This window comes from Vibrio litoralis DSM 17657, from assembly GCF_000426765.1.
GTDB lineage: Bacteria > Pseudomonadota > Gammaproteobacteria > Enterobacterales > Vibrionaceae > Vibrio > Vibrio litoralis.
On the sequence record NZ_AUFZ01000022.1, the window covers coordinates 57,672 to 115,342 of the forward strand.

The 57,671-nt window shown below is 41.6% G+C and carries 41 protein-coding genes (2 of these 41 cut by a window edge); 13 read left to right on the forward strand and 28 right to left on the reverse strand.

All coding sequences use genetic code 11. The features are described 5' to 3' along the window. Nucleotides 1–1,052 carry the 3' portion of a mechanosensitive ion channel family protein gene (locus tag K358_RS18275; RefSeq protein WP_244875244.1) on the forward strand. Its footprint begins 118 nt before the window's first position, so the window shows 1,052 of its 1,170 coding nt (coding positions 119–1,170); its start codon lies beyond the left edge, outside the window; its stop codon occupies nt 1,050–1,052. Nucleotides 1,053–1,171: 119 nt separating this feature from the next. Here K358_RS18275 and K358_RS0109190 read toward each other — a convergent pair whose 3' ends face one another. From K358_RS0109190 to K358_RS0109235, 10 genes are all read right to left on the reverse strand, one after another. Beyond that, nucleotides 1,172–2,572, reverse strand: a complete 1,401-nt coding sequence (locus K358_RS0109190) for an aspartate aminotransferase family protein (protein WP_027696544.1) — start codon at nt 2,570–2,572, stop codon at nt 1,172–1,174. Nucleotides 2,573–2,615: 43 nt separating this feature from the next. Further along, entirely contained in the window at nt 2,616–4,085 is a 1,470-nt protein-coding gene (locus K358_RS0109195) for an NAD-dependent succinate-semialdehyde dehydrogenase (protein WP_051241264.1), read from the reverse strand. Between the two features lie 289 nt (nt 4,086–4,374). Continuing rightward, the gene (locus K358_RS0109200) at nt 4,375–4,842 is read right to left on the reverse strand and encodes an Lrp/AsnC family transcriptional regulator (protein WP_027696546.1); all 468 of its coding nucleotides are present in this window, start codon (nt 4,840–4,842) and stop codon (nt 4,375–4,377) included. A 46-nt stretch (nt 4,843–4,888) separates the two neighbouring features. Beyond that, a complete protein-coding gene (locus K358_RS0109205) occupies nt 4,889–6,076 on the reverse strand; it encodes a M24 family metallopeptidase (RefSeq protein ID WP_027696547.1) in 1,188 nt (395 codons plus the stop codon). Nucleotides 6,077–6,522: 446 nt separating this feature from the next. Then, nucleotides 6,523–8,745, reverse strand: a complete 2,223-nt coding sequence (locus K358_RS0109210; RefSeq protein ID WP_156888712.1) for a TonB-dependent receptor — start codon at nt 8,743–8,745, stop codon at nt 6,523–6,525. A gap of 276 nt (nt 8,746–9,021) precedes the next feature. Then, the gene (gene fhuB, locus K358_RS0109215) at nt 9,022–11,043 is read right to left on the reverse strand and encodes a Fe(3+)-hydroxamate ABC transporter permease FhuB (RefSeq protein ID WP_027696549.1); all 2,022 of its coding nucleotides are present in this window, start codon (nt 11,041–11,043) and stop codon (nt 9,022–9,024) included. Next, nucleotides 11,043–12,017: a Fe(3+)-hydroxamate ABC transporter substrate-binding protein FhuD gene (fhuD, locus tag K358_RS18280; protein WP_083962790.1), complete on the reverse strand. Its 975-nt coding sequence runs from the start codon at nt 12,015–12,017 to the stop codon at nt 11,043–11,045. Before fhuD ends, fhuB begins: the two co-directional genes overlap by 1 nt. A gap of 22 nt (nt 12,018–12,039) precedes the next feature. Further along, complete coding sequence (locus K358_RS0109225; RefSeq protein ID WP_027696550.1) at nt 12,040–12,807, reverse strand: ABC transporter ATP-binding protein; 768 nt, start codon at nt 12,805–12,807, stop codon at nt 12,040–12,042. A 371-nt stretch (nt 12,808–13,178) separates the two neighbouring features. Then, nucleotides 13,179–14,354 (reverse strand): benzoate/H(+) symporter BenE family transporter, encoded by a 1,176-nt coding sequence (locus tag K358_RS0109230; protein ID WP_038150038.1) that lies wholly within the window; start codon nt 14,352–14,354, stop codon nt 13,179–13,181. Between the two features lie 111 nt (nt 14,355–14,465). After that, on the reverse strand, nt 14,466–15,347 hold the full coding sequence (locus K358_RS0109235) for a LysR family transcriptional regulator (RefSeq protein WP_027696552.1): 882 nt from the start codon (nt 15,345–15,347) through the stop codon (nt 14,466–14,468). A gap of 122 nt (nt 15,348–15,469) precedes the next feature. On the opposite strand from K358_RS0109235, the gene K358_RS0109240 reads away from it, so the two are divergent. Next, nucleotides 15,470–15,907 carry a PACE efflux transporter gene (locus K358_RS0109240; protein ID WP_027696553.1) on the forward strand — a complete coding sequence of 146 codons (438 nt, stop codon included), beginning with the start codon at nt 15,470–15,472 and terminating at the stop codon, nt 15,905–15,907. On the opposite strand, the gene K358_RS0109245 is transcribed toward K358_RS0109240, so the two are convergent. The 4 genes from K358_RS0109245 to ppsR all read right to left on the reverse strand — a co-directional run bounded on the left by K358_RS0109245 (nt 15,904) and on the right by ppsR (nt 18,818). Next, nucleotides 15,904–16,671, reverse strand: coding sequence for a sulfite exporter TauE/SafE family protein (locus tag K358_RS0109245; RefSeq protein WP_083962791.1), 768 nt, complete (start codon nt 16,669–16,671; stop codon nt 15,904–15,906). The two genes, K358_RS0109240 and K358_RS0109245, sit on opposite strands and share 4 nt — an antisense overlap. Before the next feature lie 250 nt (nt 16,672–16,921). After that, the gene (locus K358_RS0109250) at nt 16,922–17,518 is read right to left on the reverse strand and encodes a glutathione S-transferase family protein (RefSeq protein WP_027696555.1); all 597 of its coding nucleotides are present in this window, start codon (nt 17,516–17,518) and stop codon (nt 16,922–16,924) included. Between the two features lie 24 nt (nt 17,519–17,542). Next, nucleotides 17,543–17,971 (reverse strand): GNAT family N-acetyltransferase, encoded by a 429-nt coding sequence (locus K358_RS0109255; protein WP_244875245.1) that lies wholly within the window; start codon nt 17,969–17,971, stop codon nt 17,543–17,545. A gap of 13 nt (nt 17,972–17,984) precedes the next feature. Beyond that, complete coding sequence (ppsR, locus tag K358_RS0109260) at nt 17,985–18,818, reverse strand: posphoenolpyruvate synthetase regulatory kinase/phosphorylase PpsR (protein WP_038150025.1); 834 nt, start codon at nt 18,816–18,818, stop codon at nt 17,985–17,987. Nucleotides 18,819–19,071: 253 nt separating this feature from the next. Between ppsR and ppsA the strand changes: the two genes are divergently transcribed. The 3 genes from ppsA to K358_RS0109275 all read left to right on the forward strand — a co-directional run bounded on the left by ppsA (nt 19,072) and on the right by K358_RS0109275 (nt 22,476). Further along, complete coding sequence (gene ppsA, locus K358_RS0109265; protein ID WP_027696558.1) at nt 19,072–21,456, forward strand: phosphoenolpyruvate synthase; 2,385 nt, start codon at nt 19,072–19,074, stop codon at nt 21,454–21,456. 107 nt (nt 21,457–21,563) lie between these two features. Next, a complete protein-coding gene (locus tag K358_RS0109270) occupies nt 21,564–21,920 on the forward strand; it encodes a hypothetical protein (RefSeq protein ID WP_027696559.1) in 357 nt (118 codons plus the stop codon). Between the two features lie 184 nt (nt 21,921–22,104). Beyond that, nucleotides 22,105–22,476, forward strand: a complete 372-nt coding sequence (locus tag K358_RS0109275; RefSeq protein WP_027696560.1) for a hypothetical protein — start codon at nt 22,105–22,107, stop codon at nt 22,474–22,476. Between the two features lie 196 nt (nt 22,477–22,672). Here K358_RS0109275 and malQ read toward each other — a convergent pair whose 3' ends face one another. Next, complete coding sequence (gene malQ, locus K358_RS0109280; protein ID WP_027696561.1) at nt 22,673–24,862, reverse strand: 4-alpha-glucanotransferase; 2,190 nt, start codon at nt 24,860–24,862, stop codon at nt 22,673–22,675. A 393-nt stretch (nt 24,863–25,255) separates the two neighbouring features. Here malQ and malT point away from each other — a divergent pair, with 393 nt between their 5' ends. From malT to ggt, 3 genes are all read left to right on the forward strand, one after another. Next, a complete protein-coding gene (gene malT / locus K358_RS0109285; RefSeq protein ID WP_027696562.1) occupies nt 25,256–27,976 on the forward strand; it encodes an HTH-type transcriptional regulator MalT in 2,721 nt (906 codons plus the stop codon). 54 nt (nt 27,977–28,030) lie between these two features. Beyond that, nucleotides 28,031–28,402, forward strand: coding sequence for a hypothetical protein (locus K358_RS0109290; RefSeq protein ID WP_027696563.1), 372 nt, complete (start codon nt 28,031–28,033; stop codon nt 28,400–28,402). A gap of 275 nt (nt 28,403–28,677) precedes the next feature. Next, on the forward strand, nt 28,678–30,468 hold the full coding sequence (gene ggt / locus K358_RS0109295) for a gamma-glutamyltransferase (RefSeq protein ID WP_244875246.1): 1,791 nt from the start codon (nt 28,678–28,680) through the stop codon (nt 30,466–30,468). Between the two features lie 28 nt (nt 30,469–30,496). Here ggt and K358_RS0109300 read toward each other — a convergent pair whose 3' ends face one another. Next, on the reverse strand, nt 30,497–31,384 hold the full coding sequence (locus tag K358_RS0109300) for a LysR family transcriptional regulator (protein ID WP_027696565.1): 888 nt from the start codon (nt 31,382–31,384) through the stop codon (nt 30,497–30,499). Nucleotides 31,385–31,533: 149 nt separating this feature from the next. On the opposite strand from K358_RS0109300, the gene K358_RS0109305 reads away from it, so the two are divergent. Then, on the forward strand, nt 31,534–32,625 hold the full coding sequence (locus K358_RS0109305) for an alkene reductase (protein WP_027696566.1): 1,092 nt from the start codon (nt 31,534–31,536) through the stop codon (nt 32,623–32,625). Nucleotides 32,626–32,711: 86 nt separating this feature from the next. On the opposite strand, the gene K358_RS18795 is transcribed toward K358_RS0109305, so the two are convergent. The 10 genes from K358_RS18795 to malE form a co-directional block, all read right to left on the reverse strand. Beyond that, on the reverse strand, nt 32,712–33,866 hold the full coding sequence (locus K358_RS18795) for a DUF2931 family protein (RefSeq protein WP_083962792.1): 1,155 nt from the start codon (nt 33,864–33,866) through the stop codon (nt 32,712–32,714). Then, nucleotides 33,850–35,919 carry a T6SS phospholipase effector Tle1-like catalytic domain-containing protein gene (locus tag K358_RS0109315; protein ID WP_027696567.1) on the reverse strand — a complete coding sequence of 690 codons (2,070 nt, stop codon included), beginning with the start codon at nt 35,917–35,919 and terminating at the stop codon, nt 33,850–33,852. Before K358_RS0109315 ends, K358_RS18795 begins: the two co-directional genes overlap by 17 nt. Then, on the reverse strand, nt 35,907–36,704 hold the full coding sequence (locus K358_RS0109320; RefSeq protein WP_027696568.1) for a DUF4123 domain-containing protein: 798 nt from the start codon (nt 36,702–36,704) through the stop codon (nt 35,907–35,909). The genes K358_RS0109315 and K358_RS0109320 overlap by 13 nt, the downstream gene beginning before the upstream one ends. Before the next feature lie 268 nt (nt 36,705–36,972). After that, nucleotides 36,973–37,878: a DUF4434 domain-containing protein gene (locus K358_RS0109325; protein ID WP_083962793.1), complete on the reverse strand. Its 906-nt coding sequence runs from the start codon at nt 37,876–37,878 to the stop codon at nt 36,973–36,975. After that, a complete protein-coding gene (locus K358_RS0109330; RefSeq protein WP_027696570.1) occupies nt 37,800–40,856 on the reverse strand; it encodes an NfrA family protein in 3,057 nt (1,018 codons plus the stop codon). Before K358_RS0109330 ends, K358_RS0109325 begins: the two co-directional genes overlap by 79 nt. Next, nucleotides 40,840–43,050, reverse strand: coding sequence for a glycosyl transferase family protein (locus K358_RS18290; protein WP_051241259.1), 2,211 nt, complete (start codon nt 43,048–43,050; stop codon nt 40,840–40,842). The genes K358_RS0109330 and K358_RS18290 overlap by 17 nt, the downstream gene beginning before the upstream one ends. Next, nucleotides 43,037–44,107, reverse strand: a complete 1,071-nt coding sequence (wecB, locus tag K358_RS0109340; protein WP_038150027.1) for a non-hydrolyzing UDP-N-acetylglucosamine 2-epimerase — start codon at nt 44,105–44,107, stop codon at nt 43,037–43,039. The genes K358_RS18290 and wecB overlap by 14 nt, the downstream gene beginning before the upstream one ends. 293 nt (nt 44,108–44,400) lie before the next feature. Further along, the gene (gene malG / locus K358_RS0109350) at nt 44,401–45,291 is read right to left on the reverse strand and encodes a maltose ABC transporter permease MalG (protein ID WP_027696572.1); all 891 of its coding nucleotides are present in this window, start codon (nt 45,289–45,291) and stop codon (nt 44,401–44,403) included. Nucleotides 45,292–45,302: 11 nt separating this feature from the next. After that, nucleotides 45,303–46,865, reverse strand: coding sequence for a maltose ABC transporter permease MalF (malF, locus tag K358_RS0109355; RefSeq protein WP_027696573.1), 1,563 nt, complete (start codon nt 46,863–46,865; stop codon nt 45,303–45,305). Between the two features lie 227 nt (nt 46,866–47,092). After that, nucleotides 47,093–48,271: a maltose/maltodextrin ABC transporter substrate-binding protein MalE gene (gene malE, locus K358_RS0109360; RefSeq protein ID WP_027696574.1), complete on the reverse strand. Its 1,179-nt coding sequence runs from the start codon at nt 48,269–48,271 to the stop codon at nt 47,093–47,095. 525 nt (nt 48,272–48,796) lie between these two features. On the opposite strand from malE, the gene malK reads away from it, so the two are divergent. The 4 genes from malK to K358_RS18295 all read left to right on the forward strand — a co-directional run bounded on the left by malK (nt 48,797) and on the right by K358_RS18295 (nt 54,607). Then, entirely contained in the window at nt 48,797–49,906 is a 1,110-nt protein-coding gene (gene malK, locus K358_RS0109365; RefSeq protein WP_027696575.1) for a maltose/maltodextrin ABC transporter ATP-binding protein MalK, read from the forward strand. 599 nt (nt 49,907–50,505) lie between these two features. Further along, nucleotides 50,506–51,435 carry a DMT family transporter gene (locus K358_RS0109375; protein ID WP_027696577.1) on the forward strand — a complete coding sequence of 310 codons (930 nt, stop codon included), beginning with the start codon at nt 50,506–50,508 and terminating at the stop codon, nt 51,433–51,435. 427 nt (nt 51,436–51,862) lie between these two features. Continuing rightward, nucleotides 51,863–53,143 (forward strand): maltoporin LamB, encoded by a 1,281-nt coding sequence (gene lamB / locus K358_RS0109380; RefSeq protein WP_027696578.1) that lies wholly within the window; start codon nt 51,863–51,865, stop codon nt 53,141–53,143. A gap of 93 nt (nt 53,144–53,236) precedes the next feature. Next, nucleotides 53,237–54,607: an alpha-amylase family glycosyl hydrolase gene (locus tag K358_RS18295; RefSeq protein ID WP_038150028.1), complete on the forward strand. Its 1,371-nt coding sequence runs from the start codon at nt 53,237–53,239 to the stop codon at nt 54,605–54,607. Between the two features lie 69 nt (nt 54,608–54,676). Here the strand turns inward: K358_RS18295 and K358_RS0109390 are convergent, their stop codons facing one another. Then, on the reverse strand, nt 54,677–56,419 hold the full coding sequence (locus K358_RS0109390; protein WP_027696579.1) for an ABC transporter permease subunit: 1,743 nt from the start codon (nt 56,417–56,419) through the stop codon (nt 54,677–54,679). Between the two features lie 3 nt (nt 56,420–56,422). Then, nucleotides 56,423–57,671 carry the 3' portion of an ABC transporter substrate-binding protein gene (locus K358_RS0109395; RefSeq protein WP_027696580.1) on the reverse strand. 266 nt of this gene lie beyond the right edge of the window, so only the last 1,249 of its 1,515 coding nucleotides appear in the window; its start codon lies off the right edge, out of view; it ends in the stop codon at nt 56,423–56,425.

Below are 57,671 nucleotides of genomic sequence, written 5' to 3' on the forward strand. Positions count from 1 at the left end.
TCTATGCGCGCTTAATGAAGTTTGCTGAAAGAACCTCACTACGGTGGGACGATGTGGTTATTCACTCTGTTCAAGCGCCTATCACTACGCTTATTTGGTGTTGGCCGATGTTGATAGGTATCAGTGTCTTGCTTGAAGATCTCTTTGACCGCTCAATCTCCTGGCTTTATACCATACAAGGACTACTTGGAATCAGCTTAGTCGTCTGGACTCTATTCCGCCTAGTTAGGTACTCAGAACAAGTCATTTTAGAAAACAACAAGCGTGATGAAACGACCGTTCAAGCTTTATCCAAGGTTGTGCGGATTATCATTTTCCTCATAGGTGCGATGACCATATTGCAAACCTTAGGCTTAAGTCTTTCTGGTTTGCTTACCTTTGGTGGTGTCGGTGGTTTAATTGCAGGTCTTGCGGCTAAAGACTTACTGTCTAATTTCTTTGGCGGCATGATGATTTATCTAGATCGCCCTTTTAAAGTTAATGATTGGATCCGCTCTCCAGACAGAAGTATTGAAGGTACAGTTGAAAAAATCGGTTGGCGCATGACAGTAATACGCACCTTCGACCGACGCCCGCTTTATGTTCCTAATGCTATTTTTAGCAATATCGTGGTTGAAAACCCTTCTCGTATGCTCAATCGACAAATCTACGAAACGATTGGGTTACGTTACCAAGATGCCAATAAAGTGAACGCGATCATTGAAGAGGTTCGAGACATGGTGACCAATCACCCTGATATTGATGATCGCCAAACCATCATTGTAAATTTCGATACTTTTGGGGATTCATCACTCAACTTCTTTATCTACGCGTTAACAAAAACCGTTGCCTGGGTACGCTTCCATGAAGTTAAACAAGATGTACTCTTAAAAGCTTTAGATATTGTCCATAAGCATGGTGCGGATGTTGCTCTTCCTGCACAAGCGCTGCATATGCAAACCCAGTTGAATTACCCAACGCCAGAAGAGGCACAACAGCAAGGAACTTCAGAGGCACAACAGCAAGGAACTTCGGAGCAAGAAAAACCAAAATTCTCAATTAAGATGAAGTAGTTCTTCTCTCCAATCACATAAAAAATAAAAGCATTTCTTCCCACAACCATTTCACACAACAATGAGTGGAAAGAAATGCTTTATTTTCAACTACGTTTTATCAACCTAGCCGTTCGGCATTAGTACCAAAGTTTCTGTTTAACCAGATTCTCCATCACCTGATTGACCGCTTGTTCGGTAATATCTACCATTTGGTCAATATCACTTTTGGTTGCGACTAGAGGTGGCGCAAACCCTAAAATATCCCCATGTGGCATGGCGCGAGCAATTAAACCTCGCTCTAAACACGCTGCCGCAACTTGTGGCCCGACTTTTAAGCTAGGATCAAATTGAGTGCGATGGTATTTATCTGACGAGAACTCAAGACCATGCAACAGCCCTACTCCACGGGTATCACCAACCATAGGATGATCGACAAATTTCGCATGCATTTGCTGTTGTAAGTATTGCCCGACAATTCGGCTGTTTTCCACCAACCCTTCACGTTCGATAATATCAAGATTACATAACGCTGCCGCAGCGCCCATCGGATGCCCTGAGTAGGTATAACCATGGCCAATCGCACCCCATTGATCGGTTCCGTCTTCTAAAACCGACCACACTTTATCACCAATGATCACACCTGATAGAGGCAAATACGCAGAAGTTAGCCCTTTCGCGACCGTCATAAGGTCTGGTTTCATTTGATACAAATCTGAACCAAAATTGACACCTAGTCGACCAAAGCCACACACCACTTCATCAGCAATCAGTAAGATGTCGTATTTATCGAGCACTTTACGAATTGCAGGCCAATAACCGCTTGGTGGTGGCACAATGCCGCCCGTTCCGAGTACTGGTTCCGCTATCATCGCAGCAACGGTATCGGGATCTTCTTTTAAAATCTGCGCTTCCAGTTGATCGGCACAGAGTTGAGAGAATTCTTCCTCGCTCATATTATCCACTTCACGGCGATAATAATAAGGCGACATGGTGTGTTTAATCCGCTCAAGTGGTAGATCAAAATGCGCATGGAAGATTGGCAAACCTGTCATGGAGCCAGATGCAATACTAGAGCCATGATAGCCACGCTCACGCGAAATGATTTTTTTCTTCTCAGGCTTTCCTCGAGCATTGTTGTAATACCACACCAGTTTGAGTTGAGTTTCATTGGCATCACTACCTGATAGACCGTAGTAGACTTTGCTCATGCCATCTGGAGCCCATTTTAAAATTCGGTCAGAAAGCTCAATTAATGCCTCATTAGTATGGCCCACATAGGTATGGTAGTACGCCAGTTTCTTCGCTTGTTCATAAATCGCATCGGCCATTTCTTCACGTCCATAGCCAACGTTTACGCAATATAAACCGGCAAAGCCATCAAGAAGTTCGATGCCTTCCGAATCGGTAATTTTCAACCCTTTCGCGCCAGTAATAATACGACCTGGCAACTCACCTGCGGCGTACTGCTTCAAATGGGTAGAAGAGTGAAAAATGCTCTCGCGGTCAGTTTTTAAAAGTTGCTCTGTTGATTTAGTCATATCTTTTCTCCTTTTAATTCACTCATCAATTCACTTTATTTACTCAAGATCCGCTCGCCGTTGGTAGTTGCCCTAAACAGCAGTATTTAATCTCACTGAATTCATCAAAGCCGTGGCAGCTTCCCTCTCGCCCGAGACCCGACTGTTTAACGCCGCCAAATGGTATTGGCCCACCGGTCATCTTGACGGAATTGACACTCACCATGCCAAATTCTAACCCTCGCATGCAGCGCCAAATATCATGGATATTGTGACCATAGACATAAGCCGCTAAGCCATATTCGGTATCGTTGCTCATTTCAATCACTTGCTCTACATCGTCATAAGGGATCACACCTGCAACGGGGCAAAAGTTCTCTTCGCGATACACCGCCATATCCGGAGTCACATCCGCAAGCAAGGTAGGCGGAAAAAAGTTCGCTCCCGATAAATGACCTTGATACTGGGAAATTAAGCGCGCCCCTTTATCGATGGCATCGCTGACTAAACGCGCCGCATTTTTGGCAGCATTCGCCGAAATAAGCGGCCCAAGTGTGACTTTCGGATCAAGCCCATTACCCACCACAATGTCATTCATGGCCTTGGCAAACTTATCTAAGAACTTTTCATAGTGACGACGCGGAACAAAGATACGATTGGCCGCTAAACAATCTTGCCCAGAGGTTTGAAACTTAGCATCGATAGCAGCATGAACCACCTGATCAATATCCATATCATCCAGCACAATAAATGGCGCATTACCGCCTAACTCCATGCTGCATTTTTTGACCGTATCTGCCGCTTGTTTTAGCAATAATTTGCCTACCGGTGTTGAACCAGTAAAAGACAATGCTTTAACCACAGGAGAAGCACACAAGGTTTTTGAAATCATCGCCGCATCGCCCGTCACGACGTTAAATACTCCAGCAGGAAAACCACAACGATCGGCTAACTCCGCTAAGGCAAGTGCTGAAAATGGCGTATCACTAGCAGGTTTAATCACCACGGTGCAACCAATGGCTAATGCCGCGGCCGCTTTACGTGTGATCATCGCATTAGGAAAATTCCAAGGGGTAATTAAAGCCGCAACGCCAATAGGCTCTCGCAACGTAGAAAGTTGCGCATTGTTGATATGACTGGGAATGGTATGCCCGTAACTACGACGCGCTTCTTCAGCAAACCAACGAATAAAGGACGCGCCATATTCCACTTCACCTATTGCTTCGGCGAGCGTTTTTCCTTGCTCAACCACCATTAAATAGGCTAAATCTTGCTTGGCTTCTAAGATGGCGTAATACCAATTCATTAGAAGGTCGGCACGCTGATCGGCACTTAATTTTCGCCAAGGATGGAAAGCGTTATCTGCCGATTCGATGGCTTCTTCAATTTGTTGTTCTTTTAACATGCTGATGTAGCCAATAGTCTGGTTGTTCGCAGGGTTTTCAACCGCATGAAAACTATCACCACATTGCCATTTCCCATTGATATAAGCGTGATTTCTCACCAGACGAACATCATCCAGCAACGTCATCATTTCATGCGAAGCTTTATGCTCATTGTTGTTAACATAATGAACAGAGTGGTGGTTATTTGACTCATTAGTGGAATAAATATCTCGTTCAGCAAATCCCATGATGACCTCCCGTCCTATCAAAGTATGAGTAGAAGAATTAGCTCATAGTTAAAAGATAAGAAAAGCCGAGTAAGAATGTTTTTGAAGAAAAGAGATTGAGGTAAGTTTTTTTCTGTTAAGTCACCAGAATTCAGAGATTTTTTCTGGTGACGTTAAATTAGTTAAACTACGGATAACTCGTTGCCACAATTCAATAATGGCTTTCCACTGACGTGGCATTTTGCTTGATGGTTTTTGTCACGATATAGGTAAAATAACGCTCAATTCCAAGATCGGAATCAAGCCATAAGTCCATTAAACGTTGGTATTGATCAATATCTTGCGCCTGTACCTTGATGATGTAGTCAACCCCACCGCCAGTGGCATAGCAATCTGTGACTTCTGGGGTTTCACACATTAATGATTCAAATAGTTTAAACGCTCTCGAATGATGCTCTTTTAAAGAAACTTCTACCAAAACCGAGGTTCGTTTTAATATCTGATTGATGTTTACTCTAGCGCCATAACCTTCAATAATACCGGCTTTTTCAAGCTTTTTAACTCGCTCCCAACATGGGCTAACGGATAAATGAATTTCATCCGCTAATTGCGATTTAGTAATGCGCCCATTTTCCTGCAAGATTTGCAGTATTTTCATATCATATTGATCAAGCTGCATCACACCTCCAGCCTATTAAATACTTCCATTCCTAGTGCTTTAAATTCTAGTGCTTAATAAACAGGTGACGCGGATAGTCACACAAAGCTTGAGCACCAAATGATGTAATCACAATACTTTCGGTGGTTTCCAATCCCCAACTATCAAACCAAAGGCCGGGCATCAAATGAAACGTCATGCCTTCTTGCAATACCGTTTGATCACCACTGCGTAAGCTCATAGTGCGCTCCCCCCAATCAGGCGGATAACTCAACCCAATCGGATAACCACAACGAGCCCCCGCTCTATCAAACCCTGCTTTATCTAAGATGGTTTGCAGTACATTGGCTACATCGGCACAAGTATTCCCGGGTTTCGCAACATCCATCGCCGCTTCTAACGCAATAGTTAACGCTTCATCGGCACGTTTAAACTCATCGTCTGGCTCACCTAAAAATATCGTTCGGGATAATGGGCAATGGTAGCGACGATGCACGCCAGCCATTTCAATAAAGGTTCCTTCCCCCTTATTAAAAGGCTGATCATCCCATGTTAAGTGTGGCGCTGAAGCATCTGCACCAGAAGGTAGCATAGGCACAATCGAAGCGTAGTCACCAAAGTGTCCTTCATAACCTAATACCGCCTGGCGATTGATCTCCGCAACCAAGTGATGCTTTGGTAATCCAGGTTCAATCATGTCAAAGGCAACCCTGTGCATGTTTTCAACGATACGAGCAGCATAATACATGTACAGTAACTCTTGCTCAGATTTCACCGCACGGCACCAGTTAACCAAGCCTGTTGCATCTAATAATTGAGCATTCGGTAAGCTATCTCTCAGCCACTCAAATGCTGTGGCGCTAAAGTAGTAGTTATCTTTTTCGACGCCAATACGTCCTCTATCCCATAATTTAGGTGCAAGAACAGCTTTAACTAGATATTCCATCGGGTGTAATTGAGGGTTCATTACATAATAGTCGGGATAATAAAAGACGCTTTCGGCTGCCATATAGACAGTTCGAAATGCTCCGTTAGCATCTAAATATCGACCAAACCAAATGGGCTCACCGCTGGTCGATACCACAACACACTGAGGGACATAGAAAGACCAACCATCATAGCCGGTTAACCATGCCATATTGGAAGGATCATGAATGATTAATAAATCCAACTCATTCTCTTCCATTGACTGACGGACTTTAAGTAAGCGTTGTTGATATTCTTCCAACGAAAACTTAAATACAACTCGTTGCATATCCATTCCTCTTTGATAAAAAGCAGCGTCTGATTTGCAATATAAAAATCGCAATCCCATCATTTAAAATTCAGAGATCGATTACTGATTATTAGGGTCTGTCTACCTGACCCTAGTACCAATCCAAATTAGTAGATATTCAAACTTATATTTTGATGAATTAAGCAACTATCGAGCCATTTTTTAAAATGATATTAAGAAGCGATTAGTGATGGCTGATTGCTTAACTCTAGGTTTTGAAATTAAGACTGATTACGACTGATTTCGATTGGTCTATCCCTGCCTGATGCAGGTTAAAAAAGGTTGAATAATAAAACCGTCATAATTTTAGTATGGTTCAGGGAATGGAATTTGCACAAAAAATGTATTTCTAAAAAAAACAGACACGCGATGTGTCTGTTTTTAGGTAGGTTTCTATCAATTTTTATAATGCTGAAATTTTAAAATTAGTACTTAACCTGATAACTCAGCATATAAGTACGGCCTTGGCCTTTGTAATCAAATACCGAGGCTGGACCGTAATATGGAGAATAGAAGCCTTGCGCTCTTTGCCCCCACACTGTGGTGTAATCTTCATCAAACAAGTTTTGAATACCAAAACCTAGGCTCCCCACGGGAAGGTTAACCGAAGTCGTTAAGTCAACTGTCGTATACCCATCCAACTCCCCGTCAAAATCATCCGTTAAGTCAAACATGGTATTACTTTGCAATCTTGCCGCGAAAGTATCGTCATACCAACCTAACCATGCACTTGCTTTTGATGCACTAGCATAGTTAACCGATGTTTTAACCCAGTCATTATTACTGTCTTTTTCTTCAGTACGCACTACATGACCAGAACCACCGATTTGTAGATTGCTTGTTACCCAATAATTCAATTCAGTTTCTAAGCCATAAACACGCTTATCAGAATCTTCAACGGTAACCGAAAGGTTTGAACTGCTGTTCGAAATCACTTTATCTGATAACGAAATATATGCGGCAGTCTGAATGCTTAATTCACCAATTTGGTTACGCATACCCACTTCAAAACTGTTAGTCGTCATGCCTTCAAGTTCTGTATCAGACACATTGATGCTATCGACTAAAGTTAAATGGCCATTAGCTTGTGGCTGATAAGTACCATAACCGTAATATTTTGCAGGATCTGCTAAATCAAAGCCTTGAGAAAAGTTCGCCCACACTTGGTTAGCTTGGTTAATGTTGTAAATGGTTCCTAAGTTAAATAAACCAACGTTATAATCTGTGCTGCCGCCATCAATACTATCAGCAGAAGTTGCTTGCCCTAAAGCGATCGCCGTTTGAGCTTTTCCAGCAACAAAGTCATCAATCGTATTGTTGATGTATTGGTAACGGTACCCCCCCTGAACTGACCAATCATCGGTAATATTAAACTCAGCTTGAATAAAACCAGCAATCGAGGCGACTTCAGTTCCAGGGTAACGACCAATAGTCGCATAACTATTATTGACTAGCCCACCAGTAGCAGCACCAGTAACGGGGTCAAAAATAGTTTGGCTGCTATCTAATGAATCAATATAACCATCAACACCATATGTTAGGTTAAAGCGGCCAAAGTCTTTTAATAACGCCATACGCAAGCTGACTACTTCTGTATCTTGCTCAGAGGCCGCAAGGTAAGAACCGTAGATGAAAGGAATGAATGACATATTCTCTTTACGGTAAGAAGCTTGCACCATTAACTGATGATTCAAGAAGTCCGTGTTCAAATAATTAAGATTCAGCATGTAACGTTCAGTTCCGCCTTGCTGATCTGATTCGAACCCTTTGCGAACTTCAACCTGACTAGGATCGGCTAAAGCGGCAAAATTCTGACCATAATAGATACCGTAAGGGCTATCTTGTTGACTATCATAATATTGGGCAAGAATAGAAAGTGTTTGAGTATCGGTTAAATTAATCTCACCAGAAGCCATCAAGTCTAAGGTCGTGTTGTACTGCAACGAACCTTGAGTAGTGTCAGGCACAATAATGTCGCCATTGCCATCGTATTTACCACCGCCATCATGATATACAGCAGAAATTCGACCACGGGCTTTCTCATTACCACCACTGATCGATTGGGCAATTTTTCCATCATAATCATCACTGTTATTAAAGCCTGAGCCACCACTTAGATAAGTTTCACCATGTAAACCTTCTTGTGTTGCTTTCTTAGTGACAATATTGATTACACCACCGGTTGCCCCTGCCCCGTAAACGGATGTCGCACCTGAAAGCACTTCAATGCGTTCAATATTAAATGGGTCAATAGAATCAAATTGGCGGCTGATCGAACGAGATGAATTTAGTGATACGCCATCAATCATTACCAAAGCAGAACGACCGCGTAGGTTTTGCCCATAGTTGGTACGTCCTTGGCTGCCCACATCCAATGAAGGAATAGTGGCCGCTAGAATATCGCCTAGACTCTTACCATTACGTGCTTCTTGTTCAATACGCTCTTGGTCTACATACCAAACCGTACCCGGAATATCACTAATACTTTTTGGCGCAGTACTTGCCACTACTACCACGGTATCCAATGATGTGGTTTTCTCTTCGGCCTGAACGGAAAAGTTTGAAACTCCTGCTAACGCTAAAGCCAAGCTGACAGGTGCTAATTTTTTTGGTGGCAAGTTGAGTCCTTTTAACGTGTTGATTTCCATTTAACTTCGTCTCTCTATACTGTTTTTATTAATAAATGCCCATTCATTCTTCTTAGCGATTAGCGCTATTGATAATCCATCACTTCAATAAAACACCATTACTGATAATCGAAATATCAATGATAAGCATTCCTATATTGAGTAATGGAAATCCCGCTATATTGACTCTATGGCCAACTTCATACGGTGTTGTAGCTATCAATTGTTATAATTATCCATTATTCAAGCTACAGGTTTTGGTTGAATCTAAATGCTCAACCTTATTATTCCTACGATTTAACTCTGCTTTCTTAACAAATAGATAAAGTAACCACCACCAATCAGTGATGCCAGTAAACCCGCGGGTACTTGCCAAGGAAACCAAATATTTCGTCCTAACCAATCTGCTAGTAGCATGATGTTACTACCTATCACGCAGGACAAGAGCATTTGATGTCGTGCGCTATATTGCCCCATTGATTTAGCCATATGCGGTGCCAATAAACCGACAAAACTAAGCGGCCCCACAACGATCACTGCCAACGCAGTAAGCATTGAGGCAAACAACATCAAACATTGTCGAACTCGATAGGTATTTAGCCCTAAAGCACTCGCGGTAATGTTGCCTAGCGCCATCAAATCTAGCCAGCGGTGGCAGGCAAATAATCCAGTCGCTAACAACACAGTACCAACGATCAAAAGTAATGAATCTGACCACGCTACTAAATAAGTCGAGCCGGATAACCAAGCTAATAGGGCTTTCACTTGCTCGTTACCAGAGGCCAATGAAATTCGAATCAATGAATCTAATAACGCGCTTAATGCCACACCCGTCAATAACATTTTTACTGGCGAAAGTTGGCTCTTACGGCTAAACCACCACACCATAAACATGATGAATAATGCCCCGCCACTGCCAAGTAATAACTGTTCAAAACGCGTCACCGAACCAAACAACAACACACCCAGTACTAAAGCAAAAGCAGCACCAGAACTAATACCAATCACTTCCGGGCTAGACATTGGATTGCCGGTAATTCGTTGAATAATGCTGCCTGCTAGTGCTAATGCAGAACCAGCAAAAATCGCCACCAGCACTCTTGGAGATCGTAAATCTAATACGTTCGCAGAAAAATTGACTTGCCAACCTAATTGGCTTTGTCCTAAAAACAAAGACACAAAAGCGAGCAAGGCTAGAACGATGACGGCAATAGCAAATACAGGCAAGAAACGCTGTTCAGAAAATTGAGGCTCGGAATCAGGTTGAAATTTTTGAGTGTTTGACCAACTTTTTTGATTTAACAGCCATAATAAACACGGCGCACCAATCAACGCGGTCACCGCACCTGTTGGTAATAATTCCCCAGCAATTCCAGCAAAGGGCATGACAATAAGATCAGTCAATAACAGTAAAACCGCCCCTACTAACGTGCTAAGTAATAGTTGAAAAATCAATCTTCTCGCGCCAAGTAGGCGAGCCAAACTCGGAGCGACTAGGCCAATAAAACTAATAATACCCACTTCACTGACAATGCTAGAGGTTACAAATACTGCGATCACTAAAGCGGTAATTCTAAGTATTCCTACTTTTACGCCAATAGAAGATGCAACATCCTCACCTAGTTGCAACACAGATAACGGACGTTGTATAACCAACAGCAACAGCAACGCAATGCCTAGTTGTGGCATCAAATTAACCACACCGCTCCAATCGGTTTGATCTAACGCACCTGCCCCCCAAATAAATAGCCCCGCAAGCTGCTGATCATTAAATAAGATCAACACCATATTGAGTGAACCCAAAAACAATGTAACAACCATTCCGGCTAATACCATTTGTAATGGTGCAAACCCCTTTCTAGCTGTCAATAAAAACACCAAGGCGGTAGCCAGTAAGCCACCAACAAAAGCAAACATCTTAGGTGTCATCCAGAACAGCGCGGTAAGTTCAGAGTGCCAAGCAGATAAAGGCAATAACATAGCAATCGCAACACCCAATTGAGCGCCAGATGCCACACCGAGCGTTGTCGGTGACGCTAGCGGATTCCTCAGTACAGTTTGCATCACCGAACCAGCCAAAGCCAGACCAGCACCACATAGCACTGCCATCACTAAACGAGGAAAATAGCTGTAGTGCAAAATCACTTGCTGATAACTATTTTGATCTGGGGAAAACAATGCTTGCCCTAACTGAGATAACGGCAATGAATACGGCATACTAAAACGTAATAGTACGATAATCGCCACTATTACGGCTGCCGCAATAGTCCAATATTTCATAAAGCCTACTTTTGAAGGGCTTGCTATGGCAACGTCCATTAATTCGCCTTGCTCTTCATCGCCGTATTCAAAACTTCAGTATCTTGTTTCTTTAATGAGGTGCTACCTGATTGAGTTAATTGTCTTGTCACCTCATCACTTAATTTTTGCGCAGCTAATAAGCCACCATAAGTCCAAACTGGCGGTAGCGCATGTACTCTTTGCTCACGAACAAACGCCATCACTTGCCAAATAGGATTATGGTTCAGCACTTTTCTCTCATCTTCCGTTAACGGCCCAAAATAGAATACTTCTGAGCTTTGAAGCGGTGCTAATTGCTGAATAGTGGCTGAACTAAACCCCCAATTATTACCTTGTTGTTGCCATGCATTGGTTAAACCCATTCGCTGGATCATTTCACCGGTTAGCGAATTTTCACCATGGACTCGAATATGCTTTTCACCAATAAATCGAATAAATAACAACGGATTAATCGGCCTTTTTTGGGCCTGTGAAAATTGCTCTATTTGACGTTTATTCGCTTGTAATGTTTGATCAAATTTGGCAATAATTTGCTCAGCCTGTTCGGTACGGTGTAACACTTTACCCAAACTGCGTAGCTGAGATTTTGCATTTGCTATCGGCTGATGCGAATCGGTATAAACACTCATCACCATGGTCGGCGCAATTGAATTCAGCTTTTGATAAGCAGGGCTCATCTCTGCACTCATCAAAATCAAATCGGGTTTCATTTGAGCCAGTAGTTCTAAATTCGGCTCTCGTCTTGAGCCTACACTCACAACACTGTCTGGCAATTCAGGGCTAACAACCCAGGATTGATAACCTTTTACATCTGCAACCCCAGCCGGCGTAACCCCTAATGCTAAGAGTTGCTCAGCCATCACCCAATCTAAAGCCACTATTACACTTGGTACTGCTTTAAATTCAACACGACCTAATTCATGCTTAAAACTTTCAGCATGAACACTGAACGATGTCCATAATAGTAGGAATGAAACTAGCCACGCTTTCATACAAACTTCCTTTTTAGTGGTATTAACGGATATAGCTGATCGAATGGCCCGTTTCAGGGTGAATAAACAAATCCAATGGAATCCCGTATATTTTCTGTAAAACATCTTGCTGCATTAACTCATCAGGCGCGCCACTGGCTAATACTTTTCCCGAATGTAACGCCACCATATGATCGCTGAATCTCGCCGCCATATTGATATCGTGAAGCACCATAATCACCGTTAACCCCAGTTCTTGATTCAGCTCTCTAACTAACGCCAATAATTCATATTGATGCGCAACATCTAATGCCGACGTAGGTTCATCCAATAAAATGCATTCACTCTTCTGTGCCAGTAACATCGCCATCCAAGCACGTTGTCTTTCACCACCAGAAAGGGTCGCGACAAAACGGTTTTTCATATGGGTTAACCCGACTTGCTCAATAGCTTGATCGATATACTCATCATCTTGAGCGCTATACCTACCAAATAATCCTTTCCACGGATAACGACCAAAACGCACCAGCTCTCGGACTTTTACACCATCGGTTAACGGGGGATGTTGCGGTAAATAGGCAACTTTAAGCGCAAACTCCTTAGCAGATAATTCAGACAATGGTTGCTCACCCAAAAGAATACTGCCCTGGCTGACTTGCTGTTGCCTTGCCAGCATCTTGATCAGTGTGGATTTACCACTACCATTATGGCCAAGCAAACTGGTGACCTTGCCCTTTTCAAAGCTTAAAGACGTCGGGCTCAAAATCGTCTTATCTTGAGCCTCAAACGTAACACCTTGTAATCGAAACATATCTTTAAGCTCACTAAGCAAAACAAATTATGCAAATAGTAATGATTATCATAACCAGTATCAATAGCATATTTGCTTTATATTCATTTCGAAGGTTATTTTGTGGTGTTTTCAGTAGAGTTAACGATCAGAGGTAGGTCAATTAAATAGAGAGACACCAATAAAGGTGACACTGTCATCAATATGGCAAGTATTGTTCTGATATCTAAAATAAATCAGGTTATTTACATTGTAAATTCGAAGGGACATTTATGAGAGTTAGGCTTTTGAACCACAGCATAACTTTGCCGCGCAAGCTCTATATGATTGAAATAAATAAAGATCTAGTCTAAAGCTAGATCTTTATTTTGAACTATAAACCTGATAACAGACTACTTCCCCATCACCTTTTTATGCACAAGCCCAGCGATTAAACCCCAAAGTGTCGATCCGATACCGAACAAGGTAATGCCCGATAAGGTCACTAAAAACGTATATAGCGATGATTCTCGTAAGCTTTCATCTGAAAATGCACTTTGCATGCACATTAATAGAGTTCCAAGTAACGCAAGGCCAGCCAGAATATTCGAGATCTCTTTTGGTAGTGCTAAGAAAATCGTTACTACTGCGGTCGCCCATAAACCGGCGATCACATAAAACATCCCCGCCCACATCGCTGAGCGGTAACGCTGCTTTCTATCTTCATCCACCTCTTCATTCATGCAAATCGCAGCTGAAATTGCAGCAAGGTTTAGGCTAAAACCACCAAATGGAGCGAAGAGCATATTAAGGATGCCAGTACCAATAAATACAGGCTTGGCAGGAACGTGATATTGATAACTGCGCATCATGGCAAAGCCGGGTAAGTTCTGCGACAGCATGGTAATAATATAAAGCGGTACACTCAGGTTAAGCATCGCCATCAGGCTAAATTCAGGAGTTACCCACATCGGCTTCGCGATATCTAACGAAATACTTTGCCCGACAAATGCACCAGAGAAAATAGCAATCGCCACACCGACAATAAGCAGCAACATCATGGCATAACGTGGTAGATAACGTTTCGCCACAAAAAAAGTCACCACCATTAATCCAAATGTCGCAGGGCTACTCATCACAGGAGTAAACGCTTTAAGGCAAAATGGAATTAAAATAGCAGCCAGCATAGCGGTTGCGAGTTGAGATGGGATCTTTTCAATCAGGCGACTAAGGGGAGAAATTAAGCCAGTAAGCACAATCAACAAGCCTGAAATGATGAAAGCGCCAATCACTTCAGATAAAGCGTATTGCCCTACTACAGCCACCAACATCGCCGCACCGGGGGTTGACCACGACATCAATACCGGCATTTTGTAATACCAAGAATAAGCAATCGAACTGACCCCGACCATTAAACCTAATACCAATAACCAACTGGCAATTTGTAAAGGGCTTGCTCCGGCTGAGGTGGCGGCTTGTATGATGATAACAATCGAGCTGGTATAACCAATTAACACTGCGGTAAAGCCTGCGGAAATATGGCTAATATTGCCCCACGACTTTAAGTGATCTAACTTTGCATAATCCATCATGTGCGTCGACGCTTCCTTGTCATCCGTGGCTCAATTTAAGCCATCATATCCAAATTTATCTAATCAAGTAACTCTATAGCAACTCTACTGAAGCACGCAACGAAAGCATTAAAGCTGAATACTTTTAAGTTGAGCAATCAACTCTTGGGTAGCCTTACCCTGTGGATGTTGAGTTGACCAAATAAGATCGATTCCTTGATTCCATGGCTGAGATTCAAAAGACAACTCTAGTCGCTTTAATTGATTCGAAGAAACAAAATCGTTGACTACTTGAGCCGGTAATGAAGCCCAACCTAGCCCTTGTTGTAACATAGGAATAGTCGAATGTGCACTTTCTGTACGCCATACTTGATCAGACACGCGCCATCTTGGCGTATCTTGATTGTACCGACTAGTGATTAAAAACTGACGGTAATTCTCTAGCATTTGCCATGTCAGTTTTTCTTCCTTGGCCAGAGGGTGATCGACACCAGTTACACACCAAAACTCCAAAGATCCCAACCCATAGACTTCAATTTCTCCGGGATACATCAATTCTAACTGCTGCAAAACGGCCAGTTGCGCTCGACCATCGCGAATGAATTCTAACACTTCGCTCTCATTCACATGCAAAATTTCTATTTCGACTAATGGGTATTGTTGTTCAAAATGAAATAGTGCCTCAGCCACCGCCTGCGTCATCGCCATTGATTCCACCACTAGTGTGATCTTCTCTTCAACGCCCATTTGATAAGCATCGGCTGTCGATAAAAAGACGCCACATTCATTTAAAATGCGTCTTGCACGTACCAACAATGCTTCTCCATGCACTGTTAACGTTGGCGAACGAGTAGAACGGTCAAACAAGTTTAAATTCAAATCCGCTTCCAGGTTAGCAACCGCTGTACTCACGACCGATTGCGCTTTACCTAAATGCCGGGCAGCTGCGGAAAATGAACCTTGTTCTGCAGCTGCCACAAAAGATTGCAGCTGCTCAATTGAAAAACGCATCTTATTCCCTCATTTTAAACCTATCTAATAAAGCGATAGTTATTAACTAGAATATATCTCATATAACATTAATAATAGCGACAGTTTTGAGTATTAGATTAGAAATTGAGTTAGAGGAAAAAATGCGTACAACGTTCGATAGATTAAGACACACCATTTGCTTTGAGTTGATTGGTCTGGTGATTTTGACCTTAGGTGTGGCAAAACTGATTAATATGGATATGACCAAAATAGGCGTTTTGGCGGTTGCGTTTTCAATCATCGCAACCGTGTGGAATTACTTCTACAACATATTATTTGATAAAGCGATGTTAAAGCGTACTGGCCAACTGAATAAAACCGTTGCGATACGAGTGTTTCACGCTTGTTTATTCGAATTAGGGTTACTAGTGATTACACTACCCATTATGGCCTGGTGGTTAGAAATAGGCTTGGTAGAAGCCTTCATTTTAGATTTAGGCATGGCGCTATTTTATCTTATCTATGCTTTTATCTATAACTTGGCTTACGACCGAATTTTCCCGATTCCGCAAACCAAGCAAGTGAGTTCTAACGCTTAAGCAGTAAAAAAGCTCCAGATAAGGTTAAACGCAATAAAGGTTAATGCAAATTTCAGCACAACATGGAAGTGCTGATTTGATACTTTATCCAGCACCTTCTTACCCACAAACGTACCGAAAAATCCGACTAGGATCATCAGCCCTATCACGCCAACCCATTGCTGATAGGCAAAGCCCAACATACCAAAAATAACTGCCTTGATAATATGTTGAATCGACATAAAACAAGACATAGTTGCGCCGAGTTCACGACGATCGGGTAGAATATTCTTAACCGTTGCAATCAAAAATGGCCCCGTTGCGCCAACAAACATAGTCAAAAAAGCAGTAAACGCTCCGATACCAAGTAGTCCTTTTTTTCCTTGCAAACTCAACTTGATAGGTACCCAACTGCTGATCAAAATGAATACCGCTAAAATGAGTTCTAAGTACTTGGTAGGTAGATTTAAAGCAAGGTTACCGCCAATCACAGCTCCTACGGCACTACCAACAAAAAACCAGCCTAAATATTGCTTTTGAATATGGCGTCGCATCAACACAGCACGCCCCGCATTCGAACCTAGTTGCACAATAGCGTGAACCGGAATCACCGCCGCCGCTGGCATCATAGTGATCATAAAAGCAATTAACGTCGCTCCACCGCCTACTCCAATAATGACATTGAGCATAGACGTCATACCGCTTAAACCAATTAAGGAGAAAAACTGTATCGTGCTGAGATCATCGGGTTTTAAATGAAGGACTAGATCAGTAAGAGCTTGCATAAAATCGATTCGGGAAAAAGAACAAGCCGCGATTATATACCCAAGTCGTCGTTAAATGCGATTTGGATGTGGGTGTTAATTTTTCAGTTTTGTAGCTTAGTAAATAATGATTTAAACAAGCTATTCGCAGCAACCCTTCCCAACCTTCCCTTAGCTTTCAGCTCTTCTATCAATTAGCTATCACAGGTAAAGGGAAGGAGCTGTTTTTACGGAGGTAATTAGATTAAACGACAACCACACCTAATCTGTACTAACTCATCCCCACATAGCCTTCCATACTCGCGATAGCATCAATCCAACGCTCGATATTTGGGTAACCCGTCAAGTCGAAACCACCTTCATGGGCGACATGAGTGTATGCATACAAAGCAATATCGGCGATCGAAATGCTATTCCCAACCAAGAAAGCAGATTGAGATAATTGTTTTTCCATAATTTTCAGGGCTTTGTGACCACCAGATTGCAATGATTGGTATTCTTCAAGTCGGTGCTCTGGCATGCCTTGGTACTTTTGAATAAACCGTGCAACGGCAATATAAGGTTCATGTGAATATTGTTCAAAGAAAAGCCACTCATAAACTTTGGCTTTCTGGTATCTATCGGTTGGTAAGTACGGTGTCCCTTCAGCAAAGTAGCTTAATATGGCGTTAGATTCACACAACACCTGACCATCATCAAAAACGACGGTAGGTATTTTTCCATTTGGGTTAAGTGACAAAAACTCGCTTGTTTGAGTTTCTTTGTTGAGGATATTAATATGCTGCCAATCGTGTTGAATATTTAAAAATGACAGCAATAGTTTTACTTTCAAGCAGTTTCCCGACTGCAAATCGCCATATACGAGCATTCCATTCTCCGTATTTATTAAAATTTAGACCAGCGGCTTTTCCATATAGAAAAACCGATCATCTTCTTTTACCACAACAAAGCCACTACGCCGATATAAATGAAACGCAGGGCTAATCTTAAACACTCTCAATTTCACTTTTTGAATATCAGATTGCAGCGTTAATCGTTCTACTTCTTTCAAAACCTCAGAACCTACCCCTTTATTTTGGTAGGAAGAACTGACTTGTAGATCTCTTAAATAACAACTATCTGCTTCAAAAGCTAAGCGAAATGTTCCAATAATTTGACCTTCTGCGACTATGTCCCAATTATCTAAACGTTTAACTTGCTCAGCTATCTGCTGTTGTTGCCATTCAACGCCATATTGCTCGTAGTACGGCGACATGTTTTGGTAAGTGATCTCGGCTGAAAAGGCTAAATCGTCAGTTGGCTGGTATAAAATATTCATCATAAAGCTACCCTAATTACCACATCGAGCGTTTCAAGCCACTCAATTCCAATAAACGTGTCGAGATTTCTTCGACCGATAAGGTAGTGGTATTGAGATAAGGAATAGCTTCACGGCGAAATAAAGACTCCACACGGTTCAGCTCTTTTTCACATTGCTGCTGACTGGCGTAGTCACTATTGGCGTAGCGTTCGTGGCGAATGGCCATTAAACGTTCGGTATCAATCGTTAGCCCAAAAGTTTTGAAGCGATAAGGTTCGATTTCTTTCGGGAGTTTTAGCGCCGCCATATCATCTTCAATAAACGGATAATTCACCGCGCGAATGCCAAATTGCATCGCAAGGTACAAGCTGGTCGGAGTTTTTCCGCAGCGAGAAACGCCAAGCAAAATGATATCCGCTTGATCCAGGTTATTCAGCGACACTCCATCATCATGCGCCAATGTGTATTCCACCGCAGCAATACGGTTTTGATAGCTTGCTGCATCTTTTTCAATACTGTGAGAACGGTGTAATTGTGGACTAGGCTCTAAACCTAAATCTTGCTTTAACGGCTCGACTAAGGCATTTAACACATCATAAAAATGCGCATTCGCTTGCTCAATAATCGCTTTCACTTCTGGAATGACAATTGAGAAAAACACCAAAGGTTTTTGTCCCGTCGCTTGATATTTTTCTTCAATCAAACCTTTTACGTATTCAGCTCGCTCAATGGTTTCCACAAAAGGTAAGGTAGTCTGTGAAATTTGCAGAGGAAACTGGCCAAGGACAGCATGACCTAACGTTTCAGATGTGATCGCAGTCCCATCCGAGACATAAAATACATCACGAAAATCTTTCTTTATTTCCATAACAAACTGATCCTTAAGATTATTTAATTGCGCGCTATCACACAAAATAAATTTGTAAATTTTCACAACTATAATTACACAGAAAGTTCACATATGGTGTAACAAGCGAGGTTCATTGTGAAGTAGCGATTAAATTAACACTAAAATAAAGGTCGATATTGAGACATAAGGCCATAAATTCGTTACCACATTGAGCAGCCATAAACGCACAAACTTGAATTAATCCAATACAAAATAGTCTAGGAGACACGCCGTGGATAAGAATGTGGTTTGGTATGATGCTTTATCAATGAATGATGTTGATAAGGTCGGGGGCAAGAATGCATCTCTCGGTGAGATGGTTGCCAATCTTTCTAATGCAGGGGTGAAAGTGCCGAATGGGTTTGCCACTACCTCTTTTGCCTTTAACCAATTTCTAGAAACCAACCAACTTAACGACCGCATATACCAACTGTTAGACGCACTCGATGTCGATGATGTGAGCGCGCTAAAAGCCGCAGGTGAAACTATCCGTAACTGGGTACTTGAAGCCCCACTTCCTACCCAACTTGAAAACGATATTCGTGACTACTACCAAGAGCTCAGTAATGGCGACGACATGCTTTCTGTCGCAGTACGCTCTTCCGCCACCGCCGAAGATTTACCTGATGCCTCTTTTGCTGGCCAGCAAGAAACCTTCTTAAACGTGCGTGGCATTGAGGCGATTATCGAAGCCACCAAACATGTCTTTGCTTCCCTATTTAATGATCGGGCTATCTCCTACCGAGTTCATCAGGGATTTGACCATAAAGGTGTTGCGCTATCGGCTGGTATTCAACGTATGGTGCGCTCCGATAAAGCGGCCTCTGGCGTCATGTTTACCCTAGATACAGAATCTGGCTTTGACCAAGTCGTCTTCATCACTTCTTCTTGGGGCTTAGGTGAAATGGTCGTACAAGGCGCGGTTAACCCTGACGAGTTCTACGTTCACAAACCAACGCTACAAGCAGGTAATCCAGCCGTTGTACGTCGCACGATTGGTTCAAAACTAATTAAGATGATTTACGCCGAAGGTAAAGCGCTCGGCACCCAAGTAGAAATCATTGATACCGATTCAACAGAACGCAGCCAATACTCACTAACTGATGATGAAATTCAAGAGCTAGCAAAACAAGCCTTAATCATTGAAAAACACTACGGTCGCCCGATGGATATCGAGTGGGCTAAAGATGGCATTACCGGTGAGTTATTGATCGTTCAAGCACGCCCTGAAACGGTTCGTTCTCGTGATAACCAACAAGTGATGGAGCGTTTTCAATTAAACGAAAATAGCCAAAACTTAATTGAAGGCCGTGCAATTGGTCAGCGTATTGGCGCCGGTGTCGTACGCGTCGTTCAAAGCCTAGATCAAATGGATCAAGTACAAACTGGCGATGTGTTAGTGGCCGATATGACCGACCCTGATTGGGAACCGGTGATGAAGAAAGCGTCTGCCATTGTCACCAACCGTGGCGGTCGAACTTGTCATGCGGCGATCATTGCGCGTGAACTCGGCATTCCTGCGGTCGTCGGTTGCGGTGATGCCACCAGCAAATTAAAAGATGGACAGGCTGTGACCGTTTCATGCGCCCAAGGTGAAACTGGTTATGTGTTTGAAGGTGAGCTCGATTACGAAATCAAACGATCTTCGGTGAGTGACCTACCCGACCTACCACTCAAAGTAATGATGAATGTCGGTAACCCAGATCGCGCCTTCGATTTTGCATGTATTCCAAACGAAGGAGTTGGCCTTGCTCGACTCGAATTCATCATTAATAAAATGATCGGCATTCACCCGAAAGCACTACTGAATTACGATGAGCAATCAGCAGAACTTAAAGCTGAAATTGACCAACGTATTATTGGTTATGCTAACCCTGTTGAGTTTTACATTGAGAAGCTCACCGAAGGGATTTCTACCCTCGCCGCCGCATTCTGGCCTAAGCGCGTGATTGTGCGTATGTCTGATTTCAAATCCAATGAATATCGTAATCTAGTGGGTGGCATAAACTTTGAACCAACTGAAGAAAACCCGATGCTTGGCTTCCGTGGCGCTTCTCGTTATATCTCACCGAAATTCCAAGACTGTTTTGCTCTGGAATGTGAGGCGATTAAACGGGTTCGCAATAAAATGGGCCTCAAGAACGTCGAAATCATGATCCCATTTGTGCGCACAACCAATGAAGCAGCATCGGTGATTGATTTACTGGCTAAGTTCGATCTACGTCGTGGTGAAGATGGCTTAAAAGTCATCATGATGTGTGAGCTTCCATCCAATGCAATCTTAGCGGAAGACTTCCTAAAATACTTTGACGGGTTTTCCATTGGTTCAAACGACATGACCCAATTAACACTAGGGTTAGACCGGGATTCTGGTGAAATCGCTCACATGTTTGATGAACGAAATGCCGCAGTAAAAGCTATGTTATCCATGGCGATTAAAGCGGCCAATAAAGCAGGAAAATACGTAGGAATTTGCGGCCAAGGCCCATCAGATCACGATGACCTAGCCCAATGGTTAATGGAACAAGGCATCGATTCAGTGTCTTTAAACCCTGACACGGTTCTAGAAACCTGGGTACATTTAGGAACCAAAGTGCCAAATAATTTATCTAACTGATCATTTCATGCCATAAATCAAAAAACGAGGTCATCATGATCTCGTTTTTTCTTATCAAAATACATTACAATTCATCTATTATTTTCTCTTCTGAAATAGACATTCCCATGAATAAAAAACGACTCGGCATAATTTTGATCATCATTGTAGTGGCCTACTTTGTTCATAGTAAGATGGAAGCCAATAAATCACGCCTAAAGATGTCGGCTTTTATCTCAGCGTACGGTATTGCATTAGATCAAGGCTGGATAGCCATAGGTTCAGATATCAATCCGCAAAACGCCCCAAATTTAAAGCTCATCAGTGATAGTGAATCTGATGGCTTACACATCACAACCGGTGAGTTCACCTACTTTCCTGATATGGGTCCAGTACAACAATGCAAGCGCATAACCTTTAGTTGGAGTCATCAAAAGGGAGCCGAAGAAGATCAACTACTCAACCAAGAAAACTGCCAACTCTAATCGTATTTAATAAACACAACATTCGTTGACTATGGTTGTTTGAACAAAAAAGCGAACACTACTTGGTAAACTTGATACTTTCTTACCCTAGATCAAATAAACGAGGCCAACATAGCCTCGTTTTTTTCTACCAAAATACACTATAATCCTCAACAATCTAATCTCACATCAAGAACTAATCACCATGAACCTAAAATTTCTCGGACTTGTTTTTATCATCGGCGCTGGCGTATATGTTTACCATCACAAAGATGAATTAATGGCTACGGATGTACCAGCAAGTGCAAGTCGTGCAGCAGATAATATCGCCTTTGCTCAAGGTTGGATTGATGATCCTTTTGATAACATTACTACGGGTGTACAGGCAGAAGATGATGGCTCGCCAAGCTTTAAAATCATTAAAGACACAGAAAACAATGGCGTACACACAACGACGGGTATTTTTAAGTACTACCCAGTGAAGAACCATGTCGCTAAATGCAAACGTATGACTTTCACTTGGGCGGATAAAGTTGGTTCAAAAGAAGAGAAATTGCTCAAGCAAACCAATTGCTAAGTCTCTCTCACCTTTACCCTGCACCAAAATTTAGACAAAAAAAACCGAGCATATTTCCTGGCCGGGAAATGTTGCTCGGGTAGGTAGGATTAATACAACTCTTTCCCTTGTAACAAGGAGTTGAAAGAAGGAGTATTAGTGCACCAAACGGTGCGACCTATACAATGAATTTGGTATCAAGCCGTCTTAAGTCGTATTAACTACCACGACGCGCTTGAGTTAATTTCGCTTCAAGTTGCAAAATATCGTCTCTTGCAAACATGTCTTCTAATGTAGACACCAATTTTCGTCTCCAGTTCGGATATTCATCCATTGTTCCTGGAATATTTACCGGTGTATCCATTTCAAGCCAATCTTCCAGCTGCAAACTGAGCAAAGCACTACTTCCGGTTGCCATGTGAACTTGCATTGCTTCACTTAGCGCCTGATTGATCACCACCTCGCCCGCTTGGTTATACTCTAGCTCTGGAAGATGATTATGTTGGCCTAATGTTTCAATAATATGTTGTCTTCGTGACTTTCTATCTTCAAACAACACATTTAATTGTTCTTCATCTGGGTACAAGCCAATCTCACGACCCAAAGTTAAATCTGCACTATTCCAAAAGCCTCGTAGTGTCGGCATATCATGGGTGCATAATGCGGTCATCGATTGCTGTTTGTACTGATCCGGTGCGATATATTGCCCATCTTGCTCAGTTTCAAAAAAGAATACTTTGTAAGAGTGGATGCCCGCATCATTGAGTTTTTCAACAATCTCTTCAGGAACCGTTCCTAAATCCTCACCAATCACCGCACATTGATGACGATGACTTTCCAGTGCCAATATCGACATTAAATCATCAACTGGGTAGTAGATATATGCGCCATCTTTGGCAGTTTTGCCTTTTGGGATCCACCACAAACGCAATAAACCTAAAACGTGATCGATTCGTAATGCGCCACAGTTACGCATGTTAGCTCGCAGCAAATCGATGAAGGGTTGATAAGCTAACGCTTTAAGTTGATACGGGTTTAACGGCGGCAAGCCCCAGTTCTGCCCTAGTGGTCCGAAGATATCAGGCGGCGCACCAATACTCACATCTTGGCAAAGGGCACCATGGTCTGCCCAAGTATCCGCTCCCGAGTCGCACACGCCGACGGCCAAATCGCGATACAACCCTAACGCCATGTCCTTTTGTTCTGCTAACTGTTGCACTTGGGTAAGTTGTTCATCGGCAAGCCATTGCAAGTACATAAACAACTGCACTTTTGACTGATTATTTTTGATGTAGCTTTGCACTTCTGGATAGTCGAAATGCTGAAGGCTTTCATCAAACACTGGCCAGCCCCAAACCGAATCATCTTGCGCTTTTAAATCTGCATGTAATGCATCAAAAGCCGCTTGATGAAGCAAACTCTCGCCACCTAGTTCAACAAAATGGGAGAAATCTTGAGCGCGTTTTGTTTCCTTATTAACTTCTTGGTCAATAAAGATTGTAAATAGTTCCGGCAAGATTGCCATTTTGAGCGCAGAAACTTCAGTGTAGTCGACCCACTCTTTCGCGCGGTTATCAGCTAGACGCTGTTGGAATGCCGCCTCTGCTACCATTTCCTGTGCTTTTTCACTTTTCGTAAATTCAGGCACCGCTTCCACGTCAATGTACATCACATTCAACCAGCGACGTGACGATGGGCTATATGGGCTCGCGCCTTCTGGATTAGCCGGAAAGAGAGAATGAATTGGATTCAAACCGACAAAATCACCACCGCCTTCGGCAATTTTTTCCACTAGGTATTTGAGATCAGAAAAGTCGCCAATCCCCCAATTAGTTTTTGAAGTAACGGAATAAAGCTGAATACTCGGGCCCCATAAACGTTCGCCTTCAACCAACTCTGGTTGTTTAAAGCAAGCCTTTGGCGTCACAATCAACGACATCACAAACGGCTTATTGCGGCGCTTACGGAAAAGAGACAGTTGATGATAACCAAGCGGTAAGTTATCGGACAATGAAAAAACTAAGTAACCTTCCTGCTCTCGACGATCTTCAACGATTTGGGACTCTAGATAACCTTCAAAGCACTCACCTTGTTCGGTTTCAATCAGCCACGAAAACTCACTTACTCGTGCGGATGCACTGATATGTAATTCAACCTGCACTTCTTTACCAGCATGCACCACTTTCACGCTTGGTAGTACATCGACCTTATGACGTTGCTCGGCTTGCTCTAATAAAGTGGATTGATCTGTCGTGTCATAACCAAGTGCTTGCAGTAGTTCTTCGATGGTTTGTTCGCTCACATAGGCTTCATCGCCCCACGCGCTAATATAACGGTCAACAATGCCCTCTTGAGTGGCCACTTGTTTTAATACTGAATGAGATTGCGCTGAATTTAAGTCTTGCATCGAATGCTCCATAACTTCTTCTTAGAAACATCTGTCGTCGAAATCTTTACCTTCAAAACATAAAGAACTTCGAGGAGTCGTGTTCATTTTCGTTACATTCAATATTGCCGATTAACATAAAGTGTCACATCCTCCCTTTTAACGGCGTAGAGGGATGAGAGTTAGGGCGTAGCTGAAAGAAAGTTCGAACAAAATGAGATCTATAGCAGGATTTACAAGATAAACCTGAGTCAGATCACATCATCTTGCCGATCGCATGGTATGTTAAAGCGAAATACTGGCTTATTACTAAAATTAAAATTGATAAAAACATGAGCTAGATAACAAAAAATATTTGCTGAATTTCACGCTTACTCTTTAAACCGTCAACTTTTTCAGAGAATCATCGCTGCCATGTGGATACCTTCCAAACTCAATAGACCAGCCCGACTACACAATGCCATTTTGCGCTCTCGCCTACTTGAAGCTTTAGCCCATGCGCCTTTCTATAAGTTAGTGTTGTTTCGTTCCCCCGCCGGTTACGGTAAAACCACTATGGCTGCACAATGGTTGAACAATCATTCAAACCTAGGTTGGTTCAACATTGATGAAAGTGACAACGATGCCTTTCGCTTTGCTAACTACTTTCTACAAGCCTTCAATAAAGCAACTAATGACGCTTGTCCAAATACTCAAGCACTGGCAGAGCGTCGTCAATTTGCTAGCTTAACCAGTTTATTTAGCGAACTATTTGCCGAGTTTGGTTTCAACGACACTCAAACCTACCTAGTACTCGATGATTATCATTTAATTACTAACGATGAAATCCACGAAGGGCTGCGCTTTTTCTTAAAACACATGCCCGACAACATTACCCTAGTGGTGACCAGCCGAACTCATCCACCGCTCAACACGGCGAACTTACGAGTACGCGATTTATTAATCGAAGTTGATAATGCTCTGCTGGCGTTTGATAAAGAAGAAACTGAACGCTTCTTCCATAAGCGCATTACGGATAACCGCTATCAAGCCGATATATTAGAAACCATCCGTACTCAAGTTGAAGGTTGGGCATCGGCGTTACAATTGATTGCACTACATGCTCAACAATTTCCCGGCACGTTAGAAAACTCTGCGGTCTCGATTGCCAACTTCAATCAAGACCATATTTGGGACTACCTAGCCGAAGAAGTGTTTGACCAATTAACCCCAGAACTACAAACCTTCTTGTTGCAATGTTCGGTGCTGGATATGTTTAACGCTGAACTGATTACCGAGCTAACCGGCAGAGATGATGCGCTGGCAATGCTGGATTCACTTAACCGCTTTGGGCTGTTTCTTCACCCAATGGAAGGAGCGGATAACTGGTTCCGTTTTCATAATTTGTTTGCTGAGTTTTTACGCCACCAGCGTTACACCCAAATTCCGGGGCAGCGTAGTCAACTGCACTACAACGCCGCCAAAGCCTGGCTTAAACAACAAAATCCACAAGCGGCCCTCACCCACGCGCAAAAAAGTGGCGATGAAACACTCGTCAGCCAAATTTTATCTGATCATGGTTGGAATATGTTCAACCATGGTGAGCTACAAGTAGTGGAATCAGCAATCAACAATTTAAGCGATGATGTGCTGTTTATCTCACCACGTTTGTGTCTATTGCGCGCTTGGTTAGCACAAAGTCAGCACCGCTATAACCAAGTATTCGACTTGATCGTAGAAGCCGAAGAAAAAATGGCTGCGCGTAATATTGATTTGACCGACACACAAATTGGTGAATTCAAAGCGCTTTCAGCTCAAGTTGCCATCAACCAAGATAACCCTGCGCTTGCATTAGAAACCGCCGAGTTTGCCTTGCAACAACTACCCCATTCGAGTTTTCGTAGCCGTATTGTTGCGACCTCTGTCATTGGCGAGGTGTACCATGTGATCGGTGAGCTTGATAAAGCCTTCGAGACAATGCAAAAAACAGAAGTAATGGCGCGAGAAGATGGCGTATTCCACCAAGCGTTATGGGCGATTTTGCAACAAAGTGAAATTCAACTGGCGCGCGGTTATGGTCAAGCAGCATTTGAATTACTAAATAAAGCCGAACAATTGATTAAAGAACAACACCTACATCAGCTGCCTTTGCATGAGTTTATGCTACGCATTAAGGCGCAAATTTTATGGTGTTGGAATCGCTTAGATGAAGCCGAGCAATGTGCTCACCTAGGCTTAGAAACCATGGCACCATTTGAAGATTCTAAATCCTTACATTGCTATTCAATGCTAGCGCGAATCGCTATTTCTCGTGGCGAGCTAGATAAAGCCGCCCGCTATTTAGACACTTGTAATCAGCTAAAAGCCAATAATCGATACCACATAGATTGGCGCGCCAATGCTGATCTATCTAACCTACTTTATTGGCAAGCAACCAGCCATCAGCCAGCCATTGAGCAATGGTTAAATGAATGCGAAGAACCTCGCTCAGCGGTCAATCACTTCCAACAATTACAATGGCGCAACATTGCCCGTGCCGCCTTGTTAGTCGGTGATTTAGAGCGTGCGGAAAATATTCTGACATATCTACAAAATCAAGCCTCAAAATTAAAACTGGTTGCCGATAAAAACCGTAACCTAGTACTCGAAGCAGTACTTGCAGAGAAACAAAACCAGCCACAACAAGCGCAGCAATGTATTCACGAAGCGTTATCACTCACCAATAGCACCGGCATGATAGGTAACTTCTTATGCAATGCTGAGACGGTATCACCACTGATTAAATCATTAGTGAACGAGAAGAAACTTGCCGAACTCGAACTACACCGAGCGCAAAACTTGCTGCAATTAATGACCAATAAAGAACGGGTCCGCGCCGTACATTTTGATGAAGAATTTGTACAAAAACTGCTAACGCTGCCAGACTTACCAGAGCTTATTCGCACTAGCCCACTGACTCAACGTGAATGGCAAGTGTTAGGCTTAATTTATGCAGGGTTAAGTAACGATCAAATCGCTGCCGAGTTTGATGTTGCGCCGACAACGATCAAAACGCACATTCGTAATCTCTACCAAAAAATGGGATTAGATAACCGACAGCATGCGATTAAAACTGCTGAGCACTTAATTCAATTAATGGGGTTTACGGCCCGTTAATAAACGCTATCTCGTGCTATAAAGAAGCAAAGCCACCTGATTAAGGATGATCTTATGGCCACGTTTTTGCCCAATAAACCGCATCACAATAAACCTAAACCCACGTTCACTCTCAGCCGGAGTGAACGTTATTTATTCCTATTACTAACAGCACTTCTCACCCTTGGAGTAGTCTGGAAGATCAATGATAGCGCCACACAACGCAAAGCCATCACCCCACTCAAACAGCACCAATACTTATTTAATCAAGCCTGTCAACAAGCACTGAATAACGGTGCAGATCGCAATGTCTCCTATTGCACCACCGCGCAACATTACGACTATGTTTTGAGGTTAGCGTTAAAAGACAACCATATAGATTTAAGTGAAGCGGTTGAGTTGGAAGGTTATTTTCAGAGGCAGTATCGGGAGTTTAGTAATAACTGAAGTTTGGTTTTTTGAACCACATATTTGTTTATTTTCTACCTTCATCCCACTTTTTTTGCTTTGCGACCTACCGAAATAACGAATTCTCAACCACACTAGATGTGTCAGTTTAGAGAAAACACTAAAACACTGACGAAACACAAGCTCAACTAAGACTTTTGCACACCTTTATAACCTTAGTTGCTCTGCTTGTTACAAACTCTTGGCTTTAGTTGCAGACCTCCCCACCTTTGCAGCTAAAGCCAATTTTTGATCATGAGTCACGAGGGATCCCGATGACCAATACACTTTCTAAAACACTACACCATAATCATTCCGTTTCTATTCTCAGCAGCTTTACCAAGCACAGTTCTATCAAAAAAGCCTTATTCGGCGTTGTCTGCTTATTTAGCGCAGGCACTTATGCGCAAACCCCTGCTATTTATTCCAGCGACAGCATTCACCATCCAGTTTGGGCTGAACATGGCATGGTGGCGAGCCAAGAAGAACTGGCTTCAAAAATCGGTGTTGAGATCCTAAAACAAGGCGGTAATGCGGTGGATGCTGGTGTCGCGGTCGGTTTTGCTTTAGCCGTCACACTACCTCGCGCGGGCAACATTGGCGGTGGTGGTTTTATGATGATTTACGATGCCAAAAAGAAACGCACCTTTGCGCTAGATTATCGTGAAATGGCGCCCTCAAAAGCGTACAAAGATATGTACCTTGATGAAAGTGGCAATGCGATTGAAGAACTGTCGCGCTTTCATGGTTTAGCGGTTGGTGTACCGGGTACGGTTGCGGGTCTGATTACTGCACTCGAAAACTACGGCAGCATGGACTTAAAAACCGTAATGGCTCCAGCAATCAAATTAGCAGAGCAAGGCATTATCGTTACCCCTGATTTATATACCTCGCTACAAAGTGCCAAAGATCGTCTACAAAAATGGGATAGTAGTAAACCTGTATTCTTTAAAGATGGCGGTCAATCCGACTACCAAATTGGCGATAAACTGATTCAAAACGATCTCGCTAATTCCCTTAAAATGATCGCTAAAAATGGCCGTGATGGTTTTTATAAAGGCAAAACCGCCAAAGCAATTGCCGACTCCGTGACTGCGGCAGGCGGCTTAATGACAGTTGAAGATTTGGCGAGTTATAAAGCGGTGATACGTGAACCGGTAATGGGAAGTTATCGAGGTTACAGTATTGCCTCTATGCCGCCGCCATCATCGGGTGGGATTCATATTATTCAAATCTTAAATATTTTGGAAAACTATCGCATCGGCGAAATGGGTCATAACACCGCCGAGACCATCCATGTGATGGCTGAAGCAATGAAACTCGCTTATGCAGATCGAGCAGAATATTTGGGCGATCCTGATTTTGTAAAAGTACCCATGAAAGGCTTAACCAACAAAGACTACGCCCATAGTTTGCAGCAGCAGATCTCACAAGACAAAGCACGCCCAGCCAAAGAGATTAAACATGGTCAGCCGATGCCTTATGAAAGTGACCAAACGACTCACTTCTCTGTCATGGATAAAGATGGCAACGTAATTTCTAACACCTACACCTTAAACTTCTCTTACGGTACGGGTATGGTCGCCAATGGCACTGGCATTTTACTCAATAACGAGATGGATGACTTTTCTGCCAAGCCCGGCGTACCGAATGGTTATGGTTTGATTGGCGGTGAAGCGAATGCGGTCGAAGGCGGTAAACATCCACTTTCTTCCATGAGCCCGACATTGGTATTTAAAAACGGTAAGCCTATCCTAGCAACCGGTAGCCCCGGTGGTAGCCGCATTATTACGACTACCCTACAAATAATCATGAATGTGATCGACCATAGTATGAATATCGCTGAAGCGACTCATGCAGTGCGTGTTCACCATCAATGGTTGCCTGATGAATTACGTATTGAGAAAGGTTTGAATCAAGACACTATCAAACTACTGCAAGCGAAAGGACAAAGCGTCGTCGAAAAAAGTGCAATGGGTAGCACTCAATCGATTATGCATACAGATAAAGGATTCTTTGGATCGTCGGACCCAAGAACGCCAAGCGCATTAACTACAGGATATTAAAGAATATTATTTGATACTTTAGCTATATTTACGGCTCTAAAATGAGCTTATCTTGAATAAAATCTAGGAACAGTGAAATTCGTGACGCTAGCGCACTTTGCTTGTAGTACACCGCTTGAATCGATTCCCTTCGGTTTGGGTGGTGTATTGCATTAGGTAACACTTCGACTAACGAACCATCGTTTAATTCACGGTGAATCATGTAATACGATAAAGCGGTAATCCCCATCCCATTCATACATAGCTGTTTAATGATTTCCCCACTACTCGCATGAAGCTCAAACGTTAGAGGATTCTGTGCATGTTTAAAGTGCCAGTTATTAAGGTGAGATGCCTGAGAAAAACCGAGCAGGGTATGTTCTGATAATTGTTGAACTTCCGTAGGCGTGCCGTTCACTTGCAAATAATCAGGGCTTGCGACGACGACTAATGGGCTCTGACCTAAAGCTCGCGCGTGCAATGTGGAATCTTTTAAATCCCCAATACGAATTGCCACATCAACCTTGTTATCTAATAAATCCACAACCCTATCATTGGTGGTGAGTTCCAATTCCACTTTAGGATACAGTTTCCTAAATTCAGGTAAGAGCGGTACCAATTGATGGCTAATAAATGCAAATGCAGCATCAATTCTTAGCTTACCTACCGGCTCTTTCTGATGGGAAAGTAAATGTTGCTGACCAAGATCAAGCGTATTTAAGGCTTGTTGAGCGTAGCCCTTAAACACCGCCCCTTCTTCGGTCATCACTAGCTTTCGAGTGGTTCGGTTAAATAATGTCGTTTCTAATTGCTTTTCTAACCGTGAGATCGCTCTTGATAAGGTAGCAATCTGAATTCCTTCTTTCACTGAAGCTTTCGAAAAGCTCTCACTTTCCGCTACCGCTAAAAAAGCCATTAAATCTTCGGTTTTAATCATTCACACTCTCTCACCTCAAGTCAGTTATCGAGATCATAGCTTTCTTTGCATATTAATCAAAAGTAATTTGTATTTTTTGATATTAATGAAAATATTATCCTCTGATACCATGCCTGCAATCAATAAGAAAACAAATATTAGGATATCCCATGACAAACTCTCTTTTTACGCCAATCCAATTCGGTGATTTAATCTTAAACAACCGTATCGTCATGCCACCAATGACTCGATCTCGTGCTAAAGATGGTTGCGCTAATGCCATGATGGCGGAATATTACGCACAACGTGCAGAAGCTGGTCTTATCATTTCTGAAGGCACACAAATCTCTCAACTAGGTCAAGGTTATGCTTGGACTCCGGGTATTTATAGCCCAGAGCAAGTTCAAGGCTGGAAGCTAGTAACTTATGCAGTACATGAAAAAGGCGGCAAAGTTTTTGCTCAACTTTGGCACGTAGGCCGTGTAACTCACCCAAGCAATACTGGTGGTTTACAGCCTATTTCCTCAAGCGAACAAGCGGCAAAAGGCGTAAAAGTGTTCATTGATGAAGAAGACCAACCTAACTTTGTTGATACGGTATTACCAAGAGCCATGACTCACGAAGATATCGAACATGTGAAAGCAGAATTCCACCAAGCAGCCTTAAATGCCCTAGAAGCTGGTTTTGATGGTGTTGAATTACACGCGGCGAATGGCTACTTAGTGAATCAATTTATCGATTCTGAAGCGAACCTTCGTGATGATGAATACGGCGGCAACACTGAAAACCGTCTGCGTTTCCTAGGAGAAGTGGTGGATCAATTGGTAGCTGTTGTGGGTAAAGAGCGCGTCGGTGTTCGCCTTGCCCCATTCACTTGCTTAAATGGCACTGTCGACTCTGATCCTGAAACCACTTATGTAGAAGCGGCGAAATTACTGAACAGTAAAGGCATTGGCTACATTCACATTGCAGAAGTAGATTGGGATGACGCGCCAGATACGCCAGTATCATTCAAACAAAACCTACGTCAGGCTTTTGATCAAACCATCATTCTGGCAGGAAAATATAACCCAGAAAAAGCCCAGCAAGCGTTAGAGCAAGGTTTTGCCGATATGGTTGCGTTTGGTCGTCCATTTGTCGCTAACCCAGACTTGGTGACTCGCATTAAAAACCAATATCCATTAGCCGAGCATAATCCAGATACTTTGTTTGGCGGTGCTGAGCAAGGGTTAACGGATTACGCGACTTATTCTGAAGTCTAACTGAAATAAAAAACAAACGCCGCAGGCTTCCAAAAAGGAGTTACCTGCGGCGTTTGCTAGTAAACGACTATTCTATATATCAATGTTTATAAACACATCTCATCAACATACTGCTTTATCGACTTTTGCCCTTTTTCTGTCACTTTCAATTCTTTATATAATTTATCAAGCGGATAATCAGACAAGGCGACTAAACGAGCGAGTACCCAAGTTTGAGTATGGTCTTGATCTAAGCCTTTTCGCGTTGCTTCATTCCACGCATCGTTGAGGGTGCTATCGGAAGTTGAAATTTGCCTAATAAGATCGGGGCTGTAATTCCACAACAAACGTTGCAGCGCATATTGAGGTGAAGATTTATCTAACTTAATTGCCCGATCAGGTACAGGTGGCTTGTCCTCCCAGCAACGATAACTAGCTTTGGGCGGTTCAGGCTTAACTGGCTCGACCCTTGGGTTAATTAATTCACCTTGGTCGTTGTAGTCATTAATGGAATAGACATGGGTAATATCTTTTCGCCAATAGGTTTTATTGACTTTATCCCAAGGGATTGGAAACAGAGGATAGCCTAGATCATTGGCTTGTTTTTGACGATTAACAAATACATCATATACAGCACTTTTTTTATAAGTATCAACGCCAAAACCTTCATAATCCTTTTGCATAGTTTTGAACGGTTCAAGTTCCCCTACGTAGATATAATCTAAGCACCCCGACAACCACACTTTAACATGACCATTGGGTAACATCCCCAATGAAAAATTATTGATATAGCAAGGAATATCACTTCCTGCATATTGATAAGATTTTTTTTTCAACATCAAAGCTTTAATCTTGTCTGATAAATCAAACTTGGTGACATAAAATTTTAAATCGTGCATTGACGTCCAGTACACATAAATCGAATCCGGCAAATGATTGGTTCCACCTATTTGGGCAGGAGCGACGCCAGCACCTGGATTTAAAGCAATTCCAAAACCGTCATAATTCGGAAACCATTGTTGAATGTTTTTTAAGTTATTAAAATTAGACAGTTGAGAGTAACTAAATAAAACGCTTGTCCAATCTTCTTGTTCATTGATGCCATAAGCTTGACTCACCTCTACATTATAAAAACTAGGTGTCGTCACCCCGATACTCCATTTAGGCTTGTCTTTGGGTACTTCCGGCACCTTACTGAACGCGCCACACGGTAACGAGACTAGCGTCAGTAACAGTAACGATCGTTTACACTGTCGGATCATATTGTTCACGGTCAAACGCTCCTTGTGCGTTAGTATTCGGGTGGTTGGCAATGCCATCATCCGATGAATGATGAATTAAGCTATAACGCATAAAAGCATCTAAAAATTTGCTCGAAGACAAGTAAGTCGTTAGCTCACCAATGTTGCCTTGTTTGCTCATTTGCAGTATAGAGTCACACAGCTTACCAAAGATCATGCTAGGGTTGTTTTGAGTGCAACTAATTAACTCAGGTACTTTGTACTTATGCTGCTTTGGATCTACCCATACGGAAATAGATGAACCTGCTTGATATTCCGTCAAAGGCACTTGCATTGATTCAGCCAGACCGTACATTACCCGTAAGTACAAACGCGATAAATCGCCTTGCACAAGTCGTTGTAAATACAGCTCTCCAATCATTTGCTGTTGGTCGTTTTTTCCTCTGCGCGGCCCTTTTTCTATCGAAATAAAATAATCATCACGATTCCAACCTTGCACCACTTCTTGTTCCAATGATGTTTGCAACTCTTGCTCTATTCGTTGTTTGACATTATTAACGTCAAACCGAGGACAATCACGAACAATACGTTTAATACGCTTACGCTCAACAAGCGGTAACAGGTATTCCGTTTGATCAAATGCATATTGCGAATAATAGCCGCCCCCCACATCGGAGTGCGCACCATACACCATGATTTCATGGAAGTTATCAGCGGGATTTAGCTTATTGCTACTAAAGTTATAACGATACTCGGTTTTTGGGGAAGCGGTTAAATGCACCGCATGGCGTACTCGCTGTGGATCCAGCCATAAACGAACATCACCGTTATCCTGGTTATGCGGGGTAAAATCTAGAGAGCTAAAATCGGCAATCGCTGCCACAGTATCAAACAATCCCACAAAGGTGGCTTCACAATGCTCATTACTGCTCCAATCAAAGCCCGCTTGCAACGCTAACTTAGTTTGTTGGCACGCTTCAACAAACTTAGGCACAAATTCGCCTTGCTCACCATCGAGTGCCACATTAATAAAATGACGAGCAGCAGCGGCTCCGCGACTAAAGCCAAATACATCCAATTCAACTTTATTAATCCCATCAATAGGGGTCGATATTAGATTTCTCATTGTAGTGGCAACTGAATCAAAATGATCATTTAAGTTTTGAATGCTTGTTGTGACTTTGGCTTCTACACCATATTCACCTAACCCTAATGCTTGGCCTTTTAGTGATTCATCCGCTTTAGCAATATCGGTGCTATTACCTGTGCCAATACCAGTGATGTATTCCGGATGATAAAACACTGTCTGATCTTGGTTAAATTTATCTGTAATATAGCGTTCGTACAACTTTTGAATATTGGTCAATTCATTGGCGGCACTGCTTGCCACTTTTTCATCATCCTCCCAGAACCAATAGAAATCGTCTTGATTTGGGTATTGATAGGTCTCCGCTTGCCAATCTCTTACTGGCTTGTTGCCTTCTAAATTCTTTCGAGATTTCCAGTGCAGATAATACTTTTCTAACTGTTGCTTACCCCATTGTGCGCTGTAGGTGTTATTGGCAGTACCATCAAAAAACAAGCCAAAACGCAGGGTAATATAATTAAACCCTTGCACGCACAACACATGGCATTTATCAGTAACAAGCTGACCGGTTAGTTTACTTTGGGCTTGGTGGCGTTTGGGGAGATCTTGAGCTTGTTCGCCGATTAATAAGTCTCCGGCAGTCACATTGATACGAGCTCGCTCTCCATTATTATGACCTAGCGGCTTTTGTGTGATCCATTCATCTACTGGGTTGCTTTCTGACTCGTTGATTAACGGTCTACGTTGCTGTGATTGTTTTAACCACCCTATCGGATCGAGTTCTAACGTCACAAAGCCTGAAGGAAGACCGCTTACAACAGTAGGAGCATGGTTTAAAAGAATCGGATGACGAACACCTTCTGCATCAATTAACTCACCTTTTACATTATCAAAAGGTTGATTGTGCTCATCGACTACCATTAACTCAATCCAGTGAGTTCGGTTTTCACACACTGTGCAATGTGGACTTAACCCTAGCATTCCCATAATGCGGTTTCCTTTTCTAGCTGTTGTAGTTGCTGTACGTCTTCATGAGTCAGTAATAATGCTTGTGCCAGCGAGGCGTAATCGGTTTGTGTTTGTTGAGAGAATTTAACCAGCGCAAAACTTTCGGCTTGTTCGAAATCGTTGCCATGCTCTAAGGCTTGCTGCAATGCTTGTTGAATAAAGATGAGTGGCGAAGCCAGCTGGCACATTTGATCGGGTAGTTTTTCCCATAAGCGACGTTCAATCACCTTTGCATGATGCGCAACTTGATAAGTTGGAGCGAGGTGGTAAGGTTCCATTTTCCACCATGGTTGGTTTTGCAATTGATATTCAAGCTGGCTCGTGTTGCGGTATATCTTCAATTCATCATCTTGTATTAACACCAACTGTTGTGCATTGCCTAGCCAAGCGTTGATTTCACTTTGTGTGAAGGTAGGTAAAACAGCGGCTAATACGTTTTTATCGTAATAACGAAATAAGACTTCCTCTCCATCCATTGCCACAAATAGCAAACTTCTTAAATGCACTACGACATCCCAAATGGGCGCATTACTGACGATTACCATGCCTTGTGAAAACGTGGAGGGTTCAACATTGTTGAATGAATCTTGTATCGGAATGAGCCAAGGAGATAGAGGCATAACCTCTTTAAAAGATTCACCATGAAACAAAGGCAGCGCATCGTTAAAACCAATTTGCTGATTTTGTTTTATCGCTTGCTGATGAAGCTCGTCAGTCGCTAACCAATAGGCATTAGCTTGCTGACAGAACCATGATTTGAGCATGGTGAAACCCTTTTATTAAAGTATTGAAACAATGAGCAAATTTTTTACTGCGCTTAAATTAACGAGCAATCTCAATGAGGCGTTTCATACTAATAAATTCAATGAATTAATTTAAATAAAAACTAATTAAATATGCATATATCAGAGCGTTAACTTTTATTTTTTAGACACATATATAATCTAGCCATGCAAAAATGCCGCAAATTCTCATCTGCGGCATTTTTTATTATTAACCAATATATGAATAAGTAAGTATTAGGAAGCTATATTAATCGCCCAGTTTCAATGGATTATTCAAAACGGGTAAGTAACGTAATGAGAAAAGACTGGATAGATGACAAGATGTATCACTTCGTACTTGTTGATACTCTTGTTTCGTCAATCTACTTGCGGAAAAATCGGTATCGTCCGGATTTTGCTTAAAAATCTCTTCTATTCTACCAATATTACAGTCTAATGAATTTAAATAATCTAACCTTGTTTCATCTTCTAAACTTCCAGTTCCAGCACCATCTTGAACAAAAACAATTAAGCCAATATCAGATAACTGTTGTGTCCACTCAGCCATTTCATCTGGAGTAATAGTGCCGGACATATACAAACTAATCATCACTGGGTGTTGATAAAATTTGAGTTGTTGGGCAAGCATCCGGTTGACCTGAGATCTCTGCTGTTTAGTCGAAAAATCATAATCGCTCAACTCTAGAGGGAAGTAAACTCCTTCAATATGTTTATCATGTTGATTTAACCATGGTTTCCAATTTTGATATTCTTGTTTCATGGTTAAAAAGTATTGATCAAGATAACGAGCTTGTTGATTTATATCACTATGGATAGCTTTAAAATAATTAGGATCTGAATACAAGCCAAACCATAAGGTAAGGTCATTTCCCAGAAGAACTTCGAACCGTTCAGCTAACCAACCAGTATTACCACCAAATTGTTCATCACCATACCGACTCCATTGAGTAATAACTCGGGTAATATTCTCTGTTGGCAATTGAGCAGAAAACCGCTGCCATTCTTGATCTGAAACGGATAAATCTCTATTTAAAGGTTGATAAAAAATGCCAACCTCTGTGCTTTTGCATCCTGTCAGAAGTAAGATGAAAATCGTAATAAAATAGAATCGTCGGAATCTGAAACATTGTCGCTGTCGAGTACATGTTGCCATTCTAAACCTACCTCTGAATTAACTTTAAACCCATCATAATGAGTTTTATACCATTCCCACGACCAGCTTAAACCAATACCTGCGAGTAAATCGGTCTGATTGTAATCTTCCAACTCGCTACTACTCCATTGAGTAAAAGCATAAGGGGTTATACGCTGTAAATTATTATCAAATGTTTTGAATGTTTCACCTGCTTCATAACGCCCATATAAAGAGTATTTGTCATTTGAAGTTAAGTATACTAAAGCATCCAGATATAAATTTTGATAAAACCAATGCGACCGATTATCTTTCCAACCTTTGCTCCAATTATCATTGGAAAAGATATCAGAGCTTACTCTTAAGTAAGGTCTTGTATAATCATTTCCATTTATTGATTGCTTTATACCAAGCTTAAAATAAGTGTTATGGAAAGATAATGGTTGAACTTGGTAGGCAAGGTCAGCTTCTGCACCGAAATCATCCGGACTATCTGTTAATCCACTTTGCAAGCTCGATATACTTATCGCACTTCGAGGAACCCAAGGGTCTTCAAAAGTATATAACCCTTCTTCATATAAAAAGAAATTTCCGTCTGTAGATGAAAAACCAGGAACCGTTTGAACACGACTCTCACCTATCCAACCTGCTACAGTAAATTTCCACCCCAAATCAATATCTCTATGAGCTTGTTGTAAATATTTCAATAGAGTTTGTTTTTGTTCAGTCATTGATCTTGCAGAGTAGACTTCATCAATAGCCGTCTCATACAATAATTTAGCTTTAACTTCATTGCCATTAAGACCAGATACTCTTGCATATTCAGAAAGTAGTATAGGATCAGAGTGATATTTCGAATATGTATACGCATGAGAAAGTAACGTTTCTGCTTGCTCTGTATTCTTATTAAGTAGAACGTAACCTAATTCACTACTGGAATCTCCTGTTCTATCTGTCACTAATACTTCATTAACCAAAGCATTTAACTTTTCTGTTTGCCCTGATTCTTGATAATGAAGCCCTATTTTCCTGACAATATCCGAGGAATGAGAAACTGAGAAGCCTTTCTCTAATCGCTGATATGCAAGTTCTTTGTTATCTAAATTATCGGCAATTTTAAAGCCTAGTAACCACCATTGGTCATTTTGTTTATTAAAATTTGTTTTTCTCCATAAAGAATCAGCCTGTTGCGTATACTCCATTTCATTTAATGTTGTAATATAAAGGTAACGGCTGTAATTATCTAAATTACTCAACTCAACATCTGACCAATATTGGTAGCTTTTGGAATACTGTGAGGCAATTGCATACCATTTAGCGATAATAATACGCTCCGCTTCACTAGAAGAAGGCGTTAAAGTTTCAACATAGAGATCGGCTGCAGCACGTGTATCTTGAGCCGAAATACAATAAGCTTCTGCTTGTTTTTTATAATCGTGGCGTGGTGATATATCTTGGCTCAAGTCATCACATTTTTTTTGGTTTTGCCAACTGGATGCTGGAATTTTACTTTCTAGTCTTAACTTAGTATTTAAAGTCTCTATAATTTGAACTGGAAATAAAGATACATCTTCATTAGCCAAAATTGCCACTCGTTGCACTAAATTATGACTAGTTAGAAATTCTGAAGATGAATATGAAAAAGATTCATTTAACATTTCAGCAGTTTCAATTTTTCTATTTGGTAAATTCAATCGAGTATAAGTAGCAAAATCCACATCAGAAAGAACATGTTCTTTTTGATATAAAGTAAACATCAAATCGCTAGAACGCAGGTAATCTCCTAAGTGGGAATAAGCATAAGCTAACGTTCGAGTATGGCGAGATAATAATCTATTGTTATCCAGTAACTCCGTAATTTCTAACCATTTTTGTGTGTTTGAGTAGTAAGAAATCAAAATATCTCGGCGTTTATTCTCATATAAAGGCGTTTGAAATTTAGTACTTCTTAATTCAGAGTAAGCTTGTAATTGTTCTGCGACGGTAAGCCATGTATAGGGTGTATTTTTAGGAGAACAGTGAGAAAAATTAATTTTAGCTTCTTTTATTAAATTGGATAAAGTCAAGTCAATCACTTTATTGAGGCAACTATCAATATTAGGTCCCTCTACTTCAAAATGGTTCAATTGGGTTGAACTGAGAGAATTGAGATAATCTCTTTGATTTTTCATCTCAGCTGTCAAAATGTTTGATTTATATAACCTATTAAGTTCACTTCTTGCTTCACTGAGTCGGCTGGCGTCTAATAGAGACGCAATGTAGCTTGCATAAATCTTTTGTTTCCCTTGTTTAGAGGGAATGTCTTTCACTATCACAAGCGCTTCTTGATCTTGCTCTAATGATAAGTATAGTGAAGCAAGGTATTCTAAGTCTTTATCATTTTCTTGATTATTTTTCTTAATATTTTTTAAGATGCTCAATGCCTCTGGGTATTTATTACTACCAGATAAAGCATAAGCTTCATAACGTTGCGCACCTAAATTCTTATATTTTGTTTGCTGATTTAAAGCCCAGTTTAAAGCAGATTGACGGCCTCTTACTTTTTCAATTTGATATAAGTGATTTTCATACCATGTTTGTGATTGAGTCTTCGATAATCCACTTGTCATTACATCGACTTCATGAGGCGTATATAACTTCCCTGACTTTGATTCCTTAATTCTAATTTCAAGTAAAAGGTTTCCACTATCTGGTTGCGGCAAACGCTCAACTAAAGCAATTAACTCTGAATCAGGTCTCCCTGCCAACAGACTCAATGTATAGGTGTACTTAATATAAGGTGCATGATTTGGGACAATAACTAAGGCTCGTTGCATTTCCTCTAGAGCTTCATTGTATTGTTTATCATTTTCATCTCGAAAGGCTTTATCAACATAAGGATAAGTACGAAAATGCTGGGAGTCTGTTAACCCTAAATAAATATCATCACTTGAAGAAAAAGCTTCAAAGCTTATGCACACAAAATACAATGTTATTAAGATCTTAGATAAAGATTTCATTGTTTTCCTTACTAAAAACTTCAATCAAACCTTTCATACTCTTTTGCTGTTCTTTTTGTAAGCTCAAAGCACGATCAACTTGTTGCTTCGTTATATATTGATGCTCAATTAAAAACTCACCAAAAGAAAGTGTTGACTCATTTTCAAAAGCTAATATCGCTTGATTTAATACTGCAGGTTCAATCAAGCGTTCAGATAGCAAACATCGACCTAATTGACTTTGTGAAGATAAGTAAATATCCATTATCCACTGAGTTTGATTATCTTTTATTTTTCCGTCACATAATGCTTGCTTAAGTAAATCATCTGGATTATCCGATTCTAAATTTAAATACCAATACCGTATTCCTACTGTAACCGCACCATTAGTTGTAATAACCCATTTAATAGGCCTTTTTAACCTTCTTTCTATAGCAGCCAGCCCCACAGGACTCAGGGGTGATTCTTTTCCTAAAACCAAAGTATCCCCTTCCAGTCGTAACGGAATAACAGAATATTTTAATGCTAATTTTTTTGGGAAAATTTCGATAAGAGAATGGTCTAATGTATATGGATTACAAGCCTCGTACATTGCTTCATTTTGTATTGCAATTGCACGGCTTAATGCATCATTTGACACTAATTTATTAGAAACTAAGTAACTTCCAATTAGCTGATTGGATGGACAGTTCAACAATGCCTCTTCTAATTCTTCAACCATAATATGGCCTGAATCAATTAATATTTGACCAATAGGTGTTTTTCTTGACTCTATTGATACTGAAGGGAAATCATGCGTTGTTTTGTCCCATGCGACTCTCCTAGGATCTCCTTGTTCAATAACCTGCCTTATCGCTCGCACATTGGCGGAAAAGTTAATAATTGTCCCCCAAAATAAACGTAACAAGGAGAGAGCTCCTTCCAAATAACCATAATATTGGCTAACAAAATAAAATCGTTGAAACAGCCGGTTTAAGAGTAAAAAAGTATTCACAACTAATAATGTTTTAGCCATTGCACCTTCAGAGATAATAGATAGAAAGTGGTAACTATTATCAAACAAAGAGTATAACCCTAACCCCAACATTTGAACTAAAAGTAACATTGCAATAAAGCCAACCGTATTATTTATAACACCTCGCCTATCTCTCCATAAAAAATAATTAATTTTCCAATCTTTTGTCCATTTATGATTTTTAAAGCCTTGGAATACAATCCCAATTATCCAACGACTTTTTTGCCTTACTGCTGTTGAATATGTAGTAGGAAAATACTCTCGAACACAAACCACACTTCCTTCGCGCATTGACACACCAAATGACTCCTCTTTTAAAGTCACCTGATCTTTGCCTATAACCGGAAAGCGTACAAAAACTTCATTCATTCCCCATTGCTTCAAACGAAAGCCTATATCGTAATCTTCCGTTAGTGATTGAACGTCAAAAGGTAAACCATCACCTTCGATTAAAAGCTTAAGTATTGCTTTACGACTAAAACAAGTACCAACACCAGCACTCGGCACTTGACCTGCAATAGCTTCACGTACGACAACATCTTTGCCATGTAGCTCAGCAAATTCATCAGCATAATGCCCCGGTGTCATTTGATACCACTTTCTTGTATATGGATAAACAGGTAATTGAATGAGATCTTTATTAGGTAATAGATAATTAAATAAGCGTAATTCCATGGAAGATAAGATATCTTCAGAGTCGTGCAAAATAAAGCCTGCGAATTCAACTTTTGCTTTTTTTTCAAATTCAATAATTGAACTAATCACATTATTTAAACAATCGGCTTTACTAGTTGGTCCTGGACGAGCACAAACAACTTTATGTACATTTGGGAATTTATCACAAACCTTATCTACATCTTGTTGTGTTTCAGGATCATTAGGATAAGTACCAACAAAAACTTGGTAGTTTTCATAATCTAGACGAGAGGCCGCCAATTCAGCCATTTTATCGATTACACCATGTTCTTGCCATGCAGGAACCATAATAGCTAAAGGTTGTTCTCTTTTTTCGTATAGTTCCGTAGCTTGTTTTCTTGAATATCGACGGTAAACGGTACTTCTGCGCCAAAATCGACGTAACCAATAATACATATCGATAAATAGGTCATCTATACCGCAAAGGCATAGAATAACCATCACTACGATTAAAATAAATTTCAGACCATATAAATAGCTGATGAAAGCATCAAAAATTGTCATAAAACACTCGTTTAATTTTATTTAAAATTATTTTAGATGCGTCCCCATTTCCATATGGATTAATTACATCGTTAGTCTTACCCAATTCCAGTAGTGATAACGCAGATTCAACAATTCTACTTTCATCTGTTGCACCTGATAAAAGAGATAGACCTAGGTGCAATGCTTCTGGTCTTTCCGTAGTTTCTCTTAACACTACTACTCTCGTACCAAAAGTTGGAGCCTCTTCTTGTATACCTCCAGAATCTGTCAATATAAGCGGTGCACTAAGTAATACTTGTTGTAATTCCACATAATCTAAAGGATCAACTACATCGACAAAATTACAGTCAGCAAGGTTGTCAATAACGGCCTGTTTAACTTTTGGGTTTGGGTGAGATGCAAATAAAAATTTCAAATCTGGTTTATGTTGTGCAAGATTTTTCAATGCCTTACAGATGGTTGGTATTGATTCCCAATTTTCTCGACGATGAGCAGTAACGAGTACTGTATTTCCTAGCTCTTGACTTAACACTCCACTCTCTATTAAGTACTTTTGAGCATCAATGGCTGTATTTCCAGTAACCAAAATTGCGGATTCATCAATACCTTCTTTTAATAAAGCTAATTTAGCGGACTCAGTAGGTGCAAAGTGTAAGTTCGCAATTTTTCCAACTAATGTGCGGTTAGACTCTTCAGGGAAAGGATGTTGTAAATTGCCAGAGCGCAACCCTGCTTCTACATGACCAATAATTGGAATATGATTATAAAAAGCAGCCATTGCTCCAGCAAGTGTAGAAGAAGTATCGCCATGCACTAAAACACATTGGTATTTTTTCGTATGTAATATATTTTCTACACTTTTCATTAAACCGCCAAGTAAATCAGTTAAACTTGAACCCTTTGGCCGATCTAACATATAAGTTGGTTTAATTGAAAAAACGTGAAATGTTTGTTCTGCTAACGAATCATGTTGACCAGTATGACACCAATCTACATTCATATCCTGCTCTTGAAATGCCTTATAAACAGGTGCCATTTTTATTATTTCAGGTCGCGTACCTGTTACAATTAACACATTTGATTCATTACATTTCCCTACCAACAAATGACAAAATTAAAACATCAACAATAAAAACAAAGAGTCAGACTCAAATTTCCAGGCATTATAATGTAACAATACCACGAATTGGTGACCGTAATCACACTTGTAATAAGTTTTATGTATCAATAAAGAGAAATCATCACAAATATTAATAAGCATCAATATGCCATCGTTTTTCGTAGATTTTACACTTACAAAAAATGCCGCAGACTCTCATCTGCGGCATTCATTTTCAGTTTGAATTTTTAATTCGAGGTGCGTTGTTACTACCCTTTCACACCACCCGCGGTTAAACCACCGACTAGGAACTTCTGAGCCAGCAAGAACACAATCGTAATAGGTAATGCAGATAACACAGCGGCTGCGGCAAAGTCACCCCACAGGTAGTTCTGAGGATACAAGTACTGTTGCATGCCCACTGCGAGGGTGTATGAATCAACATCTCGTAGTAGTAATGACGCTACCGGCACTTCGGTCACGGCTGCGATGAATGACAAGATAAATACTACCGCAAGAATTGGCACTGATAATGGCAGCAATACTAAGCGGAATGCCTGCCAAGGAGTTGCACCATCAAGCGCAGCCGCTTCTTCTAACGAATTATCAATCGACTCAAAGTAGCCTTTGATTGTCCATACGTGCAGTGCAATACCGCCCATATAGGCAAACACCACACCACCGTGGGTATTCAAGCCTAAGAATGGAACATAAGTACCTAGGCGATCGAACAGTGCATATAACGCGACAAGTGCTAGTACTGCTGGGAACATTTGGAAAATCAGCATAGAGCGCAAGATGACTGTTTTACCTTTAAACTTCATGCGAGCAAAGGCATACGCACAAGTCGTTGAAAGCACTACAATCCCAATCGCTGTTAAGCCGGCGACTTTCACTGAGTTCCAAAGCCATAACAATACTGGGAATGGTGGCTTAGTTACCGTGCCATCGGCGTGTACCACATCAAAGCCTAGTGCCAGTTTCCAGTGTTCTAACGATGGATTACGGGGGATCAAATCCCCAGCTGCGTAGTTACCTTCACGGAAGGAAATCGCAATCACCATCAAAAGTGGGAACATCATCAAAGCTAAGAAGATCCACATTCCAATATGCGTTGCCCAAACACGGTATTTCAAAGATTTAGGTTGAACCATAGCCATGTTGAATCTCCTTATTCTGTTTCTAATTTAGTGAACTTCATATTCAGTAGCGATAAGCCGCCCACTAATAAGAAGATAAGTGTGGCAATCGCACCCGCTAGGCCAAAGTCTTGACCACCAGCACCTTCAAACGCGATACGGTAGGTATAGCTCACTAATAAATCGGTATGACCGGCAGGAACGCTGGTGCCAATCATATCTGGCGCACCGTTAGTTAATAATTGAATCAGTACGAAGTTATTGAAGTTAAAGGCAAAGCTGGCGATTAATAACGGCACCATAGGTTTCACTAATAACGGCAATGTGATTTTCATAAAGTTATCAATTGGGCCTGCGCCATCCATTGCTGATGCTTCATATAAATCATCTGGAATCGCTTTTAACATCCCCATCGCTAGAATCATCATGTATGGGTAGCCTAGCCAAGTATTAACAATAATGATCATGGTTTTGGCAAGGAACGGGTCGGTAAACCAAGCTGGGCTCAAGCCAAACAAGCCTTGTAATAATTGGTTGATCTCACCAAAGCTTTGGTTAAATAAGCCTTTGAATATCAATATAGAAATAAACGCTGGTACGGCATAAGGTAGAATCAATAGCACACGGTACATCCCGCGGCCTTTCAACGCTTCCCAAGAAACGATTTGCGCTAAAATCACGCCCATTGCCAAAGTCAGAACCACGGTTGCTGCTGCGAATACTACTGTCCAAACAAAGATTTTAAAGAATGGCCCTTGAATACCTGGGTCACTGAAAATACGGGTGAAGTTGTCAAAGCCGATATTAACGATAAAGCCCGGTGTGATGTAGTCACCAATAAACTGACCATCTGCATCAACCGGTTGGTAATAACCAATTTCATAGTTTGGCTTCAACACTTGTTCAGTTTGGTTATTGACTAAGGTTTCACCGTCAGCATCTAAGCTATAAAGCGGTTGTACTTGAGCAAATTTACGCAAGCCCGACATCACTAACGCTTCACCGTCCGGTGTTTTTACTTCAAGTTGATTTAACACATTACGGTTTTGGATCACCGTTTTTAATGGTGCTTTTTTACCCGGCAACTCTGTCGTAGGCATTAAATCAAGATGCCCTTCTAGCTGCTCAACAGAGCCATCCGATAAGGAGATAGGCTGAGAAACCAACCACTGATCACCTTGCTGTAGTGCTAATGAGTACACATCATCATGTTGGCGAAGATCAAATTTGTAGCTATCTCCACTTTGGAAACTTTGCTCAAGCAATACGCCTTGAGTTCGTTGGAAGCTAAGCTGATTGGAACCGCTGTAGTTAGTAAATGCCAGTCCAATGGTATAAATTAGCGGAAAAATAATGAATAAGATCATGCCCGCCACGCCAGGGTAGATATAGCGGTGAGCATAAGTTCGCTTACGAGCAAAAATGTATACGCCCATCGAAGCCAATACTAAAGTCAGTAATGCGAAAGCGAACTCACCGCGCGCATACATCAATACAATCGCATAGCCATTCAAAAGGGTAACAGCTGAAAGCACGAGAGTTTTCAACCAAGGAAAAGGACGAGGCTCAGAGTGTGGAGCTAGACTAGATGACATAATATTCGCAGACATATTAAATTCCGTTTCTGTATCGAGTTCACATGCCACATTAGGTTGCATAATAAAACTCGAAAGCTTTTGAAACTGCATAAGTGAAACGCTTTAACGTACACTATTCATGGGCTGAAAATATAAGACCCAAATTAAAGCAGACGGATAACTTACAAAATTGAGGGAGGAGAGATTTCCCTCCCTCACAATCCTCAATTGAGGACAATTTGACCTTATTTGGTCATGCGCTCCGCAACGGTATTTAGCGCTTCTTCTACTGATTGACGACCATTTACCACATTGCCAATCGCTGCTTTCTCTGCATACCAGAAGGCAGACATTTGAGAAATATTTGGCATGATTTCACCCGTTTCCGCATTCGCCATAGTGGCAGCAATGCGTGGGTCTTTCGCCAATTCATCTTGGTAAGATGTTAATGCAACGGCACCTAGTGGCGTATCGTCATTCACCGCTTTCAAGCCATCGCGAGTCAGCATGTAGTTTTCAATAAACTCAACCGCTAAATCTTTGTTTGGTGATGCTGAGCTAATGCCCGCCGTTAAAACACCGACAAATGGTTTTGAAGGATTACCATTAAACATTGGTAGTTTTGCTACACCGTAGTTGATGCCAGCTTTATCAATGTTTGCCCAAGACCAAGGGCCATTGATAGTCATCGCCACTTCGCCTTTGTTAAAGCCAGATTCTGCAATGGTGTAATCTACATCTGGTGAAATAACATCTTGATCAACTAAGCCTTTCACAAAACTCATCGCATTTCGCGCGCCTTTGTTATTTACGCCGACATCTTTTGGATTGTACGCGCCATTTTCAAACTTAAATGCGTAACCGCCATCAGAGGCTAGAACTGGCCAAGTAAAGAAAGGTTCAGATAAGTTCCACATGATCGCTTTTTTGCCATCTTTTTGCAGCTGCTTATCTAGTGCAGCAATATCTTCCCAATTCTTTGGCGGAGTCTTAACAAGGTCTTTGTTATAAATAAGAGATAGAGACTCTACCGCGACAGGATAACCAATGTACTTACCTTCATAAGACACCGCATCCCAAGTGAAATCTGCAAATTTTGATTTAAAGTCTGCCGATGGTTTTACTTCTGCAAGTAAGCCCGATTGAGCATAGCCGCCAAAACGGTCGTGCGCCCAAAGAACAATATCAGGACCATCGCCAGTAGAAGCCAATTGAGGAAACTTCTCTTCGAGTTTATCTGGGTGAGATACCGTTACTTTAATGCCAGTATCTTCTTCAAACTTTTTACCTACTTCAGCAAGGCCGTTATATCCCTTATCACCATTGATCCAAATGGTAAGTTGACCTTCTTCAATAGCAGCATGTGCACTAACACCACTTAAGGCTAGGCTACATAAAATGGCAGTGTTGAGGACTTTTTTCATTTCCATGATCCTTTCTATTGTTCTTATTTAAGTGCTACGGGCGTCGAAACAAAAAATGTAGGGTTCGTAACACATGACATACCTTTAATAGGCAAGCAGCCAAGTTTTGGTATGGAAAAATAATGCGATAATTCCTACCCGCCTACATCCTCCTAACTTCTACGCCCCCCGCCAACAAACTGACTTTTGTGACCTAGATTCACAATATTTTTTATCCCAAGCGAAAAATGGACAATAAACGTGAGCGGGCGCACATCATACTCCTGTCTACGCGGCCAATTTGAATCTCAATAAAAAAGTGTGATCTATGCACTCATCCCCCTACGTCCACCAAAAATTAAATGTAGAGGGATGAGGTTTATTGGTGTGTTTTGGGTAAGATAAGTCTCATAGTCGCTTTTTACATTGCAAGAGAGAATGTAAATGACGCAGGAATAAACAATATGTTTGGATGATAGAAAACTTTTAACATTCATTATCTAGACATTGGAAATCTATTAGAAAAATAATCAGAAGGAAGACCAGATGACGAGTGTGACTCTACGAAAAGTTTGTAAGGCGTACGGAGACAACCTCATTTCTAAAGACGTGGATTTGGAGATCCAAGACGGCGAGTTTGTGGTCTTTGTCGGTCCATCAGGTTGTGGTAAATCCACCCTACTACGTTGTATTGCCGGTTTAGAAGATATTACTTCTGGTGAGCTTTTCATCGGCGATACCAAAATGAATGACGTACCACCTTCTGAGCGTGGTGTCGGAATGGTATTCCAATCTTATGCTTTATACCCTCACTTAAACTTATTCGACAACATGTCATTCGGTTTGAAGCTGGCTAAAGAAGACAAAGTAAAAATCAAGTCTCGCGTTGATCATGCAGCGGATATTCTGCAACTTGGTCACTTACTTGAGCGTAAACCTAAAGCGTTATCAGGTGGTCAACGTCAACGTGTGGCGATTGGTCGTACTTTGGTCGCGCAGCCAGAAGTTTTCTTATTAGATGAACCGCTTTCTAACCTAGATGCCGCCCTGCGTGTACAAATGCGAATTGAACTGGCCAAACTGCATAAGAAACTTGGCTGTACCATGATCTACGTAACGCACGATCAGGTAGAAGCCATGACCATGGCCGATAAAATCGTCGTATTAGATGGCGGTAGTGTCTCGCAAGTTGGTAAACCATTAGAGCTTTATCACTATCCTAAAAATCGTTTTGTCGCAGGCTTCATTGGTTCTCCCAAAATGAACTTCATCAATGTCCAAGTGAAAGAAGTTGAACCAGAACGCGTGAAAGTAGAACTGGCAAGCCAAGCGGCATTCTGGATCCAAGTTGATGGTTCAACGGTTGAAGCAGGCGCTCGTATGTCACTCGGCGTTCGCCCTGAGCATTTATTGCCAAGCGGTGAAGGTGATGTGGTGATTCAAGGTAAAATCCAAGTGGTCGAGAAACTAGGTAATGAAACTCAAGTTTACCTAAGCCTTGATCATGTTGATGCTGATTTCATCTACCGTGAAAGTGATACTCTAGACGTCGATTCTGGCGATACTTTCCAAATCGGTATTCCCGCTCACCGCTGCCACCTATTCCACAGCGACGGCCGTGCATGTAAGCGCCTATTTAAAGAACATGGCGTGTAAACTGTCTCACTTAAGGTATACAAGAACCTGACAGAAGCTAACTGAGTTAAATTTTTTATCGTAATGCCTTTGCCCCAGTCATAGTTTTGATCTGGGGATTTTTTTTACTTTCTCAATACCTTTTTCATCGGCTGGCAGACTAGGAGCAAAAAGCTTATTGAAAAGGCGAGACCGGCTGCACTTAAAACATTGAGCTGACCATAATTTATGAATAAAAAATGAGCGCCAGGACCAACAAAAAATATTGAATAAAAATAGACAGAAAAAGGTCTTAACTCCTGAGTGCACTTTTTACACCTGATGGGTTTACTAGGTTGCAGTACTGTTTTTTCCCGTACTGAAATAGAACCACCACAATTTGGACACTTAAACATCCTCACCTTCTCCCTATACATTAATGATGTTACTTGAGTATAAAGAGTTGAGAATAGCAACAAGCCAAAGCTGAACGAATGACACCACCATACTTTCCGAGTCAGCTCGACTTATCAAGAAACAAGGAGTAACTGACTCCATTATCAATAAGATACAGGATGTCGCTATATTTCCTTTACTTGTTTGTTATTATACCCTTTATCTTTATCTCTTTTGGGCACACCATGAAGCAAGCTTCTGACAACATTTTCACGCGTCTTCCTATCGTTTTTTCTATCGCAATTTTATGTACTCTTTTATGGGGTAGTGCTTATCCGGCGATCAAAACTGGTTATGCATTATTATCAATTGAAGCACATGATGTGGCGTCACAGATGGTGTTTGCGGGGCAACGTTTCTTCTTGGCAGGTGTGTTTTTATTCGTCATTGCGCGTATTATGAAAAAGCCAAGCATGGAAATGACGCTGCCGAAATTTAGCCAGCTGGCAGCATTAGGCTTGAGTCAAACCACGTTACAGTACATCTTCTTCTATATTGGTTTGGCGTACACCACGGGCGTGAAAGCGTCGATCATGAATGCAACGGGTACATTTTTTAGTGTGCTTTTAGCGCATTTCATTTATCAAAATGATCGCTTAACCCATCGTAAAGCCCTGGGTTGTGCAATTGGTTTTTTAGGCGTGTTTATTGTTAACTTTCATAGCTCATTGCTTGATTTTCAGTTTAGCTTAGCGGGTGAAGGTTCAATTGTTGTAGCGGCGTTCTTCCTCGCTTCAGCTTCTATTTACGGCAAGCGTCTATCACAAAAAATGGATGCGATGCTGATGACTGCATGGCAGCTGGCAATTGGTGGCGCGGCATTGTTGGTGATTGGTTATTTGTCTGGTGGTCACAGTGGCGAGTTTCATTTTTCGAGCGTGTTATTGCTGATTTATTTAGCTCTACTGTCTTCGGCGGCCTTTGCCCTGTGGAGCATTTTACTCAAGCATAACCCTGTTGGTATGATCACCATCTTTAACTTTTTAATTCCGATTTTCGGTAGCTTATTATCCGCACTATTCTTAAATGAAAGTATTTTAGAATGGAAAAACCTAGTGGCCTTGATGCTAGTGTGTTCGGGGATTTACCTAGTCACTCGCGGTAAGCGTCAATAACTGCTAGCTCCCCTTTGACACTCATTTTCCGTGAATAGCACAACGTTAATTTCATGCTATTCACGGACAAAATCAACAAACTACTCCTTAATATCTAAAATCCAACTCTGTTCACAAATCCCGATTATTTGAGCGAAAGATCTCATTTTCTTGGGGCCTCATTAGTCTTATCTTGCTTCAAATCTCATTCTGCGAAGCCTTACTTTGCACCGAGTGTGATCGGCACACTCATCCTTTATTCCTACTCCCCCTACGCCCTTATTTCGGGAGGATGTGAGTTCGCCTCACTTCTCGCAAAATTGCTTCATCGCTGAATGATTCAAATAAAAGCTCATTAAAAGCCGCCACACATTCAGAGAGCCAATCGCTTCACTAGCTTAACAACATAGCCGGTGAGCAAGATGAAACAATATAAAGGATTAATAACATGAAAAACCTCAAGGTCTGTTTAACTGCTGCTGCCGTTTCCTCTGCGTTACTTGCTCCTACTGCAATGGCGGTAGGTGTCGATTTCCATGGTTATATGCGTGCTGGTGCTGGCGTGAGTGCACATGGTGGCGCAAATGAATCATACGAAAGAAATAAAGTCGGTCGTCTTGGTAACGAAGATGATGTTTACGGGGAAATCCAACTAGATACCACACCGATTAAAGCCGGTGACAGCGCTGAGTTCATTGTAAGCTCAATGATCGCTTACGGCTCTGATGGTTCAAACGGTTGGGAATCGGCTCGTGATGACGACAATGGTGCAGATGTTGCGCTTGCCCAGTTTAACGTTCAGGCCAAAGGCTTATTTGAATTCGATAAAGAAGCGACACTTTGGGCTGGTAAACGTTACTACCAACGTCAAGATATTCACATTACTGACTTTTACTACTGGAATACCTCTGGTGGCGCAGGTGGTGGTATTGAAAATGTCACAGCTGGTCCAGGTAAAATCTCATTTGCTTTCATGCGTGATGATGCACTTGGTACTGACCTAGGGGTTGATATTGATGGTGATGGTGTTAATGACAACCAAAATGTCAACGTTAACAACTTTGATCTACGTTATGCCGACCTAGGTTTATGGCAAGATGCAACATTAGAGCTTGGTGTTAACTACTACATGGTTAACGAAACTGACGAGCAAGATAATGCTGGTGTTGAAACCGAAGACAGCGTCATGGCAACTGCGGTGATCACTCAAGGTAACTTCTTCGGTGGCTTCAACAAAACTGTGTTCCAATTTGCGACAAACGGTGCAGCATCAGGCATGGCTGGACTAGGTTCAGGTAGCTGGATCCCTGCCATTTCAGATGGGGATACGGGCTTCCGTGTGATTAACTTCGGTGTGGTAGATTTAAGCGAGAACTGGGATTTCGGTCACCAAGTGATGTACGCTCAAAGTTCATACGAAGGAAATAAAGAAGACCATTCTTTTGCCAACGCTGTTGTGCGTCCAATCTATAACTGGTCTGAAATGATGAAAACTGAGTTTGAAGCGGGTTACTACACGGAAGAAAATCAGTGGGGAACCGATGGTGCTGACAACGAAGGTGCTAAATTCACCGTCGCTCAAGCATGGACTGCTGGCTCTGGTTTCTGGGCTCGTCCTGAAATCCGTGTTTACGCCTCTTATGTTGATGATTTCAAAAACGACGACCGCTTTGGTAGCGACCAATCGAATGAGTTTTCAGTTGGTATCCAAGCAGAAGCATGGTGGTAATGCAATCGCTTTAGCTTAATTCACAACGCCGGCGATAATGCTGGCGTTGTGCATTTTTTCTTTTTCTATTCTTATATAAATTAAAGAGGCATTATGTCTGTATTCACAAATCAATCTGTCACTGCAACGCCTGCAGTTTCTTCTGCCGATGTGATTTTACATGCCTTTGATTGGTCGTATCAAAAAGTGGCCAGCGAAGCCGAGCGCATTGCTCAACTAGGCTATGATTCTGTTTTAGTTTCTCCAGCGATGACATCACCCAACCATTCTGAATGGTGGAACCGCTATCAGCCGCAAGATTATCGTGTGATTAATAGCCCACTAGGCAATACACTTGATTTTATCTCGATGCAAAAAGCCTTATCCAAACATGGCATTTCGCTTTATGTGGATGTGGTGTTTAACCATATGGCCAATGAATCTCAAGTACGTAGTGACCTCACCTACCCTAATCCACAAACCATGGCAGACTACCAAGCTAAAGCGGAACACTTTGAATCTTTAAAGCTGTTTGGCGATTTATCTCAGCCATTGTTTACCGACGAAGATTTTGAACCTGCCTTTCCAATTACTAATTGGTTAGATGCTAAGGATGTGCAAAAAGGCCGACTCAGTGGTAGCGATACCGATCCCGGCTTGCCTACATTAGCGCCGACTGACAATGTAGTGGCTTGCCAGCAAGCTTACTTACAAGCGTTGAAAAACTTGGGCGTTGTTGGCTTTAGAATCGATGCTGCAAAACACCTTTCACCAGAACATATTGCTAAAGTGTGGACTGAAGACATCTGTGAAGGCGTGAAAATATTTGGTGAGATCATTACCGATGGCGGCGAAGGCAAAGCCGAATATGAAGTCTTTTTAAAGCCGTTTATTGAGAGCACCACATTTGATGCCAATGACTTCCCGTTATTCCATCGTTTATTAAATGTCTTCAAACATGATCACAGCATGACTTCGCTGTTAAATTTACATCAGCAAGGACAATGCCTAGACGATAAACGCGCGATTACTTTTGCGGTGACCCATGATATTCCTAATAACGGTGTGTTTCGCAATCAAATGCTATCGCCACAACAAGAACAATTGGTTTACTGTTACTTACTCGGTTGCAGCGATGGCGCACCTTTGATCTATACCGATTTAAACACCAGTAACGATCTAGATGCATTAGGCTACCCTAGATGGGAGCAAAGCTGGCACGACACTAGCCTGATCAAGATGATTCAGTTTCATAAGCAAGTACATGGCTCGCCAGTGCAAGTCCTAGAATCAACCGATGATGTATTGGTTATTTTGCGAGGAACGGAAGAAAAGCCAATTGGCGTAGTGGCGATTAATAAAGGCTCTGAAGAATGTCATATCAGTCTACCAACGAATCGATTTAATGTGTGGCTAGGTGGTGATGATCTACTACGTCAAACGCTCACCCTGCCTGCTCAGTCTGGGATTATGTTGTTGGCCTAAAGAATAATTTGCAGTCAATATATTGAAATAGACAAAAATAAAGCCAGAGTACGAAACTCTGGCTTTATTTTATTCATCAAACATCAAGTTAATTGCAATTGATATTAAAACCAAACCACATATGGGGAATAAAACCGCTTGTGGAGCACGTTCGATGTAAGGTAAATTTTCCGCAATTAAGAGCCCCCATTCAGGCTCTGGCGGTTTTACTCCTAACCCAATGAAACTTAATGAGGTTAAACTTAAAGTAATAACTGGAAAGCGTAATAATGCATGTCGAATCAGTGGCGGTAAGACATACGGAAGTATATAAAAACGTAGTAATTGAAACTTCTCCACCCCCCAAGTTGGGGCTAAGTGAGTATAAGGCTGTGCTTTCGCTTCTAAAATTAAGCTAGAGCAATGTGCTGCAAGTGGTGCCCAAGATACCAATACGATAGCAATCAATGCACTATCAGGATTCATTCCCGTTAACCCTGCAATTAATAGCCCGGCAACAATATAAGGTACACCTTTAGTTATTTCGATAAATCCTTGACTAAATCGAGTCACAAACCCTAGGCACAGACCAAGAAGAAAACTCAATATCGTTGCCAGTAACCCCATTTGGATCGTCGATAACATGCCACTACCAATTCTCGCAAATAAATCTCTCCCTAATGCATCTGCACCAAATGGAATCACCATAGAGGGCCGCTCTAAACGAGAAAACTGAATTAGATAAGGGTCTCGAAATAAAGCCAATATAATACAACATGCTAATAGGCTAAATATTCCAACACTGATTATACGCTTAGTCTTACTTTGAGTAAGTCGAAAATGGCTATGTGTACTTATTAACTTCCCACTTTTGATACTATGACCGAGTAAATAGCGCTGAAGAATGAGACTTCCACTGCTAATAAACATCGAAAATACCAGTAATATTAATAAACCACCTTGCAATAAGGGAAGGTCTTGAGATTTCGCAGCTCCTAAGATTAAACGTCCAATTCCAGGAATCGAAAAGATCTGCTCAACCGCAACCGCTCCCCCGGTTAAACCAATCACAATCATTGCAATTTGTGGTAATAAATTACTGATAACACGCCAAAGTGCAAACCGTAATATTTGCCACTGAGTAACATTGGCAGATAACCAAGTAAGCACCCAAGGCTCAGCTAGAACTCGTTTTAAACTGTCATTCAATAATCGACTAAGTAAGCCTGTTGCAGGTAAAGCTAGAGCGAACCCCGGTAACCATAAATTTTGTATACCTCCCCAACCATAAGGTGGAAACCAACCTAACCAAATAGCAAAAGCAAGAATCAATAAAGACGCGAGCACGTATTCTGGTAATGATATCAGTACGGAACTCAAGCTATTATGTCCTCCGTATTGACCCGATATCCGGTTAGACCGCCATTTTTTAACCGTGTAGAGAACGCTTACCGCACACATAAATAATGTAAAACTGAAAGCACTTATCATGAGAAGCAGTGAGGTTTTAGCTGTCTGTAAAATACTTTGACTCACGGATGAACCATCTACCCATGACCCACCGAAATCCCCTTGTAGAGCCAGCAATAACCAATCCCATAAACGCTGCAAAGCGCTACGATTGAGTTGTAAGTCATCTTGAATTGCTTGCAAAGCTTCAGCCGTCATGAGTTGTTGAGCCCCTGCCCACGCTCGTAGAATTGATTGGGCTGGATCAATGCCTGCAATTTCTGGCATTAAACCAATCAATACCACGACCCCCGCTAAAGACAACAAGCGAGATACCCAAGGCATGGACATACTCAAACGCGAGCTCATAGCAACTGACAACATTCCTTATTTCACCTCGGTAAGCTGATCAATTAAGCGGCGCTCACGTGGAGCTCGTTGAACATGATTCATTCGACTACTTTCTCCCTGAATGACTCGTTCATGCAGTAATGGAATAGCGGCATATTGCCCTAGGATTTTATTTTCAGCAGCGATGATAGCCTGTTGTCGTAACTCACCTAGTGGTTGACGGTCAGCATATTGCAACGCTTCATCAACTTCTTTTGAACAGAATTGACCGAGATTAAAAGAGCCCTTACAACCAAAATCACTTTGCATATATGCAACTGGGTCACCTGAATCCAACACAGTTGCTCGAGATAACAAGAATGCATCAAATTTACCAGAAAGAGCATCATTTTCGATTTGAGCATACTCGCGAATATCTAGCTCAACCACAAAACCTGCTGCTTCTAATTGCTGTTTAAGTAACGTCGCCACTTCTGGTAATTCAGCTCTATCGGTAAATGTACCAATGGTAATTTTTTCTCCATGAGCTCGACGTAATTCCTTGGTTTCTACTAATGGCTGCTTATCACGAATAGGTGCTGCCCATGCTAGTGCTGGCCCTAACAAGCCTTTTGCTATATCCGCATGGTTTTCATAAACCGTATTAATAATTTGCTGACGATCAACCGCTTGAGCAGCGGCTTTGCGTAATTTAAATTGACTGAAAACTGGCGATTGATTATTCAAATACAATGTATTGGTGCGAGGCATCGCGACCTCATGTAACTGTGTTGAATCCATCATTGCTATTTGTGAAACGGGAACAGACTCAACCACATCGGCTTCACCGGTTCTTAATGCAGCAGCGCGAGCAAACCCATCTGGCACGTATTGAGCAAAGATGCGTTCTACTTTGGCCTTTTCGCCCCAATAGTTATCGTTACGCACTAGTTTTGCGCTTGTTTGCCCATTAATTTCAGTCAGTATAAACGGCCCTGTTCCCGCTTTAATTGGGCTCACACGACCATTATCTTGATAAGCCACTTGAGAAATAATTGCTAATTGAGGACTGGATAAGCGACCAGGTAATAAGGGGTCATTAAACGTTGTTTGAATTTCAACCGTAAAATCATCTAAAGCCTTAACTTCCCAGTCAATACCATCAAGAATTCTTGGTTTAGGCGCGGCATCTAGCGCTTTTTGTAGCGAGTAAACAACAGCGCTAGCATCTAACTTAGAACCATTATGAAACTGAACACCTTGACGTATCGTAAATTGCCACTTCTTTTCATCAACTTGTGTCCAT

Bases quoted from the DNA above. Each gene is read 5' to 3' on its own strand.
- K358_RS0109270 (WP_027696559.1), top strand. From the start codon at position 21,564: ATGAATAAAAAACGACTCGGCATAATTTTGATCATCATTGTAGTGGCC.
- ggt (WP_244875246.1), top strand. From the start codon at position 28,678: ATGACCAATACACTTTCTAAAACACTACACCATAATCATTCCGTTTCT.
- K358_RS0109225 (WP_027696550.1), bottom strand. From the start codon at position 12,807: ATGTTTCGATTACAAGGTGTTACGTTTGAGGCTCAAGATAAGACGATT.
- K358_RS0109320 (WP_027696568.1), bottom strand. From the start codon at position 36,704: ATGCTCAAATCATGGTTCTGTCAGCAAGCTAATGCCTATTGGTTAGCG.
- K358_RS0109275 (WP_027696560.1), top strand. From the start codon at position 22,105: ATGAACCTAAAATTTCTCGGACTTGTTTTTATCATCGGCGCTGGCGTA.
- K358_RS0109305 (WP_027696566.1), top strand. From the start codon at position 31,534: ATGACAAACTCTCTTTTTACGCCAATCCAATTCGGTGATTTAATCTTA.
- malQ (WP_027696561.1), bottom strand. From the start codon at position 24,862: ATGCAAGACTTAAATTCAGCGCAATCTCATTCAGTATTAAAACAAGTG.
- K358_RS0109210 (WP_156888712.1), bottom strand. From the start codon at position 8,745: ATGGAAATCAACACGTTAAAAGGACTCAACTTGCCACCAAAAAAATTA.
- lamB (WP_027696578.1), top strand. From the start codon at position 51,863: ATGAAAAACCTCAAGGTCTGTTTAACTGCTGCTGCCGTTTCCTCTGCG.
- K358_RS0109200 (WP_027696546.1), bottom strand. From the start codon at position 4,842: ATGCAGCTTGATCAATATGATATGAAAATACTGCAAATCTTGCAGGAA.
- K358_RS0109290 (WP_027696563.1), top strand. From the start codon at position 28,031: ATGGCCACGTTTTTGCCCAATAAACCGCATCACAATAAACCTAAACCC.
- K358_RS0109230 (WP_038150038.1), bottom strand. From the start codon at position 14,354: ATGGATTATGCAAAGTTAGATCACTTAAAGTCGTGGGGCAATATTAGC.
- K358_RS0109325 (WP_083962793.1), bottom strand. From the start codon at position 37,878: ATGGCAACATGTACTCGACAGCGACAATGTTTCAGATTCCGACGATTC.
- K358_RS0109255 (WP_244875245.1), bottom strand. From the start codon at position 17,971: ATGATGAATATTTTATACCAGCCAACTGACGATTTAGCCTTTTCAGCC.
- ppsR (WP_038150025.1), bottom strand. From the start codon at position 18,818: ATGGAAATAAAGAAAGATTTTCGTGATGTATTTTATGTCTCGGATGGG.
- K358_RS0109195 (WP_051241264.1), bottom strand. From the start codon at position 4,085: ATGATGACGTTGCTGGATGATGTTCGTCTGGTGAGAAATCACGCTTAT.
- K358_RS0109375 (WP_027696577.1), top strand. From the start codon at position 50,506: ATGAAGCAAGCTTCTGACAACATTTTCACGCGTCTTCCTATCGTTTTT.
- fhuB (WP_027696549.1), bottom strand. From the start codon at position 11,043: ATGGACGTTGCCATAGCAAGCCCTTCAAAAGTAGGCTTTATGAAATAT.
- malT (WP_027696562.1), top strand. From the start codon at position 25,256: ATGTGGATACCTTCCAAACTCAATAGACCAGCCCGACTACACAATGCC.
- K358_RS18290 (WP_051241259.1), bottom strand. From the start codon at position 43,050: ATGACAATTTTTGATGCTTTCATCAGCTATTTATATGGTCTGAAATTT.
- K358_RS0109190 (WP_027696544.1), bottom strand. From the start codon at position 2,572: ATGACTAAATCAACAGAGCAACTTTTAAAAACTGACCGCGAGAGCATT.
- K358_RS0109250 (WP_027696555.1), bottom strand. From the start codon at position 17,518: ATGCTCGTATATGGCGATTTGCAGTCGGGAAACTGCTTGAAAGTAAAA.
- K358_RS0109240 (WP_027696553.1), top strand. From the start codon at position 15,470: ATGCGTACAACGTTCGATAGATTAAGACACACCATTTGCTTTGAGTTG.
- fhuD (WP_083962790.1), bottom strand. From the start codon at position 12,017: ATGAAAGCGTGGCTAGTTTCATTCCTACTATTATGGACATCGTTCAGT.
- K358_RS0109235 (WP_027696552.1), bottom strand. From the start codon at position 15,347: ATGCGTTTTTCAATTGAGCAGCTGCAATCTTTTGTGGCAGCTGCAGAA.
- K358_RS0109205 (WP_027696547.1), bottom strand. From the start codon at position 6,076: ATGCAACGAGTTGTATTTAAGTTTTCGTTGGAAGAATATCAACAACGC.
- malK (WP_027696575.1), top strand. From the start codon at position 48,797: ATGACGAGTGTGACTCTACGAAAAGTTTGTAAGGCGTACGGAGACAAC.
- K358_RS0109315 (WP_027696567.1), bottom strand. From the start codon at position 35,919: ATGGGAATGCTAGGGTTAAGTCCACATTGCACAGTGTGTGAAAACCGA.
- K358_RS0109245 (WP_083962791.1), bottom strand. From the start codon at position 16,671: ATGCAAGCTCTTACTGATCTAGTCCTTCATTTAAAACCCGATGATCTC.
- malE (WP_027696574.1), bottom strand. From the start codon at position 48,271: ATGAAAAAAGTCCTCAACACTGCCATTTTATGTAGCCTAGCCTTAAGT.
- K358_RS0109300 (WP_027696565.1), bottom strand. From the start codon at position 31,384: ATGATTAAAACCGAAGATTTAATGGCTTTTTTAGCGGTAGCGGAAAGT.
- K358_RS0109330 (WP_027696570.1), bottom strand. From the start codon at position 40,856: ATGAAATCTTTATCTAAGATCTTAATAACATTGTATTTTGTGTGCATA.
- K358_RS18795 (WP_083962792.1), bottom strand. From the start codon at position 33,866: ATGATCCGACAGTGTAAACGATCGTTACTGTTACTGACGCTAGTCTCG.
- malG (WP_027696572.1), bottom strand. From the start codon at position 45,291: ATGGCTATGGTTCAACCTAAATCTTTGAAATACCGTGTTTGGGCAACG.
- K358_RS0109390 (WP_027696579.1), bottom strand. From the start codon at position 56,419: ATGTTGTCAGTTGCTATGAGCTCGCGTTTGAGTATGTCCATGCCTTGG.
- K358_RS18295 (WP_038150028.1), top strand. From the start codon at position 53,237: ATGTCTGTATTCACAAATCAATCTGTCACTGCAACGCCTGCAGTTTCT.
- malF (WP_027696573.1), bottom strand. From the start codon at position 46,865: ATGTCATCTAGTCTAGCTCCACACTCTGAGCCTCGTCCTTTTCCTTGG.